We start from the raw sequence: 57076 nt of genomic DNA on the forward strand, positions 1-57076 counted from the left end.
CCGCTGGGGCTGCCGGTACCGGTGGCTATTTTGCCGTCAAGGACAGGCCGGAGCTGCAAGGCTTGCTTGGAAATACCACCAAGCTCTTCGGTTTCATCGGCGGCGAGAAGGAAGCCTTCCTCGCCGATGCCGATGTGATCAGCGCGCTGCGCGGTTACGCATTGGAGATCAACAGCCGTGTCGCCGGCTCGGTCGAGATGGTGCGCGAGCAGGCGCTCCTGTCGCAGAACCCGGCCTTCCTCTGGCCGTCGTCCTCGATCATGGTCGATATCGCCCGACAAAGCGGTATCAAGATCCGCAACGACCGCGTCATTCTCAACACGCCCGTGGTTGTCTATTCCTGGCAGCCCGTGGTCGATGGCCTGACGAAGGCGGGGCTTGTCACCACCACGCCTGAAGGTCAGCATCAGCTTGACCTGAAATCCTTCCTGGACGCCGTGCTATCAGGCGCAAGCTGGTCCAAGCTCGGCGTCAATGCACTATACGGGCAGACTCGGATCGTCTCGACGGATCCCAATCGCTCGAATTCCGGCTTCATGTTCGCCGGGCTGGTGCTGAGCCTGATGAGCGGCAATGTGGCGAGTGCCGGCAATCTCGCCCAGTTCGGCGACAAGGCACAGGCGATCTTCCGCAACATGGGCTTCAAATCCTCATCGTCAGGAAAGCTCTTCGAGCAATATCTCGCAGGCGGGATCGGCGGAGAGCCGATGATCGTCGGCTACGAGAATCAGTTGGTGGAATGGATTCTTGCCGATCCGCAGCGCTGGAAACGGATACAGTCCAGCAACGGCGCCAAGCCCGTCGTGCTCTACCCGCACCCGACAGTGTATTCGGCACATCCGCTGATCGCGATCGATGAGCAGGTCGATCGCATGATCGATGCTCTGATCAGCTCGCGGCTGCAGGAGCTTGCCTGGACGAAGCACGGATTTCGCGGACCGCTCGGAACGGCCACCGGCGATGCCGACAGCGCGATTGCCGGCTTGCTACCCGCTGAAATCGATGCGGTCCTGCCGATGCCGGATGCCAACGTCATGTTGGCGCTACTGAATAAATTGGCAGCTTAAAGGGCAGGGTAAGCGTTCTTTTTTAGACCAAAGCCTTGCATTCCCGGCAAATCGACTGTATGGCCACCCGCATTCCACACGTAAGGCATGGGATTGTCCGGGAGAAATCCGGATGGTTCCGCCCGGTGGCATCCTCGAAGAGGGTGCTGTTCGCCTTGCGGAGGTTCAACCGGAAAAGGATATACAGGCATGGCATTGCCCGATTTTTCTATGCGCCAGCTTCTTGAAGCAGGTGTTCACTTCGGCCACCAGACGCACCGCTGGAACCCGAAGATGAAGCCTTACATTTTCGGCGATCGTAACAACATCCACATCATCGACCTCGCTCAGACGGTTCCGATGCTGAGCCGCGCCCTGCAGGTTGTCAGCGACACCGTTGCTCGCGGCGGCCGCGTTCTTTTCGTCGGCACCAAGCGTCAGGCGTCTGAACTGATCGCCGACAGCGCAAAGCGCTCGGCTCAGTACTACGTCAACGCCCGCTGGCTCGGCGGCATGATGACCAACTGGAAGACGATCTCCAACTCGATCCAGCGTCTGCGCAAGCTCGACGAAATCCTCTCCGGCGAAGCCCAGGGCTTCACCAAGAAGGAGCGTCTGAACCTTGAGCGCGAACGCGAAAAGCTCGACAAGGCCCTCGGCGGTATCAAGGACATGGGCGGCACGCCGGACCTGATGTTCATCATCGACACCAACAAGGAAAAGATCGCGATCGACGAAGCCAAGCGCCTCGGCATCCCGGTCGTTGCCATCATCGACTCGAACTGCGATCCGGACCTGATCGACTACCCGATCCCGGGCAACGACGACGCTTCGCGCGCCATCGCTCTCTACTGCGACCTGATCTCCCGCGCTGCCATCGACGGCATCGCTCGCCAGCAGGGTGCATCCGGCCGTGATCTCGGCGCTTCCGAGGAAGCCCCGATCGAGCCGACCCTGGCGGACGGCACCGAAGCCTGATCGCGCCTCGAGGCGGGCAGTAGGCTGTCCGCCCAAGCGCAATGACATCCGGGATAAGGCCGTTTGCGACTTCAACAAGTTCGAGCGGCCTTATCGCGTTTTGGATAACGCCTTACCTACTGCACAATTCCTTAAATCGAGATCGATTTAAGGGTGAAATTATGCAGCGGATTTAAAAAGCTACAGCGACCTTTGCGCGTCACTTGTGACGCACGGCGCTGTAGGCGGTAAATCCAGGCACGTTCCAAACAGAATTCCACAGTATGACGCTGCTTCATAACGCTGTCATACTTACGGGTACATTTCGTCCCTCAAATCGGTGCCGCTTCGGCTTGATGTCGTTTGCCGCACCGTATGAACCGACAAGAGGAAGCTCATGACCGAGATTACGGCTGCACTGGTGAAAGAACTGCGCGAAAAGTCTGGCGCAGGCATGATGGACTGCAAGAAGGCGCTGACCGAGACGAACGGCGATATCGAAGCCGCGATCGACTGGCTTCGTGCCAAGGGCATCTCCAAGGCAGACAAGAAGTCCGGCCGCACCGCCGCTGAAGGCCTGGTTGCCATCGCTGGCGCCGGCCACAAGGCTGTCGTCGTCGAGCTCAACTCCGAAACCGACTTCGTTGCCCGTAACGATGCCTTCCAGGACCTCGCTCGCGGTATCGCCGAAGTCGCGCTGTCCACCAACGGCACGGTCGAAGCCATTTCGGCTGCAACCTATCCTGCATCGGGCAAGCCGGTCGTCGACACCGTCAAGGACGCTATCGCGACCATCGGCGAAAACATGACGCTTCGTCGTGCCGCCAAGCTCGAAGTCGAGCACGGCGTCGTTGCGACCTACATCCACAACGCTGCCGGCGACGGCATCGGCAAGCTCGGCGTTCTCGTCGCTCTGAAGTCTGTCGGTGACAAGGCTGTTCTGACGTCGATCGGCCGCCAGGTTGCCATGCACATTGCTGCTACCAATCCGCTCGCTATCCGCGCCGAAGAAGTCGATGCTGCCGTCGCCGAGCGCGAACGCAACGTCTTCATCGAGCAGTCCCGCGAATCCGGCAAGCCGGAAGCCATCATCGAAAAGATGGTTGAAGGCCGCATGCGCAAGTTCTTCGAGGAAGTTGCTCTTCTCTCGCAGGCTTTCGTCATCAACCCGGACCTGACGGTCGGTGCTGCCATCAAGGAAGCTGAAAAGACCGCCGGCGCCCCGATCGAAGTCGTCGGCATGGCTCGTCTGCTGCTCGGCGAAGGCGTCGAAAAGGAAGAAAGCGACTTCGCTGCCGAAGTTGCTGCCGTCGCCAAGGGCTGATAGCGAAAAGAAATCATATCCCGGATTGGTGAAACCATATCAGGGAAAACGTATGGGCATCGCGTGACAACGCGGTGCCCTTCGTGTATCCGGCATTCACAATCATTCCCCCGACGATCACTTCAAGGAGCCACGATGTCTCAGCCGATCTACAAGCGCGTATTGCTCAAGGCCTCCGGCGAAGCCCTCATGGGTAGCCAGGGTTTCGGTATCGACGTCACGGTCGCTGACCGGATTGCTTCCGATATTTCGGAAGCCCGTGCGATGGGCGTCGAGGTTGGCGTTGTCGTGGGCGGAGGCAACATCTTCCGCGGCGTCGCCGTGGCCTCCAAGGGTGGCGACCGCGTGACCGGCGACCATATGGGCATGCTGGGGACCGTCATCAACGCGCTGGCTCTGGCAACGTCATTGCGTAAGCTCGATATCGAGACTGTCGTGCTTTCGGCGATTTCCATGCCCGAGATCTGCGAAAGCTTCTCGCAGCGCGCGACGCTTTATCACCTGTCGCTGGGGCGCGTCGTGATCTTCGCCGGTGGCACCGGCAACCCGTTCTTCACCACTGATTCTGCAGCCGCGCTGCGTGCCGCCGAGATGGGCGCACAGGCGATCTTCAAGGGGACACAGGTCGACGGCATCTATTCTGCCGATCCGAAGAAATTCCCCGATGCCGAACGGTTTGAGCATCTGACCCATAGTCAGGTGCTGGAAAAGGGATTGGCGGTCATGGATGTGGCCGCCGTGGCGCTCGCGCGCGAAAACGCAATTCCGATCATCGTTTTCTCGATTCACGAGAAGGGCGGCTTTGCGGAAATCTTGACCGGCGGTGGCCGCAAGACCATCGTATCAGACAACTGACATTCCTGTGGCGCCGGGTTGCCCGGTGTCGCCTTATTACAGGGGAGTATGGAAATGAGTGATGCCACCGACCTTAAGGAACTGAAGCGCCGCATGGATGGCGCTATCGCGGCATTCAAGAGCGATATCGCCTCGCTGCGCACCGGGCGCGCCTCCGCCAACATTCTGGATCCGGTCACGATCGAAGCCTACGGCTCGCGCATGCCGCTGAACCAGGTTGCCAACATCACTGTGCCGGAACCGCGCATGTTGACCGTATCGGTCTGGGACAAGTCGATGGTTGGTGCCGTCGAGCGGGCGATCCGCGAGTCCAACCTCGGCCTCAACCCGATCATGGACGGTCAGAATCTGCGTATTCCGCTGCCGGAACTCAATGAGGAGCGTCGCCGCTCGCTGGTCAAGGTCGCGCATGAATATGCCGAAAAGGCCAAGGTTGCGATTCGCCATGTTCGTCGCGACGGCATGGATGGTCTCAAAAAGACCGAAAAGGATGGCGTAATCGGCCAGGACGAAAGCCGTTCTCTGTCCGAGCGTGTGCAGAAGATGACCGATGATACGATTTCGGAAGTCGACCGCTTGCTAGCCGACAAAGAAAAGGAAATCATGCAGGTCTGATCGTAGGCTGGGGCCATCGCGCTTTCGATTTGCAACCATTGAAAGCGATGATCGCGCCCTAGATTACGAGGCCAGATCGTCTTCTGCCGAACAAAACCGGATCCATATGTCAGCACCTACGTTTTCCGTCGTACCCGAACACGTTGCCATCATCATGGATGGCAACGGGCGTTGGGCCAACGCGCGCGGCCTGCCGCGCACCATGGGCCACCGCAAGGGCGTGGAGGCTGTCCGGGAAACGGTGAGGGCGGCCGGTGATATCGGCATAAAATATCTGACGCTGTTTGCCTTCTCCTCCGAGAACTGGCGTCGGCCGGAGACCGAGGTCACCGATCTCCTCGGCCTGCTCAAGGCCTTCATCCGGCGTGACCTTGCGGAGCTTCATCGCCAGAATGTGCGGATCCGCGTGATTGGCGACCGCAGCAATCTGCGTGGAGACATTCTGCCGCTTCTGATCGAAGCCGAGGAAACGACCAGGGACAATACGTCGCTCACGCTGGTCATTGCGTTCAATTACGGCTCGCGTGACGAGATCACACGCGCTTTCGCAAGCCTCGCCAAGGATGTCGAAGCAGGGCGGCTGCGTCCGCAGGATATCAGTGCTGAGCTGGTGGGTGCCCGGCTGGATACCGCCGGCATACCCGATCCGGACCTGATCATCCGCACGAGCGGCGAGGAGCGGCTGTCGAACTTCCTGCTCTGGCAGGCCGCCTATTCGGAATTCATGTTCATGCCGGAATACTGGCCCGATTTTAGCCGAGACCTCTTTTTTTCAGCGCTGGAGAAATATGCCGCGCGCGACCGGCGTTTTGGCGGTCTTTCCGCCAAGCCGGCGGCGGCTGTGGGGTCGTAATGAGCCGCGAACTCAGGCTGCGTATCATTTCCGGCATCATTCTTGCCGTGGTTGTCCTTGCCGCTACTTGGTACGGCGGCATCTGTTTTCGCATCCTCGCGGCCGTCATCGGCCTGCTGATCTATTATGAATGGTCTACGATCACCGATCTGCACGGCCGTGACGCCCAGGGAAACGCGCTGGGCTGGCTTGGCGTCGTCTTGATCGCCATCGCCACTGTCATGAGCGAATCGGTCTACTCCATCGAGGTTCTTGCCGCCTTTGTGATTGTCACGGCGATCATGGTCGCAATTCGCCAAAAGAGCTGGTGGCTGCCCGGCGGAATATTTTATTCCGGGTTGACCGCGATCGCACTGGCCGAGATTCGCGATGACGATCTGCGCGGCTTCGTCCTCATGCTGTTCATTTTTGCGACGGTATGGGCAACGGATATTTTCGCCTATTTCGTCGGGCGTGCCATCGGCGGTGCCAAATTGGCACCACGCGTATCGCCCGGAAAGACATGGTCGGGTGCGATCGGCGGCACTATAGCGGCTGTTATCGCTGGAACCGCTGTCGTCTGGAGCTTTTTCTCGGCCGATGACCTGCGCGTGCCGTTTCTCGCATTGGTACTGTCCGTATTCAGTCAGATCGGCGATCTTTTCGAGTCTTTCATCAAGCGAAAGTTCGGCGTGAAGGACTCCAGCCACCTGATTCCCGGCCATGGCGGCGTCATGGATCGGGTCGATGGACTAATTTTTGCTTGTTTTGCAGCGTTTTTGTTGGCTATCGTAATGTCGCTGACAATGAGCGGCGAGACCTTTTCATTGGGCGGCGTTCTGCTCGGGGTCTGAAATTAACGCGAACAGGATGTTGCATGGGTAGCGCGGCAAGCTTTATCGGGTTCCTGACGAACAACGTCATCACCTTCATTTTTGTGCTGTCGCTGCTCGTTTTCGTGCACGAGATGGGCCACTATCTGGTGGGCCGCTGGTCCGGCATTCGCATCATGGCGTTCTCGGTCGGGTTCGGTCCGGAGATTGCCGGATTTACCGATCGTCACGGAACGCGCTGGAAGCTGTCTCTGATTCCACTTGGCGGTTACGTCCGTTTCTTCGGTGACGAGGACGCCTCCAGCAAGACCGATATCGACCAGCTCTCCGCGATGACGGAAGAGGAGCGGGCGCAATCCTTTGCCGGCGCCAAGCTGTGGAAAAGGGCGGCGACGGTTGCGGCCGGTCCGATCGCGAACTTCATTCTCGCCATCGCCATCTTTGCCTTGCTTTTCGGCATATACGGCCGCACGGTCGCCGATCCCGTCGTTGCCATGGTGACGCGCGACGGTGCGGCCGCCGAAGCCGGTATTGAGGCTGGCGACAGGCTGATGGCTATCGATGGCTCCAAGGTAACGACATTTGACGAAGTGCAGCGCTATGTCGGACTTCGTCCCGGTCGCACGATCACCCTGACTGTCGAGCGAGACGGCCAGATGCGTGATTTCCCGATCGTTCCGAAGCTGGTCGAAGATACCGATCAGTTCGGCAACAAGATGGAAATGGGCCGTATCGGCATCGCACTTGTCGACCCGGTGGTGACCGGCATCGAGCCGGCTGGACCGGCTGCAAAGGCCGGCCTCATGGCTGGAGATCGCCTGATTGCCGTCGATGGCAAGAATGTCGGGACTTATTACGACATCGGCCGCTATGTAAGCGAGCATCCCGGCAAGAGCATTGTCCTGACCGTGCAGCGGGCGGGCGCAATGCGCGATTTCACCATCGTTGCCAACACGCTGACCGGCACCGACGCATCCGGCAACAAGAAGGATATCGGCAGTATCGGGATTGCGCCGATCGATCCGCTCGTTGCAACGATTGCGCCCGATAGCCCCGCTGAAGCGGCGGGTCTTCAACTGGGTGACCGGATTCTTTCTGTGGATGGAAATGCAGTCAGCTCGATCGGCGAAGTGCAGCGTTATGCGGCCTCCCATGCCGATAAGCCTGTCGTTCTGTCTGTTTCGCACAACGGCGAAACGCGCGAGATCAAGGTGACGCCAAAGAAGTCCGAGGAAATGGATGTCTTTGGCGCTCGGACGGAAATTGCCACCATCGGCATCACGGACGGCCAGAAGCCGATCAAGCTTCGCTACGAGGCTTATGGGCCGCTTCAGGCGCTGGGCGAGGGCGTAAAGCAGACCAGCAACATCGTCTCAGGCACCTTCGAATATCTCGGCAATGTCATTGGTGGCTATATGAAAGCCGATCAGCTCGGAGGACCTATCCGGGTCGCCCAGCTGTCCGGCCAGATGGCGACTTTAGGCTTCGCCGCAGTGTTGCAGTTTGCAGCCATACTTTCTGTTTCAATAGGGTTATTAAATTTGATGCCCGTTCCGGTACTTGATGGCGGGCACTTGATGTTCTATGCGATTGAAGCTGTAAGGGGAAAACCTCTGGGTGCGCGTGCGCAGGATATCGCTTTCCGGATTGGATTTGCGATGGTGCTCTCACTCATGGTGTTTGCGACGTGGAACGATATCAGTTCCAGACTAGGCTAGCGGAGTAAGACGAGAGGAAAATTACGATTTATTTACGATGTTTCAAAGCTGTAGTGGCGAATGGGTCACGCTTTGAAATGAAGTAAACGGAAATTAACTTGCTCCCTTGTTTGTATGTCAAAAGCGGGTAAAACGACACACGTGGCCGGAATCGGGTTCGCTCGGGGCTGGGGACGACTGAAAAAAAGGTAAGAAGTGAAAATGAAGGCTGGTTCAAGATTATTGAACGCAGTGTCGGCGGTAGCGCTGTCTGCTGGTGTTGTTGCGTCGGGCGCTGGTGTTATCACCCTTGCCTCTGCCTCAGTTGCGGAAGCGGCTGTTATTCAGCGAGTTGATGTCCGGGGTGCTGAGCGCATTGGTGCGACGGCCGTACGTGACAACATCTCGATCAAGCCCGGCAAGAGCTTCTCTCCCGCCGATATCGATGCTTCCGTGAAGCAGCTTTATGCAACCGGATACTTCTCCGATGTGCATATCACTGTCTCCGGCAGCTCGCTCGTCATTTCGGTCAAGGAAAACCAGCTGATCAATGCTGTGGTTTTCAACGGCAACCGTAAGATCAAGGACGACAAGCTCGAGGGTATCGTTCAGACCCACGCTGCCGGCCCTTACAACGAAGCCACCGTTCAGGCCGACATCAAAACCATCAAGGATGCGTATGCTTCCATCGGTCGTAACGATGTTCAGGTGACCACGCAGACCGCTGTGGTCGGGCAGGGCCGTCTCAATGTGGCCTTCGTCATCAATGAAGGCGATCGCACGAAGATCGACAAGATCAACTTCTCGGGCAACCAGGCCTACGGCAGCGGACGTCTCGCTTCGGTGATCAGCACCAAGAAGAGCAACTTCCTGTCGTTCCTGACCCGTAAGGACGTCTACAGCCCGGATAAGCAGCAGGCCGACCAGGATGCCCTGCGTCAGTTCTACTACAATCACGGCTATGCTGACTTCCGCATCGTCAGCGCCGACGCGACGCTGAACGAGCAGAACAACGAATACACGCTGAACTTCAACGTTGATGAAGGTCCGCGCTACACCTACGGCGATATCAATGTTGTATCGACAGTCGATGGCGTCAATGCCGACGAACTGAAGGGTCTCGTCATCACCCATAAGGGCGATGTCTACAGCGCCAAGGACATTCAGACCTCGATCGAGAACATTTCCAAGCGCGTTGCATCGGCAGGCTATCCGTTTGCTCGCATCACGCCGCGCGGCAATCGTGACCTGAGCGGCCACACGATCGGTATCGAATATCTGGTTGACCAGGGCGAGCGCGCCTATGTCGAGCGTATCGAAATCCGCGGCAACACCCGCACGCGCGATTACGTTATCCGCCGCGAGTTCGATCTGAACGAAGGCGATGCGTTCAACCAGGAAATGATCACCCGTGCGAAGCGTCGTCTCGACGCCCTCGGTTACTTCACGAAGGTTGACATCTCCACGGCACAGGGCAGCGCTCCGGACCGTGTCGTTGTTATCGTCAACGTCGAAGATCAGCCGACCGGCTCGTTCGGTATCGGCGCGGGCTACGCCGTCGGCAACAACGGTGGTCTGCTGCTCGAAGCTTCGGTTGAAGAAAAGAACTTCCTTGGCCGTGGTCAGTACATCCGTATCGCGGCTGGTGCCGGTACGGAAGGCAACCGTACGTACAACATCTCGTTCACCGAGCCTTACTTCCTCGGCTACCGTCTGGCTGCTGGTTTCGATATCTTCAAGAACCAGACGTCGAGCGACGATTACTACGACTATTCGGAAGAAGGCTTCTCGCTGCGCGTAACCGCGCCGATCACCGAGAATCTGGCGACGACGCTGCGCTATAACTACAAGCGCCTGACCTACGATGGCACGAACGATTGGCAGGATAACCTTTCCAATCCGTACCTGAACCTCGTTGAGAACGGTCCTTGGGTTCAGTCGACGATTTCGCAGACCTTCACCTACAACACGCTGGATGACCAAAATCTTCCGCGTGAAGGCATCATCGCCAAGTTCACGCATGAATATGCTGGTCTCGGCGGCGACTCCGACTTCTACAAGCTGAGCGGCAAGGCTCGTTACTACAAGATGATCAGCGACGAAGCCGATATCATCGGTTCGTTTACGGTCGGCGCTGGCTACGTCATGGCGACGGACAAGAAGCTCAACGTCTTCGACCAGTTTACGCTCGGTGGCCGTGAAATTCGCGGCTTCGAGAATGCTGGTATCGGCCCGCGCTCGTCCAACGGCGATCCGCTTGGTGGTACGACTTACTTCACGGCTTCTGCTGAAGCGAGCATGCCGATGCCGGGCGTTCCCCAGGATATCGGCCTGCGCATTGCAGCCTTCGCTGATGCTGGTACGCTCTACGGCAACAAGGCGAACCTGTTCGGTGACATCCTGCACAACGACAGCTCGATCCGCGCTTCGCTTGGTGCAGGCTTGATCTGGTCGTCACCGTTCGGCGTCATCCGTGTTGACTATGCTGTGCCGGTTCTCAAGGAAGACTACGACAAGGTTGAGAACTTCCGGTTTGGCATCGCCAACCAGTTCTGATATCGGCAGTCCAGAACTGCGGGCTTGAACACCGTTCTGGAGCTGGTGCTTATGGAACATACACGTTTTTTCCCGCTCCATGGTGGAGTAAGCCTAGGTCAACTGGCTGAACATCTTGGGGCGGAACTGGCTGATGCGGCCTCTTCGGAGGTCGCCATCAAGTCTATCGCTCCTGTCTATCGGGCAGGCGAAGGCGATATCTGTTATATCCTTTCCCGGAAGAATCGCGCTGAGCTCGAGACCTGCAAGGCCTCGGCGATTATTTGCCTGCCAGCGCTGAAATCCTTCATTCCCGCGCATATACCGGTTCTTCTGTCGAAGAAGCCGCATACGGATTTCGCGATTGTTGGTTGCTTGCTCCATCCAGAAGCAACGCAGCCGGTTGCGTTCACGTCGAGTCCCGCGGTTATTTCGCCGACCGCCGTCATCGATCCCGCTGCACGGCTGGAAGCCAACGTTGGTGTCGAGCCGGGTGCGGTCATCGGCGCAGGTGCGGAGATCGGCGAGGGAACACGTGTCGGCGCCAACGCGCTGATCGGTCCAGGCGTAAAGATCGGTCGCAACTGCAATATCGGTGGTGGTGCGAGTGTGCTCTGCGCCTATCTCGGTAACGGGGTTATTGTCCACAATGGCGCGCGCATCGGCCAGGATGGTTTCGGCTATGCGCCGGGTCCTCGCGGCATGGTGAAGATCGTCCAGATCGGACGCGTCATCATCCAGGATAATGTCGAGATCGGTGCCAATACGACGATCGATCGCGGCACGATGGATGACACCGTGATTGGTGAAGGCACGAAGATCGACAATCAGGTTCAGATCGGACATAACGTCCGTATCGGTCGCCATTGTGCAATCGTCAGCCAGGTTGGAATTGCCGGTAGCACGGTGATTGGCGACGGTGTGCAGATCGGTGGTCAGGCGGGATTGAACGGCCATATCCATATCGGTGATGGCGTGCAGATCGGTGCCAAGAGCGGTGTTATGAACAGCATTCCGGCGGGCGAGCGTTATGCTGGTCTTCCAGCGCGCCCCCTGTGGGATTTTCTAAGGGAATCGGCGGAGATCGCAAAGCGGTCAGGAGCCAGAGAAAAGAAAGACGGGAGTGCGGAGCATGACTGAGGAAACCAAGACGTCGTTGTCGTCGGCCGACGTTCTGGAAATAATGAAGCTTTTGCCGCATCGCTATCCGTTTCTGATGGTCGACAAGATCATCGAGATCGATAGCGACAATTCCGCAATCGGCATCAAGAACGTCACGGCGAACGAGCCGCAATTCACCGGGCATTTCCCGGAATCGCCGATTATGCCGGGCGTGCTGCTCATCGAAGGTATGGCGCAGACAGCCGGCGCGATCTGCGCGCGCAAGGACGGGATTGGCGGCAACCTCGTTTATTTCATGACGATCGACAATGCCCGCTTCCGCAAGCCGGTGGTTCCGGGCGACCGCGTCGAGTTCCACGTCGTCAAGCAGAAGCAGCGTGGCACGATCTGGAAATTCCACTGCGATGCCAAGGTCGATGGTTCTCTGGTCGCTGAAGCCGATATCGGCGCGATGATCGTGAGGAAGGATCAGAAAGAGGCATGAGCAGCATCGCAAAAAGCGCGAGCATTCATAAGTTCGCGGTCGTTGAGGATGGTGCCGTCATCGGCGAGAATGTCGTGGTCGGACCGTTCTGCCACGTCGGCCCCAAGGTCGTGCTGCATGACAATGTTCATCTGTTGACGCATGCGGTCGTGACCGGCCGGACGACGATCGGCAAGGGAACGAAGATATTTCCTATGGCGATTGTCGGAGGCGATCCGCAGAGTGTTCATCACGGCGGAGAAGAGACGACGCTGGATGTCGGTGAGAACTGCACCATCCGCGAAGGCGTAACGATCAATACCGGTACTGCCGACTACGGCGGCAAGACAATTGTCGGCAACAACAATCTCTTCCTTGCCAATTCCCATGTCGCCCATGATTGCCGCGTCGGCAATAACGTCATCATGTCGAACAACGTGATGCTGGCGGGACATGTGATCGTTGAGGATCGCGCCATTCTCGGCGGCGGCTGTGCCGTTCATCAGTTTACCCGCATCGGCCGGCAGGCGTTCATCGGCGGCCTTTCCGCTGCGAGCTATGATGTCATCCCTTATGGCATGCTCAATGGCAATCCGGGTGTGCTCTCGGGCCTCAATATTGTCGGCATGTCGCGTGCAGGTATTGACCGCGCCGTCATTCACCGCGTTCGCCGCGCCTACAAGACGATCTTTGAAGGCGATGGTTCGATCCGGGATAACGCCGCTGCTATCCGGGATGAATATGCGGATTGCAAGGAAGTGATCGAAATCCTTGATTTCATTGCTGCCGATAGCGATCGTGCGCTGTCGTCACCCAATCGCGGCAAGAGCTGACGTGGTCTCCAGCGGCCAGGATGGCAGAGGCAGACTGGCGATTATCGCAGGCAGTGGGCTGCTACCCGTTTATGTCGCCGATGCTGCCCGCGACGCCGGTGAAAATCCTGTTATTATCGCTTTGACTGATGAAGCCGACCGTGATTGGTCGGCTTTCGATCATGCCAATCTTGGCGTCGGTAACTTCGCCGGTCTCGAGGCCATGTTCCGCAAACACGGCGTTGATCGCGTCGTCATGTCCGGCGGCGTAGCGCGTCGGCCCTCGTGGCGCCAGGTGCATCCGACATGGCGCGTGATCCGCGAGCTGCCCTCGACCATCCGCACACTCTTATCCGGCGGCGACAATGCCGTTCTGCAAATGGTCATCCGATTGATCGAAGCAGGCGGTGTCCGAGTTGTTGGTGCCCATGAGATCGCGCCTGATCTGTTGGCGACGACGGGCCCGCTCGGAAAATTCTCGCCATCGGATGAGGATCTGCGCGATATTGCCCAGGGCGCCAAGGCGGCCGATGCGCTGGGGCTGCTTGATGTCGGGCAGGGCTCGGTGAGCGTCGGTGGTCGCGTCGTCGCTCTCGAAGGGGCTGAAGGCACGGACAAGATGATTGAGCGAGTAGCCGAGTTGCGTGCGGCCGGCCGCATCTCCACGCGTCGACGCGGCGTGCTGGTCAAGCTTTGCAAGCCACAACAGGATGTCCGGGCCGATCTGCCCTCGATCGGTGTTTCGACGGTCTTGAATGCGAAGAAGGCCGGCCTCGCCGGTGTCGCCATAGAGGCGGGCAGGGCGCTGGTTCTCGATCGCGATGCCGTCATTGCCGCCGCGGATGAGGCAGAAATCTTCGTCTGCGGGATTGATCGCGGCCTCAGCGCGGAGGGTTTCATGTGAGTGCCGCTGCTTTGAAGCTCGCTGTCGTGGCCGGTGAAGTGTCTGGCGATCTTCTGGGCGGCGACTTGGTGGCCGCGCTGAAGCGTCGCTACGAAGGCCCTGTGGAACTGGTGGGTGTCGGCGGCGAAGCATTGGAAGCTCAAGGCCTGCAGTCGCTTTTCGATTATTCCGAACTCTCGATCATGGGGTTCATTCAGGTCATCAAGCGTCTGCCGAAACTGCTCGCGCGCATCCGGCAGACGGCCGAAGCGATCATTGCTGCCAAGCCGGATGTGCTGCTCATCATCGATAGCCCCGATTTCACGCATCGTGTCGCAAAGCGGGTGCGCAAGGCGCTACCTGACGTTCCGATCGTCGATTATGTCTGCCCGAGCGTCTGGGCATGGAAGGAATATCGCGCGCAGAAGATGCTCGCCTATGTCGACCACGTCCTTGCCGTCTTGCCGTTCGAGCCAGCGGCAATGGAGCGTCTGGGCGGCCCGGCCACAACCTATGTCGGCCACCGACTGACCGTCGATGCAGATCTGCTCGAGACGCGCCGCCAGCGTGCAGCGCGCGGGCTCGATACACAGAAGACGATCCTGTTGTTGCCAGGATCGCGTGCATCGGAGATACGGCAGCTGCTTCCGGTTTTTGAGCAGGCTACCAATGAACTTAGTCGGCGAAATAAAGATATCCGTTTCCTGCTGCCAACCGTACCGCGGCAGGAGGCCTTGGTGCGCTCTCTCGTTGCCAACTGGCAGGTGAAGCCGGATATCGTCGTCGGGCAAGCGGCCAAATGGAGCGCTTTCGCTCAGGGAGAGGCCGCGATGGCGGCGTCCGGCACCGTGATCCTTGAACTGGGTCTTGTGGGCGTTCCCGTCGTCTCGACCTATAAGACGGAGTGGCTGGCGAAGTTCGTGCTGTCGCGCATCAAGATATGGACGGCGGCCTTGCCGAACCTGATTGCCGATTACGCTGTGCTGCCCGAACTCATCAACGACGTTCTGAGGCCGGGAATGCTGGCGCGCTATATGGAGCGTCTGTCGAATGAGACTCCGGAACGTGCGGCCATGCTTGCCGGCTACGATCTGGTCTGGGAGCGAATGCAGACCGAAGAGCCGCCTGGCGACAAGGCGGCGCAGATTGTTCTGGACGTTTTAGCCCATAAAAAAACCGGTCATCTCTGACCGGTTTTTTGTTTCAGGTCCAAAGCTTAGCGCTTGGAAACAGGCACGTATTCGCGCAGCGGAGCGCCCGTGTAGAGCTGGCGCGGACGGCCGATGCGCTGATGCGGATCCTCGATCATTTCGTTCCACTGAGCGATCCAGCCGACGGTGCGGGCAAGAGCGAACAGAACGGTGAACATGGTCGTGGGGAAGCCGAGAGCCTTCAGCGTGATACCCGAGTAGAAGTCGACGTTCGGGTAAAGCTTCTTCTCGATGAAGTACTCGTCGGTCAGAGCGATACGCTCGAGTTCGATCGCGATGTCGAGCAGCGGATCGTCCTTGATGCCGAGTTCGCCGAGAACTTCGTGCGCGGTCTTCTGCATGATCTTGGCGCGCGGATCGTAGTTCTTGTAGACGCGGTGGCCAAAGCCCATCAGGCGGAACGGATCGTTCTTGTCCTTGGCGCGAGCGATGAATTCCGGAATGCGATCGACGGTGCCGATCTCGTTCAGCATGTTCAGCGCGGCTTCGTTGGCGCCGCCGTGAGCCGGACCCCAGAGGCAGGCGATGCCAGCAGCGATACAGGCGAACGGGTTGGCGCCGGAGGAGCCAGCCAGACGAACCGTAGAGGTCGAGGCGTTCTGCTCGTGATCTGCGTGCAGGATGAAGATGCGGTCCATGGCGCGGGCGAGCACCGGATTGACGACATATTCTTCGCAGGGAACGGCAAAGCACATGCGCAGGAAGTTCGACGCATAGTCGAGATCGTTCTTCGGATACACAAAGGGCTGGCCGATATGGTATTTGTAAGCCATGGCGGCAAGCGTCGGCATCTTCGCGATCATGCGCAGGCTAGCGACCATGCGCTGGTGCGGATCGGTGATATCCGTGGAGTCGTGATAGAAGGCAGAGAGCGCGCCAACGCAGCCGCACATGACGGCCATCGGATGCGCGTCGCGGCGGAAGCCGGTGAAGAAGCGCGACATCTGCTCGTGCACCATCGTGTGATGGGTGACGCGATGATCGAAGTCCTTCTTCTGTGCTGCCGTCGGCAGTTCGCCGTAGAGAAGGAGGTAGCAGACTTCGAGGAAATCGCCGTGTTCAGCCAACTGGTCGATCGGATAACCGCGATGCAGCAGAACGCCTTCGTCGCCATCGATATAGGTAATGCTGGACTCGCACGACGCGGTGGAGGTGAAGCCAGGATCGTAAGTGAAAGTGGAGGTGTTCTTATAAAGGGCACCAATATCAATGACACTTGGGCCGATGGTTCCGGTCTTCACCGGCAAGTCCACCGTCTTTTCACCCCAAGTTAGTTTCGCGCTTTGTTCCGTCATGCTGATCCTCCAAGATTTGGCGGGATTGACGCCATAAAAAGCGCCAAAAGGTTAAGCGACTACCGACTAGCTATATGATCCAGAGCCTAATGCCAAGTTATCCTAACGCCGAATTGTGCATTGCAGTATCAACTTTTGGGCACTGCACTACGGTGATACCGTTCATCATGCCTCTATATTCGCTTTATTTAACTCCCGTACGGCGGATTTTGGTTGAAATCACTGAATGGTGACGGCAAAAATCGCGCTTAAGCTGTGGTTTTGCGTGGGGTAGGCGGGGATGCCTAATTTAGAGGCACCGGAGCGGCAGAAGGTTGGCAAGGATGTTGTTCCGCCTTCGCTGCCTCACCGTGCCGTGGCGCTGCTTGCTCCGCGTGCCAAAGCTGGACGAGGGACCAGAACACAGGATCAAGTCCATTTTCCAAGGCGGCTTCTGCTTCTTCTCGCCTATAGTAAAATCCATATTGGACGCCTGATAGAGGAGGAGGCGGCGCACGGCCGCCGCATCCTGTTCGCGCCGATCTATATGGGGATCGGAGCCATCTTCTGGTTTGAAGTGGGCAGCGATCCGCCGTTGCAAACGGTTTTGGCTGCGCTGCTGATTTTTACGCTTGCGTTTTTTCTGCGGCCTGAGGCAGGACGCCTGCTTCGCAATTTTCTCTTTGCCGGGATGCTGGTGTCCCTCGGTGCTGCCCTGGCGCAGTTGGAGAGCTGGCGCGTATCCACCGTGATGCTCGACTCGCCCGTTACGACGACTGTCACCGGTCAGGTCGAGAGACGCGAATCCTATGACAACGGGCGCTGGCGCTATGTCGTCAAAGTCGACTCGACGGAAAAGCCGCGTATTCACCGACCTCCGGAGCGGGTGACCATCTTTGTGCGCAAACAGGCCGAGCCGTTCAATCTCGGTGATCGTATAGAGGGCAGAGCGCAATTGACGCCGCCGGCAGGGCCGGCCCTCGCCGGACTGAACGATTTTGCCTTCAGCTCTTATTTCAATGGCATTGGCGCAAACGGCTTTGCCTATGGCACGCCGACCTTATTGTCTCCGGCCAGTGATATCGTCGGGAATTCGTGGCTCGACAGCGCAGATATCTGGCTTGCGGGCTTGCGAAACGGCATAGGAGACAGGATCAGGCGGACGTTGCCCGGTGACACCGGTGCGTTTGCGGCGGCGCTCGTCACCGATGAGAGACGTGCTATTTCAGACGAAACGACCGATGCCCTGCGAACGGCCGGCTTGACGCATATCATTGCCATCTCGGGTCTCAATATGGCCCTGTCGGCCGGCATTTTCTATATCGGTCTCCGCTACTTTTTCAGCCTGTTTCCGGGCCTCGCGCAGGCATGGCCCACGAAAAAGATCGCCGCCCTCGGGGCGCTGATAACAGTGACGGCCTATTACCTCATATCGGGCTTTGGCGTCTCGGCCGAGCGCGCCTTCATCATGATGGCAATCATGCTGATTGCAGTCTTGTTCGATCGGCCCTCTCTGAGTTTGCGCAATGTTGCCCTGTCGGCCATTGTCATTCTCGTCCTATCGCCGTCGCAGGTACTGGGACCGAGCTTCCAGATGTCCTATGCGGCAACGCTGGCGCTTGTATCCGGCTATACGTTATGGAAGCGACGGCGGCATCGCGAAAATATCCTCGAGCGCTTCAGGCTGCTTCGCCCTTTGCTCTTCGTATCGCGTTTCTTCGGCGGGATCCTATCGACCTCCTTTATTGGCGGTGCGTCGACCGCCATTTTCTCGATTGAGCATTTTCACCGACTGGCGACATACGGGCTTGCCGCCAATCTGGCCGCAATGCCGGTCGTCTCCTTTATCGTCATGCCCTTTGGCATGGTGGCCATGCTGCTGATGCCGTTCGGGTTGGACGGACCATTCTGGCAAGTCACCGGCGAGGGACTAGCGCTCGTGATCCTGATTGCCAAGACGGTCGCCGGATGGGGCGGTGATATAACCTTCGGCCGCCAGCCGGCATGGCTGATGCCGACCTTCATATCCGGCTTTCTCATCATGACGATGCTGCGGACGCGCCTGCGTCATCTGGGATTGTTGCTGGTATTGTCGACCATCGGCATTGCGGCATCCGGTTCCGGCGTGCCGAAGCCGGATATGATCATATCCGAAGATGGCGTTCTCGTCGCTTTGCGCCAGGACGATATACTGGCGACCAACCGCGAAAGGCCGCAGGCCTTCATCTTCGAACAATGGCAAAAGGCGCTGGTTGCCGCTGAGCATCAACCGCCAACCATGCTGCCCGCTGATAATAGCCTGCCTCAAATCAGCAAGAAGGAGCGACGGCGTCGGTTAAGCAAAGAAGAGCAGGCTGCGGTCCGCAAGGCCATGGAAAGCGCATTGGATCAGACGATGCAAGGCAGCTTTGCATGCCAAAAGGGAGCTTGGTGCGTCGCCATGCTGGAGAACGGCTCCATGCTGATCACCATCGAGAATGCAGCCTATCTGCCACCCGCCTGTGATACGGGAAACATCGTCGTTACGCCCATACGCCTACGCCTGGATCATTGCCGCTCAGGAGCCATGCTTTTCACCGGAGCGACCCTACGCCGAACAGGAACGGTCGAAATTGATCTAGGCAGCGATACGCCCCAGGTTCTGACGGCCTTCGAAGACCCTCAACGCCCATGGACACACCATCGCATTTACGATTGGCGCACAGGTACCTACGGTGCGCCAATCAAATCGGTGTCGCCGACTAGTGATAGCGACGAATAAGCCCGACCAGTTTCCCTTGAACCTTGACGCGATCCGGCCCGAAGATGCGGGTCTCGTAAGCCGGGTTTGCAGCCTCAAGTGCAATCGATGCGCCCTTGCGTCGGAAGCGCTTCAATGTCGCCTCCTCATCGTCGACGAGCGCGACGACGATATCACCCGGATTGGCCGTTGTTGCGTTGCGGATGATCACGGTATCGCCGTCAAAGATGCCGGCATCGATCATCGAGTCGCCACGTACTTCCAGAGCATAATGCTCACCGGAGCCAAGCATATCGGCTGGAACGGTGATGTCATGCGTATTGTTCTGAATAGCGGAAATCGGCACGCCCGCTGCGATGCGACCCATGACCGGCACGGAAGCCGAGCTATGGTGGTCGTCATTGGATACTTTTGGAGCGGGAGCCGGCGGGGCCACCGGCTGTGGTTTGCCAAGGCTGCCCTCGATGACACTGGGTGAAAACCCGCGTCGCGGCTGAAGGCTTGGATTATAGGCATCGGGCAGTTTGATGACTTCAAGCGCTCTTGCCCGGTTCGGCAGTCGGCGAATGAAACCACGTTCTTCGAGAGCGGTGATCAGGCGGTGAATACCGGACTTGGATGCAAGATCCAGTGCGTCCTTCATCTCGTCGAAAGATGGAGGGACGCCGGACTCCTTCATCCGCTCGTGAATGAAGAGAAGCAGTTCCTGCTGCTTGCGCGTCAACATCGTCTTGGAACCCCAGAATCAAGAAAATCGTCGTGAAACAAATCCAGAACGGACACTATATGTTCCATATGTGTTCCGCAAGTGCTTAAATTTCGTTAACGCGCCGGCTGGTGAGTTAGATATTAAAGATTATCGAATGGATCATGCTCTCCGCAGACGCGACCAAGTCAATGACAATTCATTGAAAAATATAATGAAACTACCGTGTAGCCGATCGCGACGGTTTTGATCGCCATATTTGTCCATCATGGGCGGATAAGGCTGCTTTGCTCTCCGACCGCTCATTCGGGAGAGAGAATCAGTCACTCCTTTTGCCTGTCCGGCCGGGATGCTTTCATCTTGAATTCAGCATCGGATCGGCGCACACGTGAGACTATCGAAAGATCGGAGATGCCATGACCTCGTTGCTGCATCCGCTGGACCATCTTGTCCTGCCTACAGTCAATATCGCTTTGGCCCGTGAGCGTCTCGGCAAGCTCGGTTTTACGGTGGCACCAGATGCACGCCATCCCTTCGGTACGGAAAACGCATGCGTGTTCTTTGCCGACAAAACCTATCTCGAGCCTTTGGCCGTGGCGTCACTCGATGAATGTGAGCGGAGCATCGACGAAGGCAACATCTTCGTCGCCCGCGATCAGGCATATCGCTTCCGGCTTGGTGACGAAGGTTTTTCCGCCGTGGTTTTCGGCACCGACGATGCTATCGCCGACGATAAGCGGTTCCGGTCAAGCTCGATATCTGCGGGTCAGATGCTGGATTTTTCACGCATGATGAAAATGCCGGATGGCACCGAAACCATGGCGGGATTTCGCCTTGCATTTGCAGCCGATTTGCGGGCGCCGGACTTCTTGGCTTTCTGCTGCCAGCGCATCAATCCGCTTCCAGCCAACCGAAGCGTGCTGGAACGACATGATAACGGCGTTTCGGGTATCGCGCGGGTCGCCATATCCGCCACTAGGCCGGTTGCCTATCGCCACTTCTTTGAAGAGATTATCGGAAGCCCCGAGGTTTCCGAACATTCCTTCGGTCTGACGATAAAGGCGGCAAATGTCGAGGTTGAGCTTTTGACAGCCGAGGGTATGGAGGCCTTTTACGATTTGCCCGTCGCCGCCGATGATCCTGGCCTGCGGGCGCGGGCAATCCTTTTCAAAACGTGCGATCTTTCCGTGACATCGTCGCATTTCGCTGCTAACGGCGTCACATACACGCGTAAGAGCAATCGTTTATTGGCGCGGCTGGCGCCCGGATCGGGCGCTCTGTTCGCCTTTGAGGAGATGGAATGAGCACGAATTCAGAAGTGACCGTCGGCGAAGGTGCCTCCAAGGTCCTGTTCTCGAACACGTCGAAGCTTTCGTTGATCGCCGGGCCTTGCCAGATGGAGAGCCGGGACCACGCCTTCATGGTGGCCGGCGTTCTCAAGGAACTCTGTGCGAAGCTCGGCATTGGCCTTGTCTACAAATCCTCCTTCGACAAGGCGAACCGCACATCGCTGTCGGGCAAGCGTGGCATCGGCCTTGAAAAGGCACTGGAAGTCTTCGCTGACCTCAAGAAGGAATATGGCTTCCCGGTTCTGACCGACATCCATACGGAAGAGCAGTGCGCGATCGTTTCCCAGACCGTCGATATCCTGCAGATCCCGGCCTTCCTCTCGCGCCAGACCGATCTTCTGGTTGCTGCTGCAAAGACCGGCCGTGTCGTCAACGTCAAGAAGGGTCAGTTCCTCGCGCCTTGGGATATGAAGAACGTGCTTGCCAAACTCAACGAGAGCGGCAACCCGAACATTCTTCTATGCGAGCGCGGCGCCTCCTTCGGTTACAACACGCTTGTGTCCGACATGCGCTCGCTGCCGATCATGGCGGCGATGGGCGCGCCGGTCATTTTCGATGCGACCCATTCGGTGCAGCAACCGGGCGGGCAGGGCGGCTCGACTGGCGGCGATCGTCGCTTCGTCGAAACCTTGGCTCGTGCCGCTGTCGCCGTCGGCGTTGCCGGTGTGTTCGTCGAGACGCATGAGGATCCCGACAACGCACCGTCCGATGGCCCGAATATGGTTTACCTGAAGGACATGCCGCGGCTTCTGGAGAAGTTGCTGGCATTCGACGCCATCGCCAAGGCGTAAGAAATATCGGGCCTTCAAAAGGCTGACATGAATATGCGCTACGCGGCCTTAACGAGCGCAAAATCGGGGTGCGGAACGGCATTGTAATTTCCGCACCTTCGATTAAGACGATTTAAATCGATTTATAAACCAGCGAGCAGGAAGCTATCATGACCGCAATCACCGACATTATCGCCCGCGAGATTCTCGACAGCCGTGGCAATCCGACTGTTGAAGTCGATGTCTACCTCGAAGATGGCAGCATGGGCCGCGCGGCGGTTCCGTCGGGTGCATCGACGGGCGCGCATGAAGCCGTCGAGCTGCGCGATGGCGGCAAGCGCTATCATGGCAAGGGCGTCGAGAAGGCCGTCGAAGCCGTCAACTCGGAAATCTTCGACGCCATCGGCGGCATGGATGCTGAGAACCAGATCCAGCTCGACAACATCATGATCGAACTCGACGGCACGCCGAACAAGTCCCGCCTCGGCGCCAACGCCATCCTCGGCGTCTCGCTCGCCGTTGCAAAGGCTGCTGCCCAGAGCGCCAACCTGCCGCTCTACCGTTATGTCGGCGGCGCTCACGCCCGCCTCCTGCCGGTCCCGATGATGAACATCATCAACGGCGGCGCTCATGCCGACAACCCGATCGACTTCCAGGAATTCATGATCCTGCCGGTTGGTGCCGAATCTCTCCGTGACGCCGTTCGCATGGGCTCGGAAATCTTCCATGTTCTCAAAAAGGAACTGGCGTCGCAGGGCCACAACACCAACGTCGGTGACGAAGGCGGTTTTGCACCTGGCCTTTCCAGCGCTCCGGCTGCCCTCGACTTCATTATGAAGTCGATCGAAAAGGCCGGCTACAAGCCGGGCGAAGAAATCGCTCTCGGCCTTGATTGCGCTTCGACCGAATTCTTCAAGGACGGCAAGTACGTGCTCGAAGGCGAAGGCCGCACGCTGGAATCCGGCGCCATGGCTGAATACCTCGCTGAACTCGCCGGCAAGTACCCGATCGTTTCCATCGAAGACGGCATGGCAGAAGACGACTGGGAAGGCTGGAAGACGCTTACCGACCTCATCGGCAAGAAGACGCAGCTCGTCGGCGACGACCTGTTCGTCACCAATTCCGCCCGCCTTCGTGACGGTATCCGCATGGGCGTTGCTAACTCGATCCTCGTCAAGGTCAACCAGATCGGTTCGCTGACCGAGACCCTCGACGCTGTCGAGACTGCGCACAAGGCCAACTACACGGCCGTCATGTCGCACCGCTCGGGCGAAACCGAAGACTCCACGATCGCGGATCTCGCTGTTGCCACCAACTGCGGTCAGATCAAGACCGGCTCGCTGTCGCGCTCCGACCGTCTTGCCAAGTACAACCAGCTCATCCGCATCGAAGAAGCGCTCGGCCCGCAGGCAAAGTATGCCGGCCGCTCCATTCTTCGCGGCTGAGACGGTTTTCGGGATCGTTATCGATCCGCGACGACAGTCATCTTTCAGATCGAACCGCGCCTTCGGGCGCGGTTTTTTATTGGGCCGTTCAGTTACAGTTAGCGGACGGTTAATCTCTCCCGATTAGAGTCGCGCTAGGTCTTTGATTTGATGCGATCTTATCCGTAGCCGCCGTGTTGTCAGCGCGTGCGCGTCTCGGGCTGTTGATCCCAGGCTTGTAGGGCGTTCGATCGAGTATGTGGACAAAATATCATAAGAAGAGAAAGTTCGGCCGTTTCGTTCTTCCTGCTGTCACGGTCGCCTTTGTAAGTTACTTCGGCTATCATTGTGTGCACGGCGACTACGGTCTGAAGGCGACCGAAGTTTTCGAGCAGCGCCGCATCGATCGCAGCAAAGAGCTCGCCGCCCTTGTTTCCAAGCGCGAGCACCTCGAAAAGGAGGTCGCTTTGCTCAGCGACGGCTCTTTGGACAAGGATATGCTCGATCAGTATGCGCGTTACCAGTTGACCTATTCCAAGGCCAACGAGATTGTTATCTTCAATAAATAGCCATAATTAACCGAATTTCGGTTAATCGACTTTTTGTAAGTTATATCAACAACTTGCAAAGAATATGAGCCATGCAATTATAGCATTGCTGTGGCGGACAATCTTCCCTATGTTACCCCTCACCACAAAACGAGGCTACTCACACAGGGAGGGTTGAATGGCGCCGCGAAAAAACGCGACCGTTTCCAGCCGTAAGACAGCATCAAGACCTGCCAAGGAAACCAATGGCGGTCCGATCGCAGATTTCGATCGTGATGCGGAGCTCAAGGCTTATCGTGAGATGCTGCTCATCCGCCGCTTCGAAGAAAAGGCCGGCCAGCTTTACGGTATGGGCTTCATCGGCGGCTTCTGTCACCTCTACATCGGCCAGGAAGCCGTCGTTGTCGGCATGCAGCTGGCTTTGAAGGATGGTGACCAGGTCATCACCGGCTACCGCGACCATGGCCACATGCTGGCAACCGGCATGAGTGCACGTGGCGTCATGGCCGAGCTGACCGGACGCCAGGGCGGCTATTCCCGAGGGAAGGGCGGCTCCATGCACATGTTCTCGAAGGAAAAGAATTTCTACGGAGGTCACGGTATCGTCGGCGCGCAGGTCTCGCTCGGCACCGGCCTTGGCTTTGCCAACTGGTACCGTGGCAATGACAATGTCAGCGTCGCATACTTCGGTGACGGCGCTGCCAACCAGGGCCAGGTCTACGAAAGCTTCAACATGGCGCAGCTCTGGAAGCTGCCTGTCATCTTCGTGATCGAAAACAACCGCTACGCCATGGGCACGTCGACCGCCCGCGCGACCGCGCAGGCCGACTTCTCCAAGCGCGGCGCGTCGTTCGGCATTCCGGGCATTCAGGTGGACGGCATGGACGTCCGCGCCGTCAAGGCGGCTGCTGACGAAGCCGTTGCGCACTGCCGTTCCGGCAAGGGCCCGATCATCCTCGAAATGATGACCTACCGTTATCGCGGTCACTCCATGTCCGACCCGGCGAAGTATCGCTCGAAGGATGAAGTGCAGAAGATGCGTTCCGAGCATGATCCGATCGAGCAGGTTCGTGTGCGCCTTCTCGAAAAGGGCTGGGCGAATGAAGACGATCTGAAGGATATCGACAAGGATGTCCGCGAAATCGTGGCCGACAGCGCCGATTTCGCTCAGAACGATCCGGAGCCGGATGCATCCGAGCTCTACACAGACATTCTGCTCTAATCGGGGAGGGACACTATGCCCATCGACATTCTCATGCCCGCCCTTTCTCCGACGATGGAAGAGGGTACCCTTTCGAAATGGCTCAAGAAGGAAGGCGACAAGGTCGTTTCCGGTGACGTCATTGCCGAAATCGAAACTGACAAGGCCACCATGGAAGTGGAAGCCGTCGACGAAGGCACGATCGGCAAACTGCTGATCGAAGCCGGCACCGAAGGCGTCAAGGTCAACACCAAGATCGCGATCCTCTTGCAGGACGGCGAATCGGCCGACGCGATTTCCGCCGAGAAGGCCGGCCCGGCTGCCGAGCCGGCAAAGGCTGAAGCGCCTGCCGCCGCCGCTGCGCCAGCAGCTGCCGCGCCGGTTCCGGCCCAGCCGAAGGTTGCCGCTGCCGCTGATCCGGAAGTTCCGGCAGGCACGGAGATGGTATCGATGACGGTGCGTGAAGCGCTGCGTGATGCCATGGCCGAAGAAATGCGCGCCAACGAAGACGTCTTCGTCATGGGCGAAGAAGTCGCGGAATACCAGGGCGCCTACAAGGTCACCCAGGGTCTGCTGCAGGAATTCGGCGCTCGCCGCGTCATCGATACCCCGATCACCGAGCACGGCTTTGCCGGTATCGGCGTCGGCGCCGCGATGGCCGGCCTTCGCCCGATTGTCGAGTTCATGACCTTCAACTTCGCCATGCAGGCGATCGACCAGATCATCAACTCTGCTGCCAAGACGCTCTATATGTCCGGCGGCCAGATGGGCGCTCCGATCGTTTTCCGCGGCCCGAACGGCGCTGCGGCTCGCGTCGGTGCCCAGCACAGCCAGGACTACGCAGCCTGGTACAGCCACATTCCGGGCCTGAAGGTCGTCATGCCTTACACGGCAGCCGACGCCAAGGGCCTGCTCAAGGCTGCGATCCGCGATCCGAATCCGGTCATCTTCCTCGAAAACGAAATCCTCTACGGTCAGCACTTCGATGTGCCGAAGCTGGATAACTTCGTTCTGCCGATCGGCAAGGCTCGCATTCACCGTCCGGGCAAGGACGTCACGGTCGTCTCCTTCGGCATTGGCATGACCTATGCCACGAAGGCCGTCGCCGAGCTGGAAGCTCAGGGCATCGATGTCGAACTCATCGACCTGCGCACCATCCGTCCGATGGATCTTCCGACGATCATCGAATCGGTCAAGAAGACCGGCCGCCTGGTCACCGTCGAGGAAGGCTATCCGCAGTCCTCCGTCGGCACGGAAATCGCCACCCGCGTCATGCAGCAGGCCTTCGACTATCTCGATGCGCCGATCCTGACGATCGCTGGCAAGGACGTACCCATGCCCTACGCCGCCAACCTCGAAAAGCTGGCGCTCCCGAGCGTCGCTGAAGTGGTCGATGCGGTGAAGGCCGTTTGCTACAAGTAAGGGGAGGGCTCATCGATGCCTATCAACATCACCATGCCTGCCCTCTCTCCGACCATGGAAGAGGGCAACCTCGCCAAGTGGCTCGTCAAGGAAGGCGACAAGATCAAGTCCGGCGATGTCATCGCCGAGATCGAGACTGACAAGGCAACGATGGAAGTCGAGGCTGTCGATGAAGGCACCGTCGCCAAGATCCTCGTTCCTGCCGGCACCGAAGGCGTGAAGGTCAATGCCCTGATCGCCGTGCTCGCTGCCGATGGCGAAGATGTCGCTGCCGCTGCGTCCAGCGCTGGCGGTGCGGCAGCACCGGCAGCACCGGCTGCAAAGGAAGCACCGAAGGCCGAAGCGGCTCCGGCTGCAGCACCCGCGGCTGCCCCGGCTCCGGCAAGCGTTTCGGCCCCTGCCGCAAACGCTCCGGCTCCCGCTGCATCGGCCCCGGCGGCAAACGACGGTCACCGTACCTTCGCTTCGCCGCTCGCACGTCGTCTTGCCAAGGAAGCTGGCATCGATGTGACTGCGGTTTCCGGCTCTGGCCCGCATGGCCGTGTGGTCAAGAAGGATATCGAAGCTGCGGTTTCCGGCGGCACCGCCAAGGCTGCCCCTGCAGCAACTCCGGCTGCACAGCCGGCTGCCGCTGCTGCTCCAGCTGCTGCGAAGGGCATGTCCGACGACGCCGTCCTCAAGCTGTTCGAGCAGGGTTCCTACGAACTCGTGCCGCATGACGGCATGCGCAAGACGATCGCCAAGCGCCTGCAGGAATCCAAGCAGACGATCCCGCACTTCTACGTTTCGGTCGATTGCGAACTCGATGCGCTGCTGGCGCTTCGCACGCAGCTCAACGATTCGGCTCCGAAGTCGAAGGACGGCGTTCCGGCATACAAGCTCTCGGTCAACGACATGGTCATCAAGGCCCTGGCGCTGGCGCTGCGCGATGTTCCGGATGCCAACGTCTCCTGGACCGACAGCAACATGGTCAAGCACAAGCATGCCGATGTCGGTGTTGCCGTCTCCATTCCGGGCGGCCTGATCACGCCGATCATCCGCAGCGCCGAGCAGAAGACACTCTCCACCATCTCCAACGAGATGAAGGACTACGGCAAGCGCGCCAAGGAGCGCAAGCTGAAGCCCGAGGAGTATCAGGGCGGTACGACCGCCGTGTCGAACATGGGCATGATGGGCGTCAAGAACTTCGCCGCCGTCGTCAACCCGCCGCATGCGACCATCCTGGCCGTCGGCGCTGGCGAACAGCGCGTCATCGTCAAGAAGGGCGAAATGGTGATTGCCAACGTGATGACCGTCACGCTGTCGACCGACCACCGCGCCGTCGATGGTGCGCTCGGTGCCGAGCTTCTGGCAGCCTTCAAGGGCTACATCGAAAATCCGATGGGGATGCTCGTCTGAGCCTTGTTGTGACACGGAGGCATGAATGACCAAGACTGTTCTGTGTTACGGCGACTCGCTGACATGGGGCTACAGTGCCGAAACGGTCGGCCGTCATGCCTATGAAGATCGGTGGCCGAGCGTGCTGCAAAAGGCGCTCGGCAACCAGGTACACATCATCCCGGAAGGGCTGAACGGCCGTACCACCGCTTTCGACGATCATCTCGCCGATTGCGACCGCAACGGTGCGAAGATCCTGCCGACGATCCTGCAGAGCCATAATCCGCTCGATCTCGTCATCATCATGCTCGGCACCAACGACATGAAGCCGGTTGTCGCCGGTTCGGCCTTTGCCGCTCTGCAGGGTATCAGCCGCTTGATCCAGCTGGTGCGCAATCATGCCTGGGGGTTCGATTACGAGGTGCCCGACATCCTCATCGTCGCCCCGCCGGCAATTACCGAGACGGCCAATGCCGCTTTCGCGGCGAGCTTTCTCGGTGCTGTAAAGGAATCGAGCAAGCTGCCGACGCTTTACGGCGATCTGGCGGATGAACTCGGATGCGGCTTCTTCGATGCCAATACGGTCGCCGTCACCACGCCGCTCGATGGTGTGCATCTCGATGCGGAAAACACCCGGGCGCTCGGTCGCGGCCTCGAGCCGATCGTGCGGATGATGCTCGGTCTCTGATAAATTCAAGGCGCCGGCTCTGACCCGCCGCCAGCAATAAGGCAGGAAACACATGGCTGAGAATTACGACGTCATTATCATCGGCTCCGGTCCGGGCGGTTATGTCGCCGCCGTGCGCGCCGGCCAGCTTGGCCTGAAGACCGCGATCGTCGAGCGTGAACATCTGGGCGGCATCTGCCTCAACTGGGGCTGCATTCCCACCAAGGCGCTGCTCCGCTCGGCTGAAATTCTCGATCATTCCAACCATCTGAAGGATTACGGCCTTGTTCTCGAAGGCAAGGTGAGCGCGGATGTGAAGGCAGTTGTCGCCCGTTCGCGTGGCGTTTCCGCCCGCTTGAACACCGGCGTCGGCTTCCTGATGAAGAAGAACAAGGTCGACGTGATCTGGGGCGAAGCCAAGATCACTAACCCGGGCGAAATCGTCGTCGGCAAGTCGACCAAGCCCGTTGTCGAGCCGCAGCATCCGCTGCCGAAGAACGTCAAGGGCGAGGGCACCTATACCGCCAAGCACATCATCGTCGCGACCGGCGCCCGTCCGCGCGCTCTGCCCGGCATCGAGCCGGATGGCAAGCTGATCTGGACCTATTTTGAAGCGCTGAAGCCGGATTTCCTGCCGAAGTCGCTGCTCGTCATGGGCTCGGGCGCGATCGGCATCGAATTCGCGAGCTTCTATCGCTCGATGGGTGTCGATGTGACCGTCGTCGAAGTCATGCCGACCATCATGCCGGTCGAAGATGCCGAAATCTCCGGTATTGCCCGCAAGCAGCTTGAAAAGCGCGGCCTGAAGATCCTGACCAAGGCCAAGGTCACCAAGGTTGAGAAGGCCGCCAACTCGATCACCGCGCATGTCGAAACGGAAGACGGCAAGGTGCAGCAGATCGTTGCCGACCGCATGATCTCCGCCGTCGGCGTCCAGGGCAACATCGAGAACCTCGGCCTTGAGGCGCTTGGTGTGAAGACCGACCGCGGCTGCGTTGTCATCGACGGCTACGGTAAGACCAATGTTCCCGGCATCTATGCGATCGGCGATGTCGCCGGCCCGCCGATGCTGGCGCACAAGGCTGAGCATGAGGGCGTCGTCTGCATCGAGAAGATCGCTGGCCTGCCGAACGTTCACCCGACCGACAAGGGCAAGGTTCCGGGCTGCACCTATTGCCAGCCGCAGGTCGCCTCCGTCGGCATCACCGAGGCCAAGGCCAAGGAACTCGGCCGCGATATCCGTGTCGGCCGCTTCTCCTTCGCCTTCAACGGCAAGGCGATCGCGCTCGGTGAGGATCAGGGTCTTTGCAAGGTCATCTTCGACAAGAAGACCGGCGAATTGCTCGGCGCGCACATGGTTGGCGCCGAAGTGACCGAACTCATCCAGGGCTTCGTTGTCGCCATGAACCTGGAGACGACGGAAGAAGAGCTGATGCACACGATCTTCCCGCATCCGACTGTTTCCGAATCGATGAAGGAGTCGGTGCTGGACGCTTACGGCCGGGCGCTGAACGCTTGATAATTTCCTGGCTCGCCCTTTATCCAAGGGGTGGAAATCAGGAAAGGAAATCAACATGTCTATCACGGCGGAAGGCTGGGTCGTCTTTCTTCTTATCGGTCTGGTGGCGGGCTTTCTCGCGAGCCTGATCGTCGGTGGAGGCGGGCTCATCAGTTGCCTGGTGAGTGGTGTCATCGGGGCTTTCGTCGGCGGTTTCCTGTTCCATTATTTCGGGATATCGCTCGGCATTGAAAATGCGCTCGTCGTGGAAGTCATTCATGCCACGGTCGGTGCGATCGTGGTGGTGCTACTGGCGAGATTGATCGCCTAGAGCGGTTCCAGGAAAAGTGCGTAGCAGCGCTACTGGAACTGGGTAGACGCAAATGGATTGAGCCTTTCCGTGACTTGATTGGAAACGGAAATGCTCTGAAATCGGAGATGTGATGGAAAGTGTCGGTTGGCTGGGTCTGATTATCATCGGCGGTCTCGCGGGCTGGCTCGCAGGCAAGCTGATGGACGCACGCTACGGCATTATTCTGAACATCATTCTCGGCATCGCCGGCTCGGTGGTTGCGGCAGGGCTTCTGGTGGCCCTGCATGCCAACGTACCAGGAGGCCGGCTTGGCTTTTTCATCACCGGTTTCATCGGTGCATGCATTCTGATATTCCTCGCCAAATTCGCTCGGCGATGAAGGCCGCACTTGAGCGGCGGAAAGTAGACGTTTCATGGTCACGATTCTCGACACGATCAATCCTGAGGCAAAGCGCGTAAGGCATCCGGAAAAGGCGCATCGGCCGGATACCGAAGTGCTGCGCAAGCCGGAATGGATCCGTGTGAAGGCGCCGACATCGAAGGGGTATGCCGAGACCCGCTCGATCGTGAAGGAGCATAAGCTCGTCACGGTCTGCGAGGAGGCCGGCTGCCCGAATATCGGCGAGTGCTGGGACAAGAAGCACGCCACATTCATGATCATGGGCGAGATCTGTACGCGCGCCTGCGCCTTCTGCAATGTCGCGACAGGCAAGCCGAATGCGCTCGACATGGCGGAGCCGGAAAATGTCGCCAAGGCCGTCAAGGAAATGGGCCTTAGCCACGTCGTCATCACCTCCGTCGACCGCGACGATTTGGCAGACGGCGGCGCCGAGCATTTCGAGAAGGTGATCTGGGCGATCAGAGCCGCTTCGCCGGGAACCACGATCGAAATCCTGACGCCGGACTTCCTGAAGAAGCCGGGCGCGCTAGAACGTGTCGTCGCCGCCAAGCCCGACGTCTTCAACCACAATATGGAAACCGTGCCGGGCAATTACCTGACGGTTCGCCCCGGTGCGCGCTACTTCCACTCGGTTCGCCTGCTGCAGCGCGTCAAGGAGCTGGACCCGACGATGTTCACCAAATCGGGCATCATGGTCGGCCTCGGCGAAGAGCGCAATGAAGTGCTTCAGCTGATGGATGACCTGCGCACCGCCGACGTCGACTTCCTGACCATCGGCCAGTATCTGCAGCCGACGCGCAAGCATCACCAGGTGATGAGCTTCGTGACCCCGGAGGAATTCAAGTCCTATGAGACCGTGGCCTATACAAAGGGCTTCCTCATGGTGTCTTCGAGCCCGCTGACCCGCTCCTCGCACCATGCCGGCGACGATTTCGCGCGCCTTCGCGCCGCTCGTGCCAAGAAGCTTCTGGTTGCGGCCGAGTAAGCAACGCAAATTAAAACTTGTCATTTGATCGAACCGCGGCGATTGTGCCGCGGTTTTTGTTTGTGCCGTCATGTTCCTGTCATTCGTGCGGCCTAGGGAACACGCCGCCGTTTGTGACCGGTATCGGCGCTTTAGATTCGATTGTGGAGCTGGACCGTGGAGCAAACTATCGCGCCGCTGGCGCTGTCGCGTGCCGTCGATATGGAAGAGGCGGCGTCCATCCTTGCAAAAGCAGAGCGAATTCTGGTGATCGGCTGTTCGGGCACCGGCAAGAGCACGCTCGCGCAGGCAATCGCATCCAGACTGGATGTCGTCTATGTCTCCATGGATCGGGATATCTTTTGGCTGCCAGGTTGGAAGACCAGATCAAGACCCGAGGCGCGTTCCCTGATCGAGCAGGCTGTGGCTGGTCCTCGCTGGATCATGGACGGCAACAGCCCGGGAACCTTGCCCTTGCGGCTGCCGCGCACGCAGATCGTCCTATGGCGCCGCCCACCGCGACGGGTCGCGCTCTGGGGCGTCTTTGCACGATGGCTGCGTTACAGAGGCGGCACCCGGCCCGAAATGGCGCCGGGATGCCCGGAGCGGCTGAACTGGAAATTCCTGAAATATATCTGGACGTTCGAGCGTGAGGAGGTGCCTCAGTTTGAGGAGATGCTTTCGCTTCATGGGCGAGACGTGCCGGTCCTGACGTTGAAATCCCACCGCGAAAGCGATGAACTTCTGGCGCGCCTTCAACACAAGATATGAGAGGCTGAGATGGATGTTCCGGCAGTACCCGATTTGCACAGCGAGGTGCGCGATCTCGCCGAGGCGGCCGCTCGTATTCGTCGCGCAAATCGAATCATGGTGATGGGCTGCTCCGGCGGCGGCAAGTCGACGCTGTCACAGAAAATTGCCGATCGCTTCGGCCTTGCCTATGTTTCGATCGATCGCGATGTCCTGTGGCTTCCCGGATGGGTCGAGCGTGCAAAGGATGAGCAACGCGCCATCATCATCTCCAAGGTTCGGGAAGAACGATGGATCCTTGATGGGACGAATCCTTCCACGTTCGATCTGCGCTTGCCGCGGACCGATCTGGTCATTTGGGTGCGGATGCCTCGCCTCCTGTGTATCTGGGGCGCGGTAACGCGATGGATCAAATGGATGGGCCGGACGCGCCCCGAAATGGCACCGGGGTGCATCGAGAAGATCGATTGGGAGTTCCTGCGATTCATCTGGACATTCGAGGAGAAATTCTCGCCGCGCGTCACAGCCGGTCTTGCCGAGCACGGCCCCGATGTCCCCGTCTTGCAGCTGAAATCCCGCGGCGAAATGCGTCAGCTTCTTGATCTTCTCGGTCGTCCTGCTTAATTGCGGCTCATGCCTCAGTTCGAAACTCATCGCCCCGTCCCCCATTCCCCCGATCAGATGTTCGACCTCGTTGCCGACGTCGAGCGATATCCGGAGTTCCTGCCGCTTTGCGAAGGGCTCTCCGTTCGCAGCCGCAAGGAGCGCGATGGCAAGATCCTGCTGATTGCCGATATGACTGTCGGTTACAAGGCGATCCGCGAGACCTTCACGACGCAGGTGTTGTTGAACAAGTCGGAGCGCGCCATCGACGTGAAATATATCGACGGCCCGTTCAAGTATCTCGACAATCGTTGGCGTTTTCAGCCGGCGGAAAACGGCGGGAGCGTCATCGATTTCTTTATCGACTACGAGTTCAAGAGCCGCATTCTCGGTGCGCTGATGGGGTCGATGTTTGATCGTGCGTTCCGCATGTTTACGGATGCCTTCGAAACGCGCGCGAACAAGATCTACGCCTGAGCCGTCCGCTGTTACCGACCGAGCGTGACGAGCATCTCCAATGCCGTGTTCAAGGTGGCGAGCCGAACTTTGTCGCGGCCGATATCGCCATAGCGCATCTCATGGTGAATGAAGCCACCGCTGCGCGCCTTTGCCGCGAGGTGCACGAGCCCGACAGGCTTTTCCGTCGAGCCGCCGCCAGGACCTGCGATACCCGTGACCGCTACGGCAAAATCGGCATGGGAGCGGAAGAGGGCGCCATGCACCATCTGGAGTGCCGTTTCCTTCGATACAGCACCGAATTGCGTAAGGGTCTGCTCTTGAACGCCGAGCATCTCCATCTTGGCGGTGTTGGTGTAGGTGACGAAGCCGCGATCGACCACGGCGGACGAACCCGGAATTTCGGTCAGGGCACCGGCAATGAGCCCCCCGGTGCAGGATTCGGCCGTTGCGATCATCCACTTTTTCGCAGTGAAGTCGGTAACGATCTTCTGCGCGAGCGCAATAGTCTCATCGGGGAAATGCATCACGGCTTGCCTCCGCGATAGACGACGGTCGCGGTTGCGATGGCTGCGATGCCCTCGCGGCGGCCGACAAAGCCGATTTTCTCGTTGGTCGTTGCCTTGACGGAGCAGCGATCGATGCTGATGCCCAGAAACTCCGATAGCCTGGCGCGCATGACATCGCGGTGTGGCCCGACTTTCGGCGCTTCGGCGATCAGCGAGACATCCGCATTCATGATGGTGCCGCCGCGCTCGCGCACGATTTTTGCCGCATGCTGGATGAAGATCCGGGAAGGGGCGCCCTTCCATTGCGGATCGGAGGGCGGGAAATGATCGCCGATATCGCCGGCGCCGCAGGTGGCAAGCAGTGCGTCCGTCAACGCGTGCAGGGCGACATCGGCGTCCGAATGCCCCTTCAGCTTCTGGTCGTGCGGAATGAAGACGCCGCAGAGAATAACGCCATCGCCGGGCTCCAGCTGATGAACGTCATAGCCGTTGCCGGTGCGCACGTCGGGCAGCAGCAGGCCGGTACTGAGCTTTTCATCGGCCATGGCAATATCCCTCTTGATCGTCAGTTTTACGTTGTCGGCGCTGCCGATAACCAATGTCACCGGCAGGTTACACCATTCGGCGATCGACGCATCGTCGGTGAAATCGGTCCGGCCATCGGCTTCGGCTCTTTCGTGGGCGTCGAGGATATCGGTGAATCGGAAGGATTGCGGCGTCTGGGCAGCGTGAAGTCCCGCACGCGGCACGGTGTCGACGACCAGCCCCTCCGTGTTGCCGCGCTTCAACGTATCGGTGACAGGCATGGCCGGTAAAACGGCCGGTGCACCATCCGCCAGCGCGGCAGCAACACGATCCAGCAGATCATGGTCGAAGAACGGGCGCACGGCATCATGGATCATCACATGCGTCACGCCGTTTGGTTTCAGGTGCCTGAGCCCCGCAAGAACGGATTGCTGGCGCGTCGGGCCGCCAAAGGCGATCTCGATCTCCGGTGGATTGGAGACCTGTTCCAGCGCGGCCCTCAGCAGCTTCTCGTCATCGCGATGGATCACGACGACAATCTTCGCCGTCTGCGGCCATGTCACGAATCTTTCAAGCGTATGCGCAATAACCGCTCTGCCGCCGATGGGACGATATTGCTTGGGGCCTTCTTCCGGAGCGCCCGCCCGTTCGCCACGCCCGGCGGCAACGATCACGATTCCCACCGACAGCGGTTGCGTTGAATGCATTTGCGTCATAAACCCCCGAAGAATGAAAGGCCGGTCTTCGGCATGGCTTTGGAAGGCGTAACGCTTTCCTTTGAAAAAGCACATGCTAAATGGACCGCCAGAAGACGATCCTGTTTGAGCAGGGTCTATCGCCTCAACTGAGTATTTTCCAGCATCTGCCCAAAAATTATCGGGATTCTTCGAAACCCCTTGGCAAACTTTTAAAGCGTGTCTAAAAATAGTGCAGATGTATGGTGTGCCCGAAAGATAATCATTTGCTTTCTCCCAAGCTTGCAGCTCCATTTTCCATCGGTCCGGTATCCATTCGAAATCGCGTCATCCTTGCGCCGATGTCGGGCGTCACGGATCTGCCGTTCCGGCAGCTCGCATTGCGCTACGGGGCCGGCCTTGTGGTGACGGAAATGGTGGCAAGCCGCGAGCTGGTCCAGGATGCGGCCGAATCGTGGGCGCGTCTGAGAAGTGCCGGTTTGAAGCCGCATATGGTGCAGCTGGCAGGCCGTGAGGCGCACTGGATGGCGGAGGCGGCCAAGATCGCCGCCGACAACGGCGCAGATATCATCGACATCAATATGGGCTGCCCGGCCAAGAAGGTCATCGGCGGCTACTCCGGGTCGGCGCTGATGCGCGATCCGGACCATGCGCTGACATTGATCGAGGCGACTGTGCGCGCCGTGAAGATACCGGTAACGCTGAAGATGCGGCTCGGCTGGGACGAGAATTCCATCAACGCGCCTGATATCGCGCGTCGTGCCGAGGAGGCTGGCATTCAGCTTGTCACCATTCATGGCCGCACGCGTATGCAGTTCTACGAGGGTAGGGCAAACTGGGACGCGATCCGTGCCGTACGCGATGTGGTCTCCATTCCGCTTGTTGCCAACGGTGACGTCGAGACGGCTGAGGATGCGCAGGAAATCCTGCGGCGTTCCGGCGCCGACGCCGTCATGATCGGTCGCGGTTGCCAGGGGCGCCCATGGCATGCCGGCGTGCTGGCCGGTCATCGCGAACCGGCCCGCGAGGAAATCGTCGCGATCGCACTCGAACATTACCGGATGATGCTGGAGTTTTACGGCGAGGCCGTCGGCATTCGCCACGCCCGCAAGCATCTTGGCTGGTACCTCGATCGCTATGCGCCGGCGACGACAGGCGTCGACAAGGCAAAAATCATGACGTCGAAGGAGAGCGGCGAGGTGGCTGCATCCTTCCATGCTGCGCTGTCGGCCGGCGCCGATCTCGCGCAAAGCGTCCAGGAGGCTGCATGACTTCGAAATCCAGCTCCGGAGCCGAGGGCGATACGGCCAATTCCGTGGCTATGGCCGTTCTAAACGCGATCCAGAATCCGGTTATCATGGTCGATGAAGCCGGCCTCATTGCTTTCGCCAATTGGGAGGCGGAAGCCTTCTTCGGCGCGAGCGCATCGCATCTGTCGCGATACAAAATCTCCAGTTTCATTCCGTTCGGCAGCCCGCTGCTCGCGCTGATCGACCAGGTGCGCGAGCGCCGCGCACCCGTCAACGAATACCGCGTCGATCTGAGTTCGCCACGTCTTGGGCAGGATAAGCTGGTCGATCTCTACGTTGCCCCCGTTTCGAGCGATATCGGCTCGGTGGTCGTGGTGTTCCAGGAACGCTCGATGGCCGACAAGATCGACCGGCAGCTGACGCATCGCGCCGCTGCCCGCTCGGTCACCGGCCTTGCCTCCATGCTGGCGCATGAGATCAAGAATCCCTTGTCGGGTATTCGCGGTGCGGCGCAGCTGCTGGAGCAATCGGTCGAGGACGACGATCGCGCGCTGACGCGGCTGATTTGCGATGAGACCGACCGCATCGTCTCGCTGGTCGACCGCATGGAGGTCTTCTCCGACGAGCGGCCCGTCGATCGTGTGCCCGTCAATATCCATTCCGTGCTCGATCATGTGAAGGCGGTCGCCAAGGCCGGTTTTGCCCGTAACATCAAGATTTCAGAAAACTACGATCCGTCGCTGCCGGCGGTTTTCGCCAATCGGGATCAGCTCGTTCAGGTTTTCCTCAATCTGGTGAAGAATGCTTCCGAGGCTGTGGGCGATCGGCAGGACGGCGAGATCATGCTGACGACGGCCTATCGTCCCGGCATCCGGCTCTCGGTTGCCGGTACGCGTGAAAAGATCTCGCTGCCGCTGGAATTTTGCGTCATCGACAACGGCCCCGGTGTGCCGTCCGATCTCGTGCCGCATCTGTTTGATCCGTTCATCACCACCAAGACGAACGGAACAGGTCTCGGCCTTGCGCTTGTGGCCAAGATCATCGGCGATCACGGCGGCATCGTCGAATGCGACAGCCAGAACCATCGCACCACATTCCGTGTTCTGATGCCTGCTTCCAAAGGTATCACCTTAGAAGATGCCCCCTTTCCGAACTCTACAGGGACTACTCGATGACAGCCACGATCCTTGTCGCCGATGACGATGCGGCCATCCGCACCGTGCTCAACCAGGCTTTGAGCCGCGCGGGCTACGATGTACGCATTACATCGAACGCTGCCACGCTCTGGCGCTGGGTTTCGGCCGGCGAAGGCGACCTCGTTGTAACCGACGTCGTCATGCCCGACGAAAATGCCTTCGATCTCCTGCCGCGCATCAAGAAGGCAAGGCCTGATCTGCCGGTTCTGGTGATGAGCGCCCAGAACACCTTCATGACGGCGATCAAGGCGTCGGAGAAGGGTGCCTACGACTATCTCCCGAAGCCGTTCGACCTGACCGAACTGATCGCGATCGTCGGCCGTGCGTTGGCGGAACCGAAGCGCAAGCCGGCAAAGATCGATGACGACATGCAGGACGGCATGCCGCTCGTCGGCCGCTCCGCCGCGATGCAGGAAATCTACCGTGTGCTCGCACGCCTGATGCAGACCGATCTGACGCTGATGATCACCGGCGAGTCGGGTACCGGCAAAGAGCTGGTGGCGCGCGCCCTGCATGATTACGGCAAGCGCCGCAACGGTCCGTTCGTCGCCATCAACATGGCGGCCATCCCGCGTGATTTGATTGAATCCGAGCTGTTCGGCCACGAGAAGGGCGCTTTTACAGGCGCGCAGACCCGCTCGACGGGGCGCTTCGAACAGGCCGAAGGCGGCACGCTGTTTCTCGACGAAATCGGCGACATGCCGATGGATGCGCAGACCCGTTTGCTGCGCGTGCTGCAGCAGGGCGAATATACGACCGTTGGCGGCCGCACACCGATCCGCACCGATGTCCGCATCGTCGCTGCCACCAATAAGGATTTGAAGCAGGCGATCAATCAGGGACTTTTCCGCGAGGATCTCTATTATCGTCTCAACGTGGTGCCGCTGCGTCTGCCGCCGCTGCGTGATCGTGCCGAGGACATTCCCGATCTCGTGCGCCATTTCATCACCCAGGCGGAAAAGGAAGGGCTTGGCTCCAAGCGCTTCGATCAGGAAGCGCTGGAGCTGATGAAGGCTTATCCATGGCCGGGTAACGTGCGGGAACTGGAAAACCTCATTCGCCGCTTGATGGCGCTATACCCGCAGGATGTGATCACCAAGGAGATCATCGATGCGGAACTGCGCGCCGATGTCCCCGATAGTCCGATCGAAAAGGGGCCGGTCCGCACCGGCTCAATGACCATCGCTCAGGCCGTGGAAGAGAACATGCGAACCTACTTCGCCGGTTTTGGCGAAAATCTGCCTCCGCCCGGCCTCTATGATCGCGTGTTGACCGAAATGGAGTACCCGCTGATTCTCGCGGCTTTGACCGCCACGCGCGGCAATCAGATCAAGGCTGCCGATCTTTTGGGCCTCAACCGCAATACGTTGCGCAAAAAGATTAGAGAACTGGGAGTTTCGGTTTACAGAAGCTCTCGCACGGCTTGACAACTCAATCCGATGCGTTGCATTTTCGCCACAATGCGTTGCTTAAAGGTCACGCAGCAGATTCGTCGTTTTTGCGATGACGATTCGTCTGGTGCATTTCAGTAAAAGCGAAGTTTTGCCAGATTTTTCAGTCTATTGCGAAAATGACCTGAAGTAGGATCTCGCTTATGGCGAGATCGAACGACAGTTCCCGCCTCTGCCTGTTGCTCGTGCTGATGCCCAAGGGTGGCAGTGCGGTTCGACCAGGGCGCCGACCGTCGCTCAGGCGTGGAGATGATGGGAATGATGCAGGACGCAGTGTCGCCGGCGGTGAGCGACGAGGCGGTCGTCAAGGTGACCGACCGTCGTGCTTCCTTTGCCCTGCCGGGCCTCATACTTGCCGGCGGCGCGCTTTTGTGTGCGATTGCCACGCTCCTCATGCTGCTCGGGCTTACCCCGGTTGCTCCGACATCCTCGGTCGTTTTTACCTCTGTCGTCATTAACGGCCTCTTCGTTCTCGGCCTGATCGCGCTGATCGCGCGCGAAGTCGCCCGGCTGATGAAAGCGCGCAGCCGTGGCCGCGCTGCTGCCCGCTTGCATATCCGCATCGTCGCCTTGTTTTCGATCGTTGCGATCACGCCGGCGATCCTCGTCGCCATCGTGGCAAGCCTCACGCTCAATGTCGGCCTAGACCGCTGGTTCGGTGTTCGTACCCAGCAGATCATCAGTTCCTCACAGAATGTGGCTCAGGCCTATCTGATGGAGAATGCGAGCTACCTGCAGGGACAGACGGTTTCGATGGCGAACGATCTGGAGCGCAATCGCTCGCTCTACAGCCTGGATAAGACCGGTTTTGCCGAGTTGATGACCCGTCAGGCCCGGGGCCGCGGGTTGCTTGGCGCTTTCCTCGTACGCCGCGACGGCAGCGCCATTGTCCAGGCTGATATCAAGACTGAACGCCCGCTGCCGGCCATTCCGAAGGACGCGCTTGATTCATCGGCCAACGGTCAGCCGACCCTCATTCCGCCCGGCGTGACCAATCTCGTCGGCGCCGTGATCAAGCTCGATGAACTTCCCGGCTCGTTCCTTTACACGGTCCGCGCGGTCGACCCGCGCGTCATGAACGCGATGCGCATGGTAGAAGACAACACCGTCGAGTACAAGGCGATGGAAGAGGGGCGCATGTCCCTGCAGATCGCCTTTGCGGTGCTTTACATCGGCTTCGCGCTCATCGTGCTGCTTGCCGCGATCTGGACCGCGATCGCGATTGCCGACCGCATCGTCAGGCCGATCCGTCTTCTGATCAGTGCGGCTGATAATGTCGCGTCGGGTAACATGAACGTGCTGGTGCCGGTGCGCTCGGCGGACGGCGATGTCGGCAGTCTTTCGCGCACGTTCAACAAGATGATCTCGGAGATTCGCACACAGCGTGACGAAATCCTTGAGGCGAAGGATGAGGTCGATGATCGCCGGCGCTTCATCGAGGCGGTGCTGTCCGGTGTGACGGCCGCCGTGATCGGCGTCGAACAGGATCGTCGCATCACGATCGCCAATACATCGGCCGAGGATTTGCTGGCGCTGACGAGCGAGGAGCTTCTTGGCAAGAATCTGGTCGATATCGCCCCGGAAGTCGATCAGGTCGTGACCGAGGCGACGACGCGCCACCGCAGCGATTTTCGTAAGCAGATCGGCCTCGTACGCGGCGGCACCGTGCGTACGCTCAGTGTGCAGGTGACGCGCGAGGAATCGCGTGACGCGAACGAATCCTATGTCATCACGCTCGACGACATTACGGATCTCGTTATTGCGCAGCGCTCGACCGCCTGGGCCGATGTCGCACGCCGTATCGCGCACGAGATCAAGAATCCGCTGACACCGATCCAGCTGTCGGCTGAGCGCATCCGCCGTCGTTTCGGGAAGAATATTGCTGACGTCGACCGCCCGGTCTTCGACCAGTGCACGGACACGATCATCCGGCAGGTGGGCGATATCGGCCGCATGGTCGACGAGTTCTCTTCTTTCGCCCGCATGCCCAAGCCGACGATGGAGCCGAGCGATCTGCGCGACATCCTGCGGGATGCGGTGTTCCTGCGCGAGATGGGCAACAACCATGTTAAATTCGAACGCGAACTGGGCGACGAACGTCTCGAGGGCATGTTCGACACGCGAATGCTCGGCCAGGCCTTCGGCAATCTCATCAAGAATGCCGTCGAGGCGATTGAAGGCGTGCCGAGCGCCGAGGCGCGCGAACAGCCGAAAATTCTTGTGCGGACATCGCTGGATGCCGACCGTGATCGCTTCACCGTCGATGTCATCGACAACGGTCGCGGTCTGCCGGTGGAGAACAGACACAGTATTCTCGAACCTTATATGACGATGCGTGAGAAAGGCACCGGCCTGGGTCTCGCCATCGTCAAGAAGATTATTGAAGACCATGGCGGGCAGATCGAGCTTCACGACGCACCCGCCGATTTCGACCAGGGTAGAGGGGCCATGATCCGCGTGCATCTGCCGCGCCGTGAGCAAGCCGCCGTCGCCCACCCAGAAAGTGATAAGGAAAGCGTCTATGGCATCTGATATTCTCGTAGTCGACGACGAGGAAGACATTCGCGAAATCGTTTCGGGAATTCTTTCGGATGAGGGTCACGAAACCCGCACCGCGCATGACAGCGACAGCGCGCTCGCCGCGATCTCCGATCGAGCGCCACGGCTGATCTTTCTCGATATCTGGATGCAGGGCAGCAAGCTCGACGGTCTGGCGCTGCTGGACGAGATCAAGGCGCGCCATCCGGATCTCCCGGTGGTTATGATCTCCGGTCACGGCAATATCGAAACGGCCGTTTCCGCCATCAAGCGCGGCGCCTTCGACTTCATCGAAAAGCCGTTCAAGGCCGATCGCCTGATCCTGATCGCCGAACGCGCTTTGGAGAATTCGAAGCTGAAGCGCGAGGTTTCCGAGCTGAAGCGCCGCACCGGCGATGCCGTTGAGCTGATCGGCACCTCGGTCGCCGTTTCGCAGCTACGCCAGACGATCGACAAGGTCTCGCCGACCAATAGCCGTGTGATGATCTTCGGTCCGTCCGGTTCGGGCAAGGAGCTTGTGGCCCGCATGGTCCATAAGAAGTCGACCCGCGCGAACGGCCCTTTCGTGGCGCTGAACGCGGCGACGATTACGCCGGAGCGCATGGAGATCGCGCTGTTCGGCACCGAGGGATCGCCGGGGCAGGCGCGCAAGATCGGCGCCCTTGAAGAAGCCCATCGCGGCATCCTTTATCTGGATGAAGTCGGTGAGATGCCGCGCGAGACTCAAAACAAGATCCTGCGCGTGCTGGTCGATCAGCAGTTTGAGCGTGTTGGCGGCTCCAAGCGCGTCAAGGTGGACGTCCGCATCATCTCGTCCACCGCTTACAATCTCGAAAGCCGCATTGCCGAGGGCCTGTTCCGCGAGGATCTCTATCATCGGCTCGCCGTCGTGCCCGTGCGCGTGCCCGCCCTTGCCGAGCGCCGTGAGGATATTCCTTTCCTCGTCGATCAGCTGATGCGCCAGATTTCCGAGCAGGCGGGTATCCGCTCGCGTCGGATCGGCGATGACGCCATGGCGGTTCTGCAAGCGCATGACTGGCCCGGCAATATTCGTCAGCTGCGCAACAATATCGAGCGTCTGATGATTCTGGCGCGCTCGGACGGTGCGGAAACGCCGATCACGGCGGAAATGCTGCCGACGGATCTCGGCGACATGCTGCCGAAGGTCTCAGCCAAGAACGATTATCACATCATGACATTGCCGCTGCGTGAAGCACGCGAAATGTTCGAGCGTGATTATCTGATCGCCCAGATCAACCGCTTCGGCGGCAACATCTCGCGTACCGCCGAGTTCGTCGGCATGGAGCGCTCGGCGCTGCATCGCAAGTTGAAGTCGCTCGGCGTCTGAGCGACCGCTCGACATCGCAAACATTACAGAGTTCGGATCAGGGGCTTTCATGCCGAGAATAGCTTATGTCAACGGCCGCTACGTCAAGCATAGCGACGCTACGGTGCATATCGAGGATCGCGGCTATCAGTTTGCCGATGGGGTCTACGAGGTTTGCGAGGTTCGTCATGGCGTGATCGTCGACATGACGCGCCATCTCGACCGTCTCAACCGCTCGCTGGGCGAGCTGCGCATTGCCTGGCCGATGACACGCTCTGCGCTCGTTCTCGTGATTCGCGAGACGCTGCGCCGCAATCATGTTCGCAACGGTCTGTTTTATCTGCAGGTGACGCGCGGCGTTGCCCGGCGCGATCATGTCTTCCCGCCAGCCGGCACGCCGTCTTCGATCGTCGTCACCGCCAAGAGCACCGATCAGTCCGCGATTGCCAAGAAGAATGCCAACGGTATCAAGGCAATCACCGTCCGTGACAATCGCTGGGACCGGGTCGATATCAAGTCCGTCGGCCTGCTTCCCAACGCGATGGCTCGCCAGCAGGCCAAGGAAGCCGGCGCGCAGGAAGCGATCTATATCGACCATCACGGCATGGTAAAGGAAGGCGCTGCAACCAACGTCTGGATCGTCGATAACGAGGGCAATCTCGTTACGCGTCCGGCCGAGCACGGCATCCTGCGCGGCATCACGCGCACGACCCTGATGGATGTCGCAGCCAAGCTCGGAGTGACAATTGTCGAGCGTTACTTCTCGGTCGAAGAGATGATGCAGGCCCGTGAAGTCTTCATCACCGCGGCCACAAGTATCTGTTTTCCGGTCGTTTCTATCGATGGCGAGACCATTGCCAATGGTCATCCGGGCAGCATGTCACAGAAAATTCGCGAAGCCTTTTTCGACGTTGCGGAAAAGACTGCGATTTGATACCAACATTCGCTGGGGGGGAGAGAATGAGGGTATCTCCCGTCCGGGACCTCTGTATATCATGACATTTAACCGACCTGGGTCGGCAAAAAAGAAAGAAGCGGCGCGATGGCGGAACGTTCTCAAAACTTGCAGGACTTGTTTCTTAATACTGTTCGCAAGCAAAAAATTTCACTGACAATTTTCTTGATTAACGGCGTGAAGCTCACGGGTGTCGTTACTTCGTTCGACAATTTCTGTGTCCTGCTCCGCCGTGATGGCCACTCGCAGCTCGTCTACAAGCACGCGATCTCGACAATCATGCCGGGTCAGCCGATGCAGATGTTCGAGAGCGAAGAAGCTGCATCCTAACCAGGACTTCCTACTATCACGACACGCGATACCAAAAATGATTCCCTCATCCCGGAGACTGTAAAGCACCGGGATGATATGCGCGCTGTTGTCGTCGTGCCTGTGTTGAAACAGGCCCGCGCAGCGCGTTCCGCCCAGGCCGACAGCGCCATATCCGTCTCTCGCCCCCCGGAGAGCCGGTTGGAGGAGGCCAAGGGTCTCGCGCTTGCGATCGACCTTGAGGTTGTTAGCGGTTCCATTGTCTCGATCAATGATCCGCGGCCGGCAACATTGCTCGGGACCGGCAAGATCGAGGAAATCCTTGCGCTGCTTGACGAGTTCAATGCCGGCCTGGTCATCGTCGACCATCCGCTGACCCCGGTGCAGCAGCGCAATCTCGAAAAGGCATGGAACGCCAAGGTCATCGACCGTACCGGCCTCATTCTCGAAATCTTCGGCCGGCGCGCCTCCACCAAGGAGGGCACGCTGCAGGTTGAGCTTGCACATCTGAACTATCAGAAGGGTCGGCTGGTTCGAAGCTGGACCCACCTTGAACGCCAGCGCGGCGGTGCCGGCTTCATGGGTGGTCCCGGTGAAACCCAGATCGAAGCTGACCGGCGCATGCTGCAGGAGCGGATTATCCGACTGGAGCGCGAGCTCGAGCAGGTCGTTCGCACCCGCCAGCTTCACCGCGCCAAGCGCAAGAAGGTGCCGCATCCGATCGTGGCGCTGGTCGGCTATACCAATGCCGGCAAGTCGACGCTGTTCAACCGGATCACCGGTGCCGGCGTGCTGGCGGAAGACATGCTCTTTGCCACGCTCGACCCGACTTTGCGCCGCATGAAGCTGCCGCACGGCCGCACCGTTATCCTTTCCGACACGGTCGGTTTCATTTCCGATCTGCCGACTCACCTGGTTGCCGCGTTCCGTGCGACGCTGGAAGAGGTGTTGGAAGCCGATCTGATCCTTCATGTCCGCGACCTCTCGGACGACGACAATCAGGCCCAGAGCGCCGACGTCCTGCGGATCCTCAACGATCTCGGCATCGGTGAAGCCGAGGGCGCAGAACGCATTGTCGAGGTCTGGAACAAGATCGACCGTCTGGAGCCAGAAGCGCACGATGCCATCGTGCAGAAGGCGTCCAATACGGAAAACGTCATAGCTGTCTCGGCAATCAGCGGCGAGGGCGTCGATCGCCTGATGGATGAGATCAGTCGCCGCCTCTCCGGCGTGTTGACGGAAACCACGATCACCCTGCCGGTGGAAAAGCTTGCGCTGCTGCCTTGGCTCTACAATCACGCTATCGTCGATAGCCGTGAGGATAATGAGGATGGCACGGTGACGCTCGAGGTGCGCTTGACCGAAGCCGAAGCCGGCGAGCTTGAACGGCGCATGGGCAATGGCCCGAAGCCGCAGCGTGAAGACTGGGAGTAGGCGGATTTAGGCCGACTTCACGCTGTCCAACTGCCGCTCGATCGCTTTTGCCGACTGCCAGATCTCTTCCATCCGCTCTAGCGAGGCGCCTTCCAGCGTCTCGCCATCAGCTTCAAGCGTCGTTTCGATGTGATGGAATCTGCGCCGGAACTTCGTGTTCGTCCCGCGCAGCGCCTGCTCCGGATCGGTTTTCACATGACGGCCGATATTCACGACCGCGAAGATCAGATCGCCGAGCTCGTCGCTGACTTTGGCCTGATCGCCGCTTGCAAGCGCGACCCTCAATTCACCGATCTCTTCTTCGATCTTGTCTAGAATCGGTTCCGGCGCCGACCAATCGAAGCCAACCTTGGCGGCCCGTTCCTGCAGCTTCAACGCCTCGGTAAGGGCAGGGAAGGTCCGCTGTACCGAGCCCAGAAAGCCGTCCTTGAAATCCTCGGTCATCCCGCTTCTGGCGCGACGCTCGGCCCGTTCGCGCTTTTCTTCGGCCTTGATTCGATCCCATTGCAGCGTCACCGCATCTTCGGTCTTGGCATCGGAGACGGCAAAGACATGCGGATGGCGGCGGATCATCTTGCGGCTGATGGCCTGCACGACGTCGCCGAACGAGAATGCGCCAGCTTCCTCCGCGATCCGCGAATGGAAGACGACCTGCAAGAGCAGGTCGCCAAGCTCGTCGCAAAGATCGTCATTGTCCTTGCGCTCGATCGCATCGGCCACTTCGTAGGCTTCCTCGATCGTGTAAGGCTTGATGGTCTCGAAGGTCTGGACGATGTCCCAAGGGCAACCGGTTTCGGGATTTCGCAGCGCCGCCATGATGTCGATCAGGTCGGAAATGTCTCGCGATGCTTCCATCGTTGCCTCGGGTCTTGTTCTGTCAATTCAACGGGATGTCGTTGCTACCCTTCGACGCCTGGTAGTTGTCGGAGAGATCGGCATAGGCTTGCTTAATACGCGCGGTCTGATCCTTCAACTCGCCTTTGCGCCTATCCTCTTCGGTTTCCACGAGATCGGCGATGGCAAAGCTGTTCCAGAATGCGTTCTGGCGGCGGTAACTACCCGGTTCCAGGCCGAAGACCTCTTTCAGGATCTTGAGATCGTGCGGAATGGCGAAAGCATCCCGAGAATCCTCGTGGCTGAAGAAGTAGTAGAAATTGTCGAAGCCGGCCCAGGTGATTGCCGACATACACATGGTGCAAGGTTCGTGCGTGGACAGGAAAATAAGATCCTTGGTCACCGGCTTTTCGCCCAGCTCGTAGAAGCGCTTCAGGGCGTGAACTTCGCCGTGCCAGAGCGGGTTTTCCAGCTCGTTATTGGTCTCTGCGATAACGAGCGAAAGATCCGATTTGCGCAGGATGGCGGCGCCGAAAACTTTGTTGCCGGCGGCCACGCCGTTGCGGGTCAGAGGCAGGATGTCGTGCTCGACGACGTTGAGGAGGCGTGCAGCGATGCTATTGTCGGACAAGGGTTTTCTCCAGCGATTTTCGCTGCAGTCTATCGGGATCGCAAATGCGGCGGTACGTGGAAATAACTTAAAGACTATGTTTGCCACAAGCAATAAAGCAGCCTTCAAAGGCAGCTCAATCGTAAAAGTCTATAGATTTTATATATTTATTGCAATCTGCTTGCGTGGTGAGTTTTGCTCAAATCCGCTAGATGTCGAGCAAAAGAATACGCGCTCGCCCGAGCATTAGAATTCTGTTTCTTCATTCTCCTGGCCGCAAAGGCGATATTCGGCGAACCTTGAAGTGGAATGATGATGCCTCCCAAGACTGACCAGCTTTCGGTGTTTCCTGCCTTCTTTCGCGTAGAAGGAAAGGTTGCTGCTGTCTTCGGCAATGGCGATGAAGCCTTTGCCAAGGTGCGGCTGCTGATGAACACGCAGGCAAAGATCCTTGCCTATGTGCAAAAGCCCGAGGCTGACTATCATGCCTTTCTGATTGCCAACCGCATCGAGATGGTGCGGGGAGACTTCTCGGCCGAGCAGGTCAGAGGCGCCGTATTGGTTTTTGCTGCAACTGGCGATGCCGAGGCGGATCGGACGATCGTCGCTGCCGCGCGTGCAGAACGAATTCCTGCAAACGCCGTCGATCAGCCGGATCATTGTGATTTCTACACGCCGGCACTCGTCAACCGCGCCCCTGTTGCGGTTGCCATCGGTACCGAGGGTGCCGGTCCGGTGCTGGCGCAGATGATCCGCGCTCAGATCGACCAGATGCTGTCGCCGTCGCTCGGCAAGCTGGCCGAGCTTGCGACGTGTTTCCGCAAGCCCGTAGAGCGCATCGTGCCGCGCGGCGTTGCCCGCCGCATCTTCTGGCGGCAGTTCTTTTCAGGGCCTGTCGCCGATGCCGTCAATGCCGGCCATATCGTGCAGGCGGAGCAGGCGGCCGAAGAGTTGCTGCAGTCCTCGCGTGAGGTCGAGGGCCGCGTCTGGCTCGTCGGCGCCGGCCCGGGCGCGGAAGATCTGCTGACGCTGCGTGCCCAGCGCGTCATGATGGAAGCCGACGTCATCGTCTATGATGCGCTTGTGCCGCAGGCGATCGTCGATATGGGTCGCCGCGACGCCGAGCGACTGTCGGTCGGCAAACGCAAGGGATGCCACAGCAAGTCGCAGGAAGAAATCAACGATCTGTTGGTGCAGCTTGGTCGTAATGGCAAGCGCGTTGTGCGGCTGAAGTCGGGCGATCCGCTGGTTTACGGCCGCGCCGGCGAAGAAATGGCGGCCTTGCGCGCTGCCGGTATCGGCTATGAGATCGTTCCGGGAATCACCTCGGCCTTCGCGGCCGCTGCTGATTTCGAACTGCCGCTGACGCTGCGCGGTGTTGCCTCATCGCTGGTCTTCACGACTGGTCATGATCTGACGGGCGATGTTCTTCCCGATTGGGCACGGCTGGCTGTATCCGGCGCGACGATTGCCGTCTATATGGGACGGACGGTTGCCGCCTCGGTTGCCGGTCGCCTGATGCAAGCGGGTCTGCCGCCTGAAACCACCGTTGCGATCATAGAAAATGCCAGCCGTCGCGATCGTCGCCTGATGCATGGTATACTGCGGGATCTGCCTGATCTTGAGCATCGCGATGAACTCAGCGGTCCGGTGATGGTGATTATCGGCGACGCCGTTGCCGGTGCGAATTTCGAACAATCCGAGCCTCTGGTCCGTCGCGAGACCGTTGCTCAAGACTATGCAAGGAGCTGATTTATGGTCGACAAGGTTTTGACCGCAAACCGGCTCACCGATGGCGTCGCCGTTTGGCTGAACGCAAATGGTGAGTGGACGATGTCGCTGCAGGAGGCGCTGGTTGCACGCCATGCCGAAGCCGAGGCGGCGCTGGAAGCGATCGGCAAGCAGGCCTATGCCGACAACAAGGTCGTGGACGTCAATCTGATCGACGTACAGGAAACCGGCGGCAAGCTTTGGCCGCTGCGCCTGCGCGAGCGCATCCGCGCCGAAGGCCCCACCATGGAATACGCGCCCGGCTACGCCGCGGCCGATCCCGATTTCATTGCAGTCTGAGAAGCCCCGAGGAAATCATGTATCGTTACGATGAATTCGACCACGCCTTTGTTGCGGAACGGGTTGCCCAGTTCCGCGATCAGGTGGAGCGGCGCCTCTCAGGTGAGCTTTCCGAAGATGCCTTCAAGCCACTGCGCCTGATGAACGGCGTTTATCTTCAGCTGCACGCCTACATGCTGCGCATTGCCATTCCCTACGGCACGCTGAGCTCGCGCCAGATGCGCATGCTGGCGCATGTCGCCCGCAAATATGACCGCGGCTATGGCCATTTCACCACCCGTCAGAACCTGCAGTTCAACTGGCCGAAACTGTCCGAGATGCCCGACGCGCTCGCCGATCTCGCCTCCGTCGAGATGCATGCGATCCAGACTTCGGGCAACTGCATTCGCAACGTGACGGCAGATCATTTCGCCGGCGCTGCGGCCGACGAAGTCGCCGATCCCCGGCCTTACGCCGAAATCCTGCGCCAGTGGTCCTCCGTTCATCCGGAATTCTCGTTCCTGCCGCGTAAGTTCAAGATCGCCGTCACCGGTGCCGAGCGCGACCGCGCCGCCATCCAGGTGCATGATATCGGTTTGCATCTGAAGAAGAACGACAAGGGCGAAATCGGCTTTGCCGTTTACGTCGGGGGCGGGCAGGGCCGCACGCCGCTCATTGCCAAGCTGATCCGTGACTTCCTGCCGGAAGAGGATCTCCTGTCCTACACGACGGCGATCATGCGCGTTTACAACCTGCATGGCCGTCGCGACAACAAGTATAAGGCGCGCATCAAGATCCTGGTGCATGAAACCGGCGCTGAGGAGCTGGCACGCCAGGTCGAAGTCGAGTTCGACAAGCTGAAAGACACAGAGCTGAAGCTGCCGGAAGGCGATGTTCAGGCGATCTCTTCCTATTTCGCGCCGCCGGCGTTGCCGCAACGTGCCGAAGGCTGGGAAAGCCTGGCGCGCTGGAAAAAGGCCGATCCGGACTTTGCGCGCTGGGTGCAGCAGAACGTTCAGCCGCATAAGAACCCTGACTACGGCATGGTGACGATCTCGCTGAAGCCGATTGGCGGCATTCCAGGCGATGCATCGGATGCCCAGATGGAAGTCGTTGCCGATATCGCCGAGGAATACGCTTTCGACGAAATCCGTGTCAGCCACGAGCAGAATCTTATCCTGCCGCATGTGGCGCTTGCCGACCTGGAAGCCGTTTATCGTGGTCTTGTCGCTGCTGGTCTCGAAACTGCCAATGCAGGCCTGATTACAGATATCATTGCCTGTCCCGGTCTGGACTATTGCGCGCTGGCCAATGCCCGCTCCATTCCGGTCGCGCAGGAAATCTCCAGACGCTTCGGCTCGGCTGAACGGCAGGCTGAGATTGGTGAGCTGAAGATCAAGATCTCCGGCTGCATCAATGCCTGTGGGCATCACCACGTCGGCCACATCGGCCTGCTTGGCGTCGAAAAGAAGGGCGCGGAGCTCTATCAGATTACGCTTGGCGGCTCCGGCGACGAAAATACCTCGATCGGCGAGATCATCGGCCGCGGCTTCGAGCCTGAGAAAGTTACGGATGCTATCGATACCATCGTAGACACTTATCTCGGCCTTCGCCTTGATCCCTCCGAAACCTTTCTCGTTGCTTACCGTCGCGTCGGGCCACAGCCGTTCAAGACTGCGCTGTACGGCGCGTCCTCGTCGGCCGAAGCAGCTTAAGGAGACCGACTATGACGAAGATCTGGCGGGAAACCGGCTTTGTGGAGAATGATCCTTGGGTCATCGAGACCGACGACGTGAAGGCGACCGAGACTGAGAAGCCGCTGCTTGGCCTCGATGCGCTGATCGCGAAAGCAGAAGAAAGCAACGAGGCCGGTCTCGGCGTCGTCATCAAGCCGGCTGACGACGTGAGCCGGCTGCAGCCCTATCTCGATCGCCTCGATATAGTCGCTGTCGCTTTCCCGGCGTTCAGCGATGGACGGTCCTTCAGCCATGCGTCACTGCTTCGCCAGCGCCTGGGCTATACCAGCGAGTTACGCGCGGTCGGCGACGTGCTGATCGACCAGATTCCGCTGATGCTGCGTGTCGGCATCGATAGTTTCGCCGTGACGAATGAGACAGCGCTGAAGAGACTTTCGGAAAATCGACTGCCAGGTATTCCGCACTATTATCAGCCGACTGCCCGTACGGCCGAAGGTGGACAGACGTATAGCTGGCGGCGCTTGCCGGCAAAGTCCGCTTGATGGGATAAGGCTTGCGCTTGCGGCAATTCGGAAGTGTCGGATTGCCGCTTTGAGGCCTATCGATAGATGACCTGTTGCCGCATTGGAAACTTGACTGAAATATGCATATTTCAGTCCTGTCGCAGCTGATGGAATGGAATGCCTTTCAATAAGGGCTATATTATAATATCAGCATCGCGCAATGAGCCTGCCAGGAAAGACGTGAAAGATTAATTCGGGATCCGAAACAGAATGAACGCACCCGCAAAATCAGATGAGTTCGCTTCAGCAGTACCGGCCGGCGTTTTTGCCGAGAAGGTGTTGAGCGTCACGCATTATACCGACCGGCTCTTTCGTTTTACCATGACACGGCCGCAAGGCTTCCGTTTCCGCTCGGGCGAGTTCGCCATGATCGGCCTCATGGTCGAAGGCAAGCCTCTTTACCGTGCCTATTCGATCGCAAGTCCTGCCTGGGCCGACGAGCTTGAGTTCTTTTCCATCAAGGTGCCGGATGGTCCGCTGACCTCGCACCTCCAGAACATCAAGCCCGGCGATGAGGTGCTGATGCGCAAGAAGCCGACCGGCACGCTGGTTCTGGACGCGCTGACACCAGGCCGCCGCCTGTACATGTTCTCGACCGGCACCGGTATCGCGCCGTTTGCGAGCCTGATCCGCGATCCGGAAACCTATGAAAAGTTCGAGGAAGTCATCCTCACGCACACCACTCGTGATGTTGCCGAGCTGAAATACGGTTTCGATCTGGTCGAGGAGATCCGCAACGACGAGCTGTTGAGCGAAGTGGTCGGCGACAAGCTGCGTCACTACGCGACTGTTACTCGTGAAGATTTTCCTTTCACGGGCCGCATCACCGACCTCATCGAGAATGGCAAGTTTTTCACAGACATTGGCGTGCCGCCGCTCGACCCCGAGATCGATCGCGGCATGATCTGCGGCTCTTCCGCCATGCTGAAAGACACCAAGGGTCTGCTTGAAAAGGCCGGCCTGAACGAAGGTGCCAACAACAAGCCGGCCGAGTTCGTCATCGAACGCGCTTTCGTCGGTTAAGCGAATTTGCCACTGATAGAATGATGGGCGGCTTCGGCAACGAAGCCGCCTTTTTCATGCGCCTGCAAGGTAGTCAATCAATGCCGCCATTGCCGCCTCAGCCTCAGCGGAATTCGCGCCGTAAATGGCTTCGATGGCCCGGATGTGCATGGCGATCGATCGGTCCATGCGATCATGCGTTCCCGTTGAAAACCAGAGCCGGCGGGAATGTGTCTGCACCGGTCCAAGCGCCGCCGTGATAAAATCGTTGGGGCAGGCGGCTTCGAGAATCTCATCAAAGGCTTTGTCGACCGCAAAAAAGCCGGGCAGGTCGGCGGTTGCGGCGCATTCTCTCATCACGCGCGCGCATTCCCGCAACTCGCGGCGCTGCTCAGCGTCGGCATGTGTTGCGGCAAGAGCGGCTGCGATCGGCTCGAGTTCCCGTCGCACCTGCATGACATATTGATGATCCTCCGGCCTTATCTGGGCGATCTGCAGCCCGACGCGCGGCCGCACGTGGATCAGTCCCTGCCAGGCAAGCTTCTGGATCGCTTCACGGACCGGCGTGCGCCCATGCCCCGCCATCTCGATCAACTGCTTTTCAGTGACAAGCGCACCGGGTTTCAACTCGAGCGTGACGATCGCATATTCCAGCGCAAGATAGGCAAGATGGCTGAGCGAATTCTGCATTGAGAGGTATGTCCGATTGGGCTCGACATGATTTCAGAGTGTCATCTGCCATCTTCGAAGACAACCAAGCGTGATATATCAACGCAAGCCCTAGGCCGGATCATTTTTGGTATTCGGCATTTCTCATCCGGATCGTCGCCGAGTAACGACGATCCCGATCGATGTTCACAGATTGATGGAGATAGGCCGGGCCTACTGCCCGATCGCGGCGGAAAGGGTTGGCGGCCGTCTCTTGGCGGCCATCAGCAAATCCAGCTCCGTCGAAGACGGTCCAAACTTGTAAAAGAGGCGCCTGGCTTCAGCGTCGTCGAGGCGGTATTTCCGCGCAAACTCGACAATGCTGTAGGGGCGACCGCGCATGACCTTGCGATTGGCTATCCGATTGGTGTTTTCCGTCATGTCTCCAACCTCCTTTCGGTTCCGTATCAATAGATAGCGCTGAGGACGCGGTTGGAAAGGCCCTAAGGCCGCTATAGCCGTTTCGCCGTGATTTTGTGCGTTTGAAATTTCTGGTCTTTTTGCTGTTTGTCGCCTCTACAGAGCGGGAGTATTCGATTTTCTTTTCGGTGAGATAGGTGCCGCGCCAGGCAACAAAAAAGGAAGGCGGTGTGCGCCGCCTTCCTCTTTCTCGTCCCGAATATGGAATGACTGCCGCTAACGTCTGATCAATCGACCGACGAAAATCAGGATGCAGGCACCGATAAAGCCCGTGATCAGATAGTTGATCAAGGCGCTGTTGAAGGGCAGCGTAAAGCCAACCTGCCTGAACAGCCAACTCGCAACCAGTGCTCCGACAATACCGAGAACAATGTTCATGAAGATGCCGGTATTGCTCTTCATGACCATTTCTGCGAACCAGCCAGCAAGGCCACCAATGATAATTGCTGCAATCCAACCGACTTCCATAAGGTCCTCCTGAGACTCGGGCGGGTTGTTCACATACGTTGATATACACCAAAAACGATTCGTACCCCAATTGTTGAGAGTCGGCATTCCGAACCGTCAGCCGAAGGCAATCCTGATTATTGAGGGAAATTATTACGGCTGTTGCGGTGCAACGAGAATCATTTGTCTTGCAGAGTTCTGCCTCGTTGGTCCACGAGGCTTCAGTTTTTGATGGAGAAGACCAATTTCCGGTGCAGCCGTCCTTCAATTCGGCGCCTCAAGCTGAGGAAAAGCGCTCATACGCCCCTACAACCATGATTTTATGGGTTGACCGCAATAAGGCGTCTGCATATGTTCCGCGCACTTCCAGCCGGGGCGGAAATGCCCGCGGAAAGGGAGAGCGTAGCTCAGTCGGTAGAGCAACTGACTTTTAATCAGTAGGTCATGGGTTCGAATCCCATCGCTCTCACCACCTTAACAATATGTTTTTGTTGTACTAATCAAGTATTAGATCATTCGATCACGCTGGGTCGGTTTGCAAAATTTTTCTCAGCCCATACTGCGGCTTACAATCAGCGCCATTGCTGAATTCTCGACGCGAACGGGCCTGCCTAAATAGGCAAAGTCTTCGTGAGGCGGTAACGCCTTTGCGATATCGTCTGCCTCTGATTGCAGTTGGCTTTCGCTTCCAGCTCACCACGCATTCTGATTCCTTCGATGTCGGCCTCTGAGTTTAGATGATTGCGTATACGCTCAAGCGACGATCCCGACGTTTCAGAACGAAACCCATGCCGATATAGAGCTCATCGAGACGCTATGGTCTTCAAAAGCGCCGTCACGGAAAAATGAGCGGTCTACCAGTGGCTTCCAGACTGGCAAAAGCTATCGATCTGATAGTAAAATGACCACCGCTGGTTTGACGGTTGATGAAGACGATGGACGTGCGTGATGGAATCCTTGGCTGAACTCTCGTTATGGGAAATCTACGCAATCGTTTGCGGATTGTTGGGTGCTTTAGGCATCCTGTTCGGTATGGTGGCCAGGAGGAGGTTCGCGTTCGCTCCGAGTGTGTTGCCGCTGATCGCGATCGCATTGACGACGCCTGTGACCGAGAGGTTTGTGATCCCGGTTTTGGTGCAGCAGTATCCCGTGGTTTTCGCCAATAAGGATCTGCCGAAGAAGATCGATCAAAAGACCACGCTGACAAAAATAGATCTCACGGATCATATCTACAGCTACTTTTACGATCTGGATCTCGATGACGATTGGTTTGACGCTCCGCTCGTCAAATCCGCCCAGCTTCCGGACCTATGCAGCTTCTTGCTGCCGAAGTTTGTTTCCGGAGAAGCGTCCCTGGCTAATTATGTTTATCAGCTCAAGGGGAAGGACTATTCTTTCTCGGTGGATAGCTCAGATTGTTCATAATGCTCAAGGGCAGGGCTCATTGCTTTGCCCGTTTTGCGCGGGAGGCGCGGGTGGTTGCGCTGTTCCGCGCCCACTTAGTTACCCCATGGCCGAGAGTGCAATGACAGCAGCAGCCGTCAGGCCACCGAAGACGGGCAACAGAGTAAGCATGATAAGTCTTGAGAGCTTTCTCTTCTCGATCGAAGTCACGATCAACGTCCTCGCAAATCGGCGAAATTGAAATATCCGCTGCTCGCTAACTTTAGTCAATTGTCGTATTATAATATTCGACGTCGCTAAAAGCATGGCAAATTATTTTTTGTCGGCGGCGGTCTTGCGAATAGTGGTGGCTGTGGGGGAAGAGAGTGCGTCCGACGAGGGGGCGAAGGTTGAGTTCCCACATCGCCGGACGCTGCGAAAACGATAATCAAGCAACCGTTTTCGCCGTCTCCGATGCAGTGCGGGCATCGGGGAACATCGTGAATAATCCGGCGATTTCTGTGAATGCCGGTTTATGACTTGGAGCTTATACGCGGCCATCATCCGGATAGTTTCAGCGCCCGATACTATTTTATGGTGTTAAATGAACCGACATTGTTCGCGCCTTATTTGATCCCGAAAAGCTTGTCAGGAACCTAATGAGCTCGCCCGTGTTTTCTTTTCAGACGATAGGAGAACGACATTGGCAAACGATCAATCCGACGAGCGCGGTCGCGAAAAGGAAAGCAACCAGCCCCTCGCAAAAATTCAGCATAGTCGGGCGCATGAACCCGATCATCGCGCTGACCCTGACGGGGAAAGCACGCTTGTTGCCGATCCGCGCAACAGACTTGTCGATGGCAAGGTCGACCCGGAGACCAAAGAGAGAGAGCCGAAGCGAGAGTAGGCTTTGACGGCTTGCGACCGACTGAAGGGCACTCTACTCCTTCTATTGACCACTCTCGCCCAGCGTGCATAAGTCCCCCGTCTTAGGGGGGATATCCAATGAAATTGACAGGATTTGTGTTCGTCGCCGCTTCGGCGATGTCTCTTGCTTCGTGCGCGATGACGGTGCCGGTTGCCGTCATATCGGGCAAGGGTGATGTTATGCGCGGAACATCCACGGCGTCGATGTCCGGCGGAAGCTTTCAGGTCTCCGGCAAGCTCAAGGGAAAAAAGACCGATTGTTCCGGCACCTATGATGCGTTCGACACGTCCGTAACCATTTCCATGCCGGTTCGATGCTCCGATGGTCGCAAGGGCTTTGTCATCGCAACGAGACAGGCGAATGGCATCGATGGCTCAGGCCGGGTTCGGCTGACGGATGGAACGGAAGCGGATTTCGTGTTCGGTCGCGCAGCGGCAGATTTCTAGCGGATTGTGATTCCGCACTGGCGACATGCGGGCGCATGGCCGGTGACCCTCCTAATCGCTGCGTTGGGAGATGCGATCGGGATTACCGTGAAATAACCGTCACTCAAATATCAGGTCGATCAACTTTACCGGCGATGAGACGGCAAAGTTGAT

55 protein-coding genes and 1 tRNA gene (1 of these 56 only partly in view) are annotated in these 57076 nt (G+C 58.6%); 47 read left to right on the top strand and 9 right to left on the bottom strand.

Annotated elements, in window-relative coordinates; translation table 11 throughout:
- From HGP17_RS03885 to lpxB, 14 genes are all read left to right on the top strand, one after another.
- Window positions 1-1067, top strand: the 3' portion of a protein-coding gene (locus HGP17_RS03885) for a substrate-binding domain-containing protein (protein ID WP_168806092.1). 40 nt of this gene lie to the left of the window's left edge; only the last 1067 of its 1107 coding nucleotides appear in the window; the start codon falls outside the window, past its left edge; its stop codon occupies window positions 1065-1067.
- A gap of 189 nt (window positions 1068-1256) precedes the next feature.
- The gene (rpsB, locus tag HGP17_RS03890; protein ID WP_004118763.1) at window positions 1257-2024 is read left to right on the top strand and encodes a 30S ribosomal protein S2; all 768 of its coding nucleotides are present in this window, start codon (window positions 1257-1259) and stop codon (window positions 2022-2024) included.
- Window positions 2025-2400: 376 nt separating this feature from the next.
- Window positions 2401-3327, top strand: a complete 927-nt coding sequence (gene tsf / locus HGP17_RS03895; protein WP_168806094.1) for a translation elongation factor Ts — start codon at window positions 2401-2403, stop codon at window positions 3325-3327.
- 135 nt (window positions 3328-3462) lie between these two features.
- Window positions 3463-4182: a UMP kinase gene (gene pyrH, locus HGP17_RS03900; protein WP_168806096.1), complete on the top strand. Its 720-nt coding sequence runs from the start codon at window positions 3463-3465 to the stop codon at window positions 4180-4182.
- 54 nt (window positions 4183-4236) lie between these two features.
- Window positions 4237-4797 (top strand): ribosome recycling factor, encoded by a 561-nt coding sequence (gene frr, locus HGP17_RS03905; protein WP_168806098.1) that lies wholly within the window; start codon window positions 4237-4239, stop codon window positions 4795-4797.
- 106 nt (window positions 4798-4903) lie between these two features.
- Window positions 4904-5650 (top strand): isoprenyl transferase, encoded by a 747-nt coding sequence (locus HGP17_RS03910; protein ID WP_168806100.1) that lies wholly within the window; start codon window positions 4904-4906, stop codon window positions 5648-5650.
- Window positions 5650-6483: a phosphatidate cytidylyltransferase gene (locus tag HGP17_RS03915; RefSeq protein ID WP_168806102.1), complete on the top strand. Its 834-nt coding sequence runs from the start codon at window positions 5650-5652 to the stop codon at window positions 6481-6483. The genes HGP17_RS03910 and HGP17_RS03915 overlap by 1 nt, the downstream gene beginning before the upstream one ends.
- A 23-nt stretch (window positions 6484-6506) precedes the next feature.
- Window positions 6507-8180, top strand: coding sequence for an RIP metalloprotease RseP (rseP, locus tag HGP17_RS03920; protein ID WP_168806104.1), 1674 nt, complete (start codon window positions 6507-6509; stop codon window positions 8178-8180).
- 201 nt (window positions 8181-8381) lie between these two features.
- Window positions 8382-10715, top strand: coding sequence for an outer membrane protein assembly factor BamA (bamA, locus tag HGP17_RS03925; protein WP_168806106.1), 2334 nt, complete (start codon window positions 8382-8384; stop codon window positions 10713-10715).
- 51 nt (window positions 10716-10766) lie between these two features.
- Complete coding sequence (gene lpxD, locus HGP17_RS03930) at window positions 10767-11834, top strand: UDP-3-O-(3-hydroxymyristoyl)glucosamine N-acyltransferase (RefSeq protein WP_168806108.1); 1068 nt, start codon at window positions 10767-10769, stop codon at window positions 11832-11834.
- Complete coding sequence (gene fabZ, locus HGP17_RS03935; protein WP_168806110.1) at window positions 11827-12300, top strand: 3-hydroxyacyl-ACP dehydratase FabZ; 474 nt, start codon at window positions 11827-11829, stop codon at window positions 12298-12300. Before lpxD ends, fabZ begins: the two co-directional genes overlap by 8 nt.
- Window positions 12297-13112 carry an acyl-ACP--UDP-N-acetylglucosamine O-acyltransferase gene (gene lpxA, locus HGP17_RS03940; RefSeq protein WP_168806112.1) on the top strand — a complete coding sequence of 272 codons (816 nt, stop codon included), beginning with the start codon at window positions 12297-12299 and terminating at the stop codon, window positions 13110-13112. Before fabZ ends, lpxA begins: the two co-directional genes overlap by 4 nt.
- A gap of 1 nt (window position 13113) precedes the next feature.
- On the top strand, window positions 13114-13995 hold the full coding sequence (locus HGP17_RS03945; RefSeq protein ID WP_168806114.1) for an LpxI family protein: 882 nt from the start codon (window positions 13114-13116) through the stop codon (window positions 13993-13995).
- Window positions 13992-15164: a lipid-A-disaccharide synthase gene (gene lpxB / locus HGP17_RS03950; RefSeq protein WP_168806116.1), complete on the top strand. Its 1173-nt coding sequence runs from the start codon at window positions 13992-13994 to the stop codon at window positions 15162-15164. The genes HGP17_RS03945 and lpxB overlap by 4 nt, the downstream gene beginning before the upstream one ends.
- A gap of 26 nt (window positions 15165-15190) precedes the next feature.
- Here the strand turns inward: lpxB and gltA are convergent, their stop codons facing one another.
- The gene (gene gltA / locus HGP17_RS03955) at window positions 15191-16480 is read right to left on the bottom strand and encodes a citrate synthase (protein WP_168806118.1); all 1290 of its coding nucleotides are present in this window, start codon (window positions 16478-16480) and stop codon (window positions 15191-15193) included.
- Between the two features lie 280 nt (window positions 16481-16760).
- Between gltA and HGP17_RS03960 the strand changes: the two genes are divergently transcribed.
- Entirely contained in the window at window positions 16761-19220 is a 2460-nt protein-coding gene (locus HGP17_RS03960) for a ComEC/Rec2 family competence protein (protein ID WP_246703951.1), read from the top strand.
- Here the strand turns inward: HGP17_RS03960 and lexA are convergent.
- Window positions 19201-19926 (bottom strand): transcriptional repressor LexA, encoded by a 726-nt coding sequence (gene lexA, locus HGP17_RS03965; protein WP_168806120.1) that lies wholly within the window; start codon window positions 19924-19926, stop codon window positions 19201-19203. The two genes, HGP17_RS03960 and lexA, sit on opposite strands and share 20 nt — an antisense overlap.
- A 395-nt stretch (window positions 19927-20321) precedes the next feature.
- Here lexA and HGP17_RS03970 point away from each other — a divergent pair, with 395 nt between their 5' ends.
- The 15 genes from HGP17_RS03970 to HGP17_RS04040 all read left to right on the top strand — a co-directional run bounded on the left by HGP17_RS03970 (window position 20322) and on the right by HGP17_RS04040 (window position 33668).
- A complete protein-coding gene (locus HGP17_RS03970) occupies window positions 20322-21209 on the top strand; it encodes a VOC family protein (protein WP_168806122.1) in 888 nt (295 codons plus the stop codon).
- Complete coding sequence (gene kdsA, locus HGP17_RS03975) at window positions 21206-22045, top strand: 3-deoxy-8-phosphooctulonate synthase (RefSeq protein WP_168806124.1); 840 nt, start codon at window positions 21206-21208, stop codon at window positions 22043-22045. The genes HGP17_RS03970 and kdsA overlap by 4 nt, the downstream gene beginning before the upstream one ends.
- 149 nt (window positions 22046-22194) lie before the next feature.
- Window positions 22195-23469, top strand: a complete 1275-nt coding sequence (eno, locus tag HGP17_RS03980) for a phosphopyruvate hydratase (protein ID WP_168806126.1) — start codon at window positions 22195-22197, stop codon at window positions 23467-23469.
- A gap of 236 nt (window positions 23470-23705) precedes the next feature.
- Window positions 23706-24017 carry a septum formation initiator family protein gene (locus HGP17_RS03985; protein WP_168806128.1) on the top strand — a complete coding sequence of 104 codons (312 nt, stop codon included), beginning with the start codon at window positions 23706-23708 and terminating at the stop codon, window positions 24015-24017.
- A gap of 157 nt (window positions 24018-24174) precedes the next feature.
- Window positions 24175-25218 carry a pyruvate dehydrogenase (acetyl-transferring) E1 component subunit alpha gene (gene pdhA, locus HGP17_RS03990; RefSeq protein WP_168806130.1) on the top strand — a complete coding sequence of 348 codons (1044 nt, stop codon included), beginning with the start codon at window positions 24175-24177 and terminating at the stop codon, window positions 25216-25218.
- 15 nt (window positions 25219-25233) lie between these two features.
- Window positions 25234-26619 carry a pyruvate dehydrogenase complex E1 component subunit beta gene (locus HGP17_RS03995; RefSeq protein WP_168806132.1) on the top strand — a complete coding sequence of 462 codons (1386 nt, stop codon included), beginning with the start codon at window positions 25234-25236 and terminating at the stop codon, window positions 26617-26619.
- A 15-nt stretch (window positions 26620-26634) separates the two neighbouring features.
- Window positions 26635-28017 (top strand): pyruvate dehydrogenase complex dihydrolipoamide acetyltransferase, encoded by a 1383-nt coding sequence (locus HGP17_RS04000; RefSeq protein ID WP_168806134.1) that lies wholly within the window; start codon window positions 26635-26637, stop codon window positions 28015-28017.
- 25 nt (window positions 28018-28042) lie between these two features.
- Window positions 28043-28684, top strand: coding sequence for an SGNH/GDSL hydrolase family protein (locus tag HGP17_RS04005; RefSeq protein ID WP_168806135.1), 642 nt, complete (start codon window positions 28043-28045; stop codon window positions 28682-28684).
- Window positions 28685-28736: 52 nt separating this feature from the next.
- Window positions 28737-30182: a dihydrolipoyl dehydrogenase gene (gene lpdA, locus HGP17_RS04010; protein ID WP_168806136.1), complete on the top strand. Its 1446-nt coding sequence runs from the start codon at window positions 28737-28739 to the stop codon at window positions 30180-30182.
- 55 nt (window positions 30183-30237) lie between these two features.
- The gene (locus HGP17_RS04015) at window positions 30238-30492 is read left to right on the top strand and encodes a GlsB/YeaQ/YmgE family stress response membrane protein (protein ID WP_168806137.1); all 255 of its coding nucleotides are present in this window, start codon (window positions 30238-30240) and stop codon (window positions 30490-30492) included.
- Window positions 30493-30604: 112 nt separating this feature from the next.
- Window positions 30605-30853 (top strand): GlsB/YeaQ/YmgE family stress response membrane protein, encoded by a 249-nt coding sequence (locus tag HGP17_RS04020; protein ID WP_168806138.1) that lies wholly within the window; start codon window positions 30605-30607, stop codon window positions 30851-30853.
- A 34-nt stretch (window positions 30854-30887) separates the two neighbouring features.
- The gene (lipA, locus tag HGP17_RS04025; RefSeq protein WP_168806139.1) at window positions 30888-31859 is read left to right on the top strand and encodes a lipoyl synthase; all 972 of its coding nucleotides are present in this window, start codon (window positions 30888-30890) and stop codon (window positions 31857-31859) included.
- 156 nt (window positions 31860-32015) lie between these two features.
- Window positions 32016-32609, top strand: coding sequence for an AAA family ATPase (locus HGP17_RS04030; RefSeq protein ID WP_168806140.1), 594 nt, complete (start codon window positions 32016-32018; stop codon window positions 32607-32609).
- A gap of 9 nt (window positions 32610-32618) precedes the next feature.
- A complete protein-coding gene (locus HGP17_RS04035; RefSeq protein ID WP_168806141.1) occupies window positions 32619-33212 on the top strand; it encodes an AAA family ATPase in 594 nt (197 codons plus the stop codon).
- A gap of 9 nt (window positions 33213-33221) precedes the next feature.
- The gene (locus HGP17_RS04040) at window positions 33222-33668 is read left to right on the top strand and encodes a type II toxin-antitoxin system RatA family toxin (protein WP_168806143.1); all 447 of its coding nucleotides are present in this window, start codon (window positions 33222-33224) and stop codon (window positions 33666-33668) included.
- Window positions 33669-33679: 11 nt separating this feature from the next.
- Here HGP17_RS04040 and HGP17_RS04045 read toward each other — a convergent pair whose 3' ends face one another.
- Window positions 33680-34177 (bottom strand): CinA family protein, encoded by a 498-nt coding sequence (locus HGP17_RS04045; protein ID WP_168806145.1) that lies wholly within the window; start codon window positions 34175-34177, stop codon window positions 33680-33682.
- On the bottom strand, window positions 34174-35397 hold the full coding sequence (locus HGP17_RS04050; RefSeq protein WP_168806147.1) for a bifunctional 2-C-methyl-D-erythritol 4-phosphate cytidylyltransferase/2-C-methyl-D-erythritol 2,4-cyclodiphosphate synthase: 1224 nt from the start codon (window positions 35395-35397) through the stop codon (window positions 34174-34176). The genes HGP17_RS04045 and HGP17_RS04050 overlap by 4 nt, the downstream gene beginning before the upstream one ends.
- Before the next feature lie 221 nt (window positions 35398-35618).
- On the opposite strand from HGP17_RS04050, the gene dusB reads away from it, so the two are divergent.
- From dusB to hflX, 8 genes are all read left to right on the top strand, one after another.
- On the top strand, window positions 35619-36647 hold the full coding sequence (gene dusB, locus HGP17_RS04055; RefSeq protein WP_168806149.1) for a tRNA dihydrouridine synthase DusB: 1029 nt from the start codon (window positions 35619-35621) through the stop codon (window positions 36645-36647).
- A complete protein-coding gene (locus HGP17_RS04060) occupies window positions 36644-37801 on the top strand; it encodes a nitrogen regulation protein NR(II) (RefSeq protein WP_168806151.1) in 1158 nt (385 codons plus the stop codon). Before dusB ends, HGP17_RS04060 begins: the two co-directional genes overlap by 4 nt.
- Window positions 37798-39249 carry a nitrogen regulation protein NR(I) gene (gene ntrC, locus HGP17_RS04065; RefSeq protein ID WP_168806153.1) on the top strand — a complete coding sequence of 484 codons (1452 nt, stop codon included), beginning with the start codon at window positions 37798-37800 and terminating at the stop codon, window positions 39247-39249. Before HGP17_RS04060 ends, ntrC begins: the two co-directional genes overlap by 4 nt.
- A 282-nt stretch (window positions 39250-39531) precedes the next feature.
- A complete protein-coding gene (locus tag HGP17_RS04070; RefSeq protein WP_168806155.1) occupies window positions 39532-41805 on the top strand; it encodes a PAS domain-containing sensor histidine kinase in 2274 nt (757 codons plus the stop codon).
- Window positions 41795-43159: a sigma-54 dependent transcriptional regulator gene (locus HGP17_RS04075; protein WP_168806157.1), complete on the top strand. Its 1365-nt coding sequence runs from the start codon at window positions 41795-41797 to the stop codon at window positions 43157-43159. The genes HGP17_RS04070 and HGP17_RS04075 overlap by 11 nt, the downstream gene beginning before the upstream one ends.
- 49 nt (window positions 43160-43208) lie before the next feature.
- A complete protein-coding gene (locus tag HGP17_RS04080) occupies window positions 43209-44072 on the top strand; it encodes a D-amino-acid transaminase (RefSeq protein WP_168806160.1) in 864 nt (287 codons plus the stop codon).
- 108 nt (window positions 44073-44180) lie between these two features.
- A complete protein-coding gene (gene hfq / locus HGP17_RS04085) occupies window positions 44181-44423 on the top strand; it encodes an RNA chaperone Hfq (protein WP_003539403.1) in 243 nt (80 codons plus the stop codon).
- A 78-nt stretch (window positions 44424-44501) separates the two neighbouring features.
- Window positions 44502-45836 (top strand): GTPase HflX, encoded by a 1335-nt coding sequence (gene hflX, locus HGP17_RS04090; protein ID WP_168806161.1) that lies wholly within the window; start codon window positions 44502-44504, stop codon window positions 45834-45836.
- Between the two features lie 6 nt (window positions 45837-45842).
- Here the strand turns inward: hflX and mazG are convergent, their stop codons facing one another.
- Together mazG and HGP17_RS04100 are read right to left on the bottom strand one after the other, a co-directional pair.
- A complete protein-coding gene (gene mazG / locus HGP17_RS04095; RefSeq protein ID WP_168806163.1) occupies window positions 45843-46691 on the bottom strand; it encodes a nucleoside triphosphate pyrophosphohydrolase in 849 nt (282 codons plus the stop codon).
- Between the two features lie 22 nt (window positions 46692-46713).
- A complete protein-coding gene (locus HGP17_RS04100; RefSeq protein WP_168806165.1) occupies window positions 46714-47301 on the bottom strand; it encodes a nucleoside deaminase in 588 nt (195 codons plus the stop codon).
- A gap of 294 nt (window positions 47302-47595) precedes the next feature.
- Between HGP17_RS04100 and cysG the strand changes: the two genes are divergently transcribed.
- The 5 genes from cysG (at window position 47596) to HGP17_RS04125 (ending at window position 52612) form a co-directional block, all read left to right on the top strand.
- Window positions 47596-49032, top strand: coding sequence for a siroheme synthase CysG (gene cysG / locus HGP17_RS04105; RefSeq protein WP_168806167.1), 1437 nt, complete (start codon window positions 47596-47598; stop codon window positions 49030-49032).
- Between the two features lie 3 nt (window positions 49033-49035).
- Window positions 49036-49350, top strand: coding sequence for a DUF2849 domain-containing protein (locus HGP17_RS04110; RefSeq protein ID WP_168806169.1), 315 nt, complete (start codon window positions 49036-49038; stop codon window positions 49348-49350).
- A 17-nt stretch (window positions 49351-49367) separates the two neighbouring features.
- Window positions 49368-51044 (top strand): nitrite/sulfite reductase, encoded by a 1677-nt coding sequence (locus tag HGP17_RS04115; RefSeq protein ID WP_168806171.1) that lies wholly within the window; start codon window positions 49368-49370, stop codon window positions 51042-51044.
- Between the two features lie 11 nt (window positions 51045-51055).
- Window positions 51056-51568: a DUF934 domain-containing protein gene (locus HGP17_RS04120; RefSeq protein WP_168806173.1), complete on the top strand. Its 513-nt coding sequence runs from the start codon at window positions 51056-51058 to the stop codon at window positions 51566-51568.
- Window positions 51569-51799: 231 nt separating this feature from the next.
- Window positions 51800-52612, top strand: a complete 813-nt coding sequence (locus tag HGP17_RS04125; protein WP_168806175.1) for a ferredoxin--NADP reductase — start codon at window positions 51800-51802, stop codon at window positions 52610-52612.
- 54 nt (window positions 52613-52666) lie between these two features.
- Here the strand turns inward: HGP17_RS04125 and HGP17_RS04130 are convergent, their stop codons facing one another.
- The 3 genes from HGP17_RS04130 to HGP17_RS04140 all read right to left on the bottom strand — a co-directional run bounded on the left by HGP17_RS04130 (window position 52667) and on the right by HGP17_RS04140 (window position 54187).
- Complete coding sequence (locus tag HGP17_RS04130) at window positions 52667-53281, bottom strand: GntR family transcriptional regulator (RefSeq protein WP_168806177.1); 615 nt, start codon at window positions 53279-53281, stop codon at window positions 52667-52669.
- Window positions 53282-53473: 192 nt separating this feature from the next.
- Complete coding sequence (locus HGP17_RS04135) at window positions 53474-53680, bottom strand: hypothetical protein (RefSeq protein WP_168806179.1); 207 nt, start codon at window positions 53678-53680, stop codon at window positions 53474-53476.
- A 255-nt stretch (window positions 53681-53935) separates the two neighbouring features.
- Window positions 53936-54187: a GlsB/YeaQ/YmgE family stress response membrane protein gene (locus HGP17_RS04140; RefSeq protein WP_168806181.1), complete on the bottom strand. Its 252-nt coding sequence runs from the start codon at window positions 54185-54187 to the stop codon at window positions 53936-53938.
- A 375-nt stretch (window positions 54188-54562) separates the two neighbouring features.
- Here HGP17_RS04140 and HGP17_RS04145 point away from each other — a divergent pair.
- From HGP17_RS04145 to HGP17_RS04160, 4 genes are all read left to right on the top strand, one after another.
- A tRNA-Lys gene (locus HGP17_RS04145) sits at window positions 54563-54638 on the top strand.
- A 476-nt stretch (window positions 54639-55114) separates the two neighbouring features.
- Window positions 55115-55591 (top strand): hypothetical protein, encoded by a 477-nt coding sequence (locus tag HGP17_RS04150; RefSeq protein ID WP_205925786.1) that lies wholly within the window; start codon window positions 55115-55117, stop codon window positions 55589-55591.
- Between the two features lie 661 nt (window positions 55592-56252).
- Window positions 56253-56456, top strand: a complete 204-nt coding sequence (locus tag HGP17_RS04155; protein WP_168806185.1) for a hypothetical protein — start codon at window positions 56253-56255, stop codon at window positions 56454-56456.
- A 98-nt stretch (window positions 56457-56554) separates the two neighbouring features.
- Window positions 56555-56923: a hypothetical protein gene (locus HGP17_RS04160; RefSeq protein ID WP_168806187.1), complete on the top strand. Its 369-nt coding sequence runs from the start codon at window positions 56555-56557 to the stop codon at window positions 56921-56923.
- The last annotated feature ends 153 nt before the right edge of the window (window positions 56924-57076 follow it).

The sequence above is a fragment of the Rhizobium sp. P38BS-XIX genome (assembly GCF_012641435.1).
In the GTDB taxonomy this organism is placed as follows: Bacteria; Pseudomonadota; Alphaproteobacteria; order Rhizobiales; family Rhizobiaceae; genus Rhizobium.

Coding starts and splice junctions, on each gene's coding strand:
- rpsB (WP_004118763.1), top strand. CDS start 1,257: ATGGCATTGCCCGATTTTTCTATGCGCCAGCTTCTTGAAGCAGGTGTT.
- tsf (WP_168806094.1), top strand. CDS start 2,401: ATGACCGAGATTACGGCTGCACTGGTGAAAGAACTGCGCGAAAAGTCT.
- pyrH (WP_168806096.1), top strand. CDS start 3,463: ATGTCTCAGCCGATCTACAAGCGCGTATTGCTCAAGGCCTCCGGCGAA.
- frr (WP_168806098.1), top strand. CDS start 4,237: ATGAGTGATGCCACCGACCTTAAGGAACTGAAGCGCCGCATGGATGGC.
- HGP17_RS03910 (WP_168806100.1), top strand. CDS start 4,904: ATGTCAGCACCTACGTTTTCCGTCGTACCCGAACACGTTGCCATCATC.
- HGP17_RS03915 (WP_168806102.1), top strand. CDS start 5,650: ATGAGCCGCGAACTCAGGCTGCGTATCATTTCCGGCATCATTCTTGCC.
- rseP (WP_168806104.1), top strand. CDS start 6,507: ATGGGTAGCGCGGCAAGCTTTATCGGGTTCCTGACGAACAACGTCATC.
- bamA (WP_168806106.1), top strand. CDS start 8,382: ATGAAGGCTGGTTCAAGATTATTGAACGCAGTGTCGGCGGTAGCGCTG.
- lpxD (WP_168806108.1), top strand. CDS start 10,767: ATGGAACATACACGTTTTTTCCCGCTCCATGGTGGAGTAAGCCTAGGT.
- fabZ (WP_168806110.1), top strand. CDS start 11,827: ATGACTGAGGAAACCAAGACGTCGTTGTCGTCGGCCGACGTTCTGGAA.
- lpxA (WP_168806112.1), top strand. CDS start 12,297: ATGAGCAGCATCGCAAAAAGCGCGAGCATTCATAAGTTCGCGGTCGTT.
- gltA (WP_168806118.1), bottom strand. CDS start 16,480: ATGACGGAACAAAGCGCGAAACTAACTTGGGGTGAAAAGACGGTGGAC.
- HGP17_RS03960 (WP_246703951.1), top strand. CDS start 16,761: ATGCCTAATTTAGAGGCACCGGAGCGGCAGAAGGTTGGCAAGGATGTT.
- lexA (WP_168806120.1), bottom strand. CDS start 19,926: ATGTTGACGCGCAAGCAGCAGGAACTGCTTCTCTTCATTCACGAGCGG.
- HGP17_RS03970 (WP_168806122.1), top strand. CDS start 20,322: ATGACCTCGTTGCTGCATCCGCTGGACCATCTTGTCCTGCCTACAGTC.
- kdsA (WP_168806124.1), top strand. CDS start 21,206: ATGAGCACGAATTCAGAAGTGACCGTCGGCGAAGGTGCCTCCAAGGTC.
- eno (WP_168806126.1), top strand. CDS start 22,195: ATGACCGCAATCACCGACATTATCGCCCGCGAGATTCTCGACAGCCGT.
- HGP17_RS03985 (WP_168806128.1), top strand. CDS start 23,706: ATGTGGACAAAATATCATAAGAAGAGAAAGTTCGGCCGTTTCGTTCTT.
- pdhA (WP_168806130.1), top strand. CDS start 24,175: ATGGCGCCGCGAAAAAACGCGACCGTTTCCAGCCGTAAGACAGCATCA.
- HGP17_RS03995 (WP_168806132.1), top strand. CDS start 25,234: ATGCCCATCGACATTCTCATGCCCGCCCTTTCTCCGACGATGGAAGAG.
- HGP17_RS04000 (WP_168806134.1), top strand. CDS start 26,635: ATGCCTATCAACATCACCATGCCTGCCCTCTCTCCGACCATGGAAGAG.
- HGP17_RS04005 (WP_168806135.1), top strand. CDS start 28,043: ATGACCAAGACTGTTCTGTGTTACGGCGACTCGCTGACATGGGGCTAC.
- lpdA (WP_168806136.1), top strand. CDS start 28,737: ATGGCTGAGAATTACGACGTCATTATCATCGGCTCCGGTCCGGGCGGT.
- HGP17_RS04015 (WP_168806137.1), top strand. CDS start 30,238: ATGTCTATCACGGCGGAAGGCTGGGTCGTCTTTCTTCTTATCGGTCTG.
- HGP17_RS04020 (WP_168806138.1), top strand. CDS start 30,605: ATGGAAAGTGTCGGTTGGCTGGGTCTGATTATCATCGGCGGTCTCGCG.
- lipA (WP_168806139.1), top strand. CDS start 30,888: ATGGTCACGATTCTCGACACGATCAATCCTGAGGCAAAGCGCGTAAGG.
- HGP17_RS04035 (WP_168806141.1), top strand. CDS start 32,619: ATGGATGTTCCGGCAGTACCCGATTTGCACAGCGAGGTGCGCGATCTC.
- HGP17_RS04040 (WP_168806143.1), top strand. CDS start 33,222: ATGCCTCAGTTCGAAACTCATCGCCCCGTCCCCCATTCCCCCGATCAG.
- HGP17_RS04050 (WP_168806147.1), bottom strand. CDS start 35,397: ATGACGCAAATGCATTCAACGCAACCGCTGTCGGTGGGAATCGTGATC.
- dusB (WP_168806149.1), top strand. CDS start 35,619: ATGGTGTGCCCGAAAGATAATCATTTGCTTTCTCCCAAGCTTGCAGCT.
- HGP17_RS04060 (WP_168806151.1), top strand. CDS start 36,644: ATGACTTCGAAATCCAGCTCCGGAGCCGAGGGCGATACGGCCAATTCC.
- ntrC (WP_168806153.1), top strand. CDS start 37,798: ATGACAGCCACGATCCTTGTCGCCGATGACGATGCGGCCATCCGCACC.
- HGP17_RS04070 (WP_168806155.1), top strand. CDS start 39,532: ATGATGCAGGACGCAGTGTCGCCGGCGGTGAGCGACGAGGCGGTCGTC.
- HGP17_RS04075 (WP_168806157.1), top strand. CDS start 41,795: ATGGCATCTGATATTCTCGTAGTCGACGACGAGGAAGACATTCGCGAA.
- HGP17_RS04080 (WP_168806160.1), top strand. CDS start 43,209: ATGCCGAGAATAGCTTATGTCAACGGCCGCTACGTCAAGCATAGCGAC.
- hfq (WP_003539403.1), top strand. CDS start 44,181: ATGGCGGAACGTTCTCAAAACTTGCAGGACTTGTTTCTTAATACTGTT.
- hflX (WP_168806161.1), top strand. CDS start 44,502: ATGCGCGCTGTTGTCGTCGTGCCTGTGTTGAAACAGGCCCGCGCAGCG.
- mazG (WP_168806163.1), bottom strand. CDS start 46,691: ATGGAAGCATCGCGAGACATTTCCGACCTGATCGACATCATGGCGGCG.
- cysG (WP_168806167.1), top strand. CDS start 47,596: ATGCCTCCCAAGACTGACCAGCTTTCGGTGTTTCCTGCCTTCTTTCGC.
- HGP17_RS04110 (WP_168806169.1), top strand. CDS start 49,036: ATGGTCGACAAGGTTTTGACCGCAAACCGGCTCACCGATGGCGTCGCC.
- HGP17_RS04115 (WP_168806171.1), top strand. CDS start 49,368: ATGTATCGTTACGATGAATTCGACCACGCCTTTGTTGCGGAACGGGTT.
- HGP17_RS04120 (WP_168806173.1), top strand. CDS start 51,056: ATGACGAAGATCTGGCGGGAAACCGGCTTTGTGGAGAATGATCCTTGG.
- HGP17_RS04125 (WP_168806175.1), top strand. CDS start 51,800: ATGAACGCACCCGCAAAATCAGATGAGTTCGCTTCAGCAGTACCGGCC.
- HGP17_RS04130 (WP_168806177.1), bottom strand. CDS start 53,281: ATGCAGAATTCGCTCAGCCATCTTGCCTATCTTGCGCTGGAATATGCG.
- HGP17_RS04135 (WP_168806179.1), bottom strand. CDS start 53,680: ATGACGGAAAACACCAATCGGATAGCCAATCGCAAGGTCATGCGCGGT.
- HGP17_RS04140 (WP_168806181.1), bottom strand. CDS start 54,187: ATGGAAGTCGGTTGGATTGCAGCAATTATCATTGGTGGCCTTGCTGGC.
- HGP17_RS04150 (WP_205925786.1), top strand. CDS start 55,115: ATGGAATCCTTGGCTGAACTCTCGTTATGGGAAATCTACGCAATCGTT.
- HGP17_RS04160 (WP_168806187.1), top strand. CDS start 56,555: ATGAAATTGACAGGATTTGTGTTCGTCGCCGCTTCGGCGATGTCTCTT.